At 67.0% G+C, this 55,953-nt stretch carries 54 protein-coding genes and 2 pseudogenes (2 of these 56 cut by a window edge); 21 read left to right on the top strand and 35 right to left on the bottom strand.

All coding sequences use genetic code 11. The annotated features are described in order from the left end of the window. Positions 1-402, top strand: partial view of a hybrid sensor histidine kinase/response regulator gene (locus GLA29479_RS03295; RefSeq protein ID WP_144436329.1) — the 3' end only. The gene continues 3,129 nt to the left of window position 1, outside the view; the window shows 402 of its 3,531 coding nt (coding positions 3,130-3,531); its start codon lies beyond the left edge, outside the window; the stop codon is at positions 400-402. 124 nt (positions 403-526) lie between these two features. Beyond that, positions 527-4,282: a hybrid sensor histidine kinase/response regulator gene (locus tag GLA29479_RS03290; protein ID WP_057970766.1), complete on the top strand. Its 3,756-nt coding sequence runs from the start codon at positions 527-529 to the stop codon at positions 4,280-4,282. Between the two features lie 156 nt (positions 4,283-4,438). Here the strand turns inward: GLA29479_RS03290 and hemE are convergent, their stop codons facing one another. From hemE to GLA29479_RS03275, 3 genes are all read right to left on the bottom strand, one after another. Next, positions 4,439-5,515 carry a uroporphyrinogen decarboxylase gene (gene hemE, locus GLA29479_RS03285; RefSeq protein ID WP_057917216.1) on the bottom strand — a complete coding sequence of 359 codons (1,077 nt, stop codon included), beginning with the start codon at positions 5,513-5,515 and terminating at the stop codon, positions 4,439-4,441. A gap of 306 nt (positions 5,516-5,821) precedes the next feature. Continuing rightward, positions 5,822-6,076, bottom strand: a complete 255-nt coding sequence (locus GLA29479_RS03280; RefSeq protein WP_057917217.1) for a WGR domain-containing protein — start codon at positions 6,074-6,076, stop codon at positions 5,822-5,824. An 85-nt stretch (positions 6,077-6,161) separates the two neighbouring features. After that, positions 6,162-7,151: a helix-turn-helix domain-containing protein gene (locus GLA29479_RS03275; protein ID WP_082638246.1), complete on the bottom strand. Its 990-nt coding sequence runs from the start codon at positions 7,149-7,151 to the stop codon at positions 6,162-6,164. Positions 7,152-7,252: 101 nt separating this feature from the next. Here GLA29479_RS03275 and GLA29479_RS03270 point away from each other — a divergent pair, with 101 nt between their 5' ends. Then, positions 7,253-7,900 (top strand): cysteine hydrolase family protein, encoded by a 648-nt coding sequence (locus GLA29479_RS03270; protein WP_057917219.1) that lies wholly within the window; start codon positions 7,253-7,255, stop codon positions 7,898-7,900. A gap of 114 nt (positions 7,901-8,014) precedes the next feature. Here GLA29479_RS03270 and GLA29479_RS03265 read toward each other — a convergent pair whose 3' ends face one another. Next, entirely contained in the window at positions 8,015-8,602 is a 588-nt protein-coding gene (locus tag GLA29479_RS03265) for a hypothetical protein (RefSeq protein ID WP_057970765.1), read from the bottom strand. 195 nt (positions 8,603-8,797) lie between these two features. On the opposite strand from GLA29479_RS03265, the gene GLA29479_RS03260 reads away from it, so the two are divergent. Then, positions 8,798-9,475, top strand: a complete 678-nt coding sequence (locus tag GLA29479_RS03260) for a hypothetical protein (protein WP_057970764.1) — start codon at positions 8,798-8,800, stop codon at positions 9,473-9,475. Positions 9,476-9,536: 61 nt separating this feature from the next. Here GLA29479_RS03260 and aroB read toward each other — a convergent pair whose 3' ends face one another. Both aroB and GLA29479_RS03250 read right to left on the bottom strand, forming a co-directional pair. Next, positions 9,537-10,643, bottom strand: a complete 1,107-nt coding sequence (gene aroB / locus GLA29479_RS03255) for a 3-dehydroquinate synthase (protein ID WP_057970763.1) — start codon at positions 10,641-10,643, stop codon at positions 9,537-9,539. Beyond that, positions 10,640-11,212 (bottom strand): shikimate kinase, encoded by a 573-nt coding sequence (locus GLA29479_RS03250; RefSeq protein WP_057917223.1) that lies wholly within the window; start codon positions 11,210-11,212, stop codon positions 10,640-10,642. Before GLA29479_RS03250 ends, aroB begins: the two co-directional genes overlap by 4 nt. A 151-nt stretch (positions 11,213-11,363) precedes the next feature. On the opposite strand from GLA29479_RS03250, the gene GLA29479_RS03245 reads away from it, so the two are divergent. Next, positions 11,364-11,567, top strand: coding sequence for a dodecin family protein (locus tag GLA29479_RS03245; protein WP_057917224.1), 204 nt, complete (start codon positions 11,364-11,366; stop codon positions 11,565-11,567). 66 nt (positions 11,568-11,633) lie between these two features. Here GLA29479_RS03245 and GLA29479_RS03240 read toward each other — a convergent pair whose 3' ends face one another. Further along, positions 11,634-12,551, bottom strand: coding sequence for a kinase (locus tag GLA29479_RS03240; protein WP_144436328.1), 918 nt, complete (start codon positions 12,549-12,551; stop codon positions 11,634-11,636). A 17-nt stretch (positions 12,552-12,568) separates the two neighbouring features. Here GLA29479_RS03240 and pdxH point away from each other — a divergent pair, with 17 nt between their 5' ends. Together pdxH and aac(6') are read left to right on the top strand one after the other, a co-directional pair. Then, a complete protein-coding gene (pdxH, locus tag GLA29479_RS03235; protein ID WP_057917225.1) occupies positions 12,569-13,174 on the top strand; it encodes a pyridoxamine 5'-phosphate oxidase in 606 nt (201 codons plus the stop codon). Next, on the top strand, positions 13,129-13,638 hold the full coding sequence (gene aac(6'), locus GLA29479_RS03230) for an aminoglycoside 6'-N-acetyltransferase (protein ID WP_144436327.1): 510 nt from the start codon (positions 13,129-13,131) through the stop codon (positions 13,636-13,638). Before pdxH ends, aac(6') begins: the two co-directional genes overlap by 46 nt. A gap of 42 nt (positions 13,639-13,680) precedes the next feature. On the opposite strand, the gene GLA29479_RS03225 is transcribed toward aac(6'), so the two are convergent. Both GLA29479_RS03225 and GLA29479_RS03220 read right to left on the bottom strand, forming a co-directional pair. Further along, on the bottom strand, positions 13,681-14,106 hold the full coding sequence (locus GLA29479_RS03225) for a GNAT family N-acetyltransferase (protein WP_057919962.1): 426 nt from the start codon (positions 14,104-14,106) through the stop codon (positions 13,681-13,683). Positions 14,107-14,170: 64 nt separating this feature from the next. Next, a complete protein-coding gene (locus GLA29479_RS03220) occupies positions 14,171-14,965 on the bottom strand; it encodes a cobalamin-binding protein (RefSeq protein ID WP_057970760.1) in 795 nt (264 codons plus the stop codon). Between the two features lie 277 nt (positions 14,966-15,242). On the opposite strand from GLA29479_RS03220, the gene GLA29479_RS03215 reads away from it, so the two are divergent. Then, positions 15,243-16,187, top strand: a complete 945-nt coding sequence (locus tag GLA29479_RS03215) for a lipase family alpha/beta hydrolase (protein ID WP_057970759.1) — start codon at positions 15,243-15,245, stop codon at positions 16,185-16,187. A gap of 99 nt (positions 16,188-16,286) precedes the next feature. Further along, the gene (locus GLA29479_RS03210) at positions 16,287-17,189 is read left to right on the top strand and encodes a lipase secretion chaperone (protein ID WP_169795606.1); all 903 of its coding nucleotides are present in this window, start codon (positions 16,287-16,289) and stop codon (positions 17,187-17,189) included. 236 nt (positions 17,190-17,425) lie between these two features. Here the strand turns inward: GLA29479_RS03210 and GLA29479_RS03205 are convergent, their stop codons facing one another. The 3 genes from GLA29479_RS03205 to GLA29479_RS03195 form a co-directional block, all read right to left on the bottom strand. Further along, on the bottom strand, positions 17,426-17,899 hold the full coding sequence (locus GLA29479_RS03205) for a DUF4426 domain-containing protein (protein WP_057970757.1): 474 nt from the start codon (positions 17,897-17,899) through the stop codon (positions 17,426-17,428). Then, positions 17,896-18,732, bottom strand: coding sequence for a pyrroline-5-carboxylate reductase (proC, locus tag GLA29479_RS03200; protein WP_057970756.1), 837 nt, complete (start codon positions 18,730-18,732; stop codon positions 17,896-17,898). Before proC ends, GLA29479_RS03205 begins: the two co-directional genes overlap by 4 nt. A gap of 76 nt (positions 18,733-18,808) precedes the next feature. Then, complete coding sequence (locus tag GLA29479_RS03195) at positions 18,809-19,507, bottom strand: YggS family pyridoxal phosphate-dependent enzyme (protein WP_425599958.1); 699 nt, start codon at positions 19,505-19,507, stop codon at positions 18,809-18,811. 160 nt (positions 19,508-19,667) lie between these two features. On the opposite strand from GLA29479_RS03195, the gene GLA29479_RS03190 reads away from it, so the two are divergent. The 4 genes from GLA29479_RS03190 to GLA29479_RS03165 all read left to right on the top strand — a co-directional run bounded on the left by GLA29479_RS03190 (position 19,668) and on the right by GLA29479_RS03165 (position 27,514). After that, the gene (locus tag GLA29479_RS03190) at positions 19,668-20,705 is read left to right on the top strand and encodes a type IV pilus twitching motility protein PilT (RefSeq protein ID WP_031370959.1); all 1,038 of its coding nucleotides are present in this window, start codon (positions 19,668-19,670) and stop codon (positions 20,703-20,705) included. Positions 20,706-20,809: 104 nt separating this feature from the next. After that, entirely contained in the window at positions 20,810-21,988 is a 1,179-nt protein-coding gene (locus tag GLA29479_RS03185; RefSeq protein WP_057970755.1) for a PilT/PilU family type 4a pilus ATPase, read from the top strand. 265 nt (positions 21,989-22,253) lie between these two features. Continuing rightward, on the top strand, positions 22,254-27,101 hold the full coding sequence (locus GLA29479_RS23465; RefSeq protein WP_082638245.1) for an RHS repeat-associated core domain-containing protein: 4,848 nt from the start codon (positions 22,254-22,256) through the stop codon (positions 27,099-27,101). An 11-nt stretch (positions 27,102-27,112) separates the two neighbouring features. Beyond that, complete coding sequence (locus GLA29479_RS03165) at positions 27,113-27,514, top strand: hypothetical protein (protein WP_144436326.1); 402 nt, start codon at positions 27,113-27,115, stop codon at positions 27,512-27,514. A gap of 190 nt (positions 27,515-27,704) precedes the next feature. Here the strand turns inward: GLA29479_RS03165 and GLA29479_RS03160 are convergent, their stop codons facing one another. Beyond that, entirely contained in the window at positions 27,705-29,501 is a 1,797-nt protein-coding gene (locus GLA29479_RS03160) for a DUF4153 domain-containing protein (protein ID WP_057970750.1), read from the bottom strand. A gap of 333 nt (positions 29,502-29,834) precedes the next feature. Further along, positions 29,835-30,383, bottom strand: a pseudogene (locus GLA29479_RS03155) (DNA-3-methyladenine glycosylase I); the annotation flags it as partial. 202 nt (positions 30,384-30,585) lie between these two features. Between GLA29479_RS03155 and GLA29479_RS03150 the strand changes: the two are divergent. The 4 genes and pseudogenes from GLA29479_RS03150 to GLA29479_RS03135 all read left to right on the top strand — a co-directional run. Next, the gene (locus GLA29479_RS03150; protein ID WP_031370954.1) at positions 30,586-31,152 is read left to right on the top strand and encodes a YqgE/AlgH family protein; all 567 of its coding nucleotides are present in this window, start codon (positions 30,586-30,588) and stop codon (positions 31,150-31,152) included. Positions 31,153-31,157: 5 nt separating this feature from the next. Then, positions 31,158-31,643 carry a Holliday junction resolvase RuvX gene (gene ruvX / locus GLA29479_RS03145; protein ID WP_237051753.1) on the top strand — a complete coding sequence of 162 codons (486 nt, stop codon included), beginning with the start codon at positions 31,158-31,160 and terminating at the stop codon, positions 31,641-31,643. Further along, positions 31,640-32,575 (top strand): aspartate carbamoyltransferase catalytic subunit, encoded by a 936-nt coding sequence (locus tag GLA29479_RS03140; protein WP_057970749.1) that lies wholly within the window; start codon positions 31,640-31,642, stop codon positions 32,573-32,575. The genes ruvX and GLA29479_RS03140 overlap by 4 nt, the downstream gene beginning before the upstream one ends. Positions 32,576-32,625: 50 nt before the next feature. After that, positions 32,626-32,835 (top strand): annotated as a pseudogene (locus GLA29479_RS03135) (alkylphosphonate utilization protein); the annotation flags it as partial. A 227-nt stretch (positions 32,836-33,062) separates the two neighbouring features. Here GLA29479_RS03135 and GLA29479_RS03130 read toward each other — a convergent pair. Further along, positions 33,063-33,785 carry a carboxylesterase family protein gene (locus GLA29479_RS03130; protein WP_057970748.1) on the bottom strand — a complete coding sequence of 241 codons (723 nt, stop codon included), beginning with the start codon at positions 33,783-33,785 and terminating at the stop codon, positions 33,063-33,065. Positions 33,786-34,186: 401 nt separating this feature from the next. Between GLA29479_RS03130 and GLA29479_RS03125 the strand changes: the two genes are divergently transcribed. Continuing rightward, positions 34,187-34,924 (top strand): hypothetical protein, encoded by a 738-nt coding sequence (locus tag GLA29479_RS03125; RefSeq protein ID WP_057970747.1) that lies wholly within the window; start codon positions 34,187-34,189, stop codon positions 34,922-34,924. Positions 34,925-35,005: 81 nt separating this feature from the next. On the opposite strand, the gene mgtE is transcribed toward GLA29479_RS03125, so the two are convergent. The 16 genes from mgtE to GLA29479_RS03045 form a co-directional block, all read right to left on the bottom strand. Next, positions 35,006-36,367, bottom strand: a complete 1,362-nt coding sequence (gene mgtE, locus GLA29479_RS03120; RefSeq protein WP_057970746.1) for a magnesium transporter — start codon at positions 36,365-36,367, stop codon at positions 35,006-35,008. A 211-nt stretch (positions 36,368-36,578) separates the two neighbouring features. Continuing rightward, positions 36,579-38,288 carry a phosphoenolpyruvate--protein phosphotransferase gene (ptsP, locus tag GLA29479_RS03115; protein WP_031370947.1) on the bottom strand — a complete coding sequence of 570 codons (1,710 nt, stop codon included), beginning with the start codon at positions 38,286-38,288 and terminating at the stop codon, positions 36,579-36,581. 13 nt (positions 38,289-38,301) lie between these two features. Next, the gene (locus GLA29479_RS03110; RefSeq protein WP_057970745.1) at positions 38,302-38,571 is read right to left on the bottom strand and encodes an HPr family phosphocarrier protein; all 270 of its coding nucleotides are present in this window, start codon (positions 38,569-38,571) and stop codon (positions 38,302-38,304) included. 53 nt (positions 38,572-38,624) lie between these two features. Further along, positions 38,625-39,017, bottom strand: a complete 393-nt coding sequence (locus tag GLA29479_RS03105; protein WP_031370945.1) for a PTS sugar transporter subunit IIA — start codon at positions 39,015-39,017, stop codon at positions 38,625-38,627. A gap of 271 nt (positions 39,018-39,288) precedes the next feature. Next, the gene (locus tag GLA29479_RS03100; RefSeq protein ID WP_057970744.1) at positions 39,289-39,633 is read right to left on the bottom strand and encodes a hypothetical protein; all 345 of its coding nucleotides are present in this window, start codon (positions 39,631-39,633) and stop codon (positions 39,289-39,291) included. A gap of 52 nt (positions 39,634-39,685) precedes the next feature. Further along, positions 39,686-40,042, bottom strand: a complete 357-nt coding sequence (locus tag GLA29479_RS03095; RefSeq protein WP_057917240.1) for an EF-hand domain-containing protein — start codon at positions 40,040-40,042, stop codon at positions 39,686-39,688. Positions 40,043-40,463: 421 nt separating this feature from the next. Beyond that, a complete protein-coding gene (gene rapZ / locus GLA29479_RS03090; protein WP_223619895.1) occupies positions 40,464-41,375 on the bottom strand; it encodes an RNase adapter RapZ in 912 nt (303 codons plus the stop codon). Then, positions 41,372-42,322, bottom strand: coding sequence for an HPr(Ser) kinase/phosphatase (gene hprK / locus GLA29479_RS03085; protein WP_031370941.1), 951 nt, complete (start codon positions 42,320-42,322; stop codon positions 41,372-41,374). The genes rapZ and hprK overlap by 4 nt, the downstream gene beginning before the upstream one ends. Before the next feature lie 163 nt (positions 42,323-42,485). Then, the gene (locus GLA29479_RS03080; RefSeq protein ID WP_057970743.1) at positions 42,486-42,950 is read right to left on the bottom strand and encodes a PTS sugar transporter subunit IIA; all 465 of its coding nucleotides are present in this window, start codon (positions 42,948-42,950) and stop codon (positions 42,486-42,488) included. A 42-nt stretch (positions 42,951-42,992) separates the two neighbouring features. Next, the gene (gene hpf, locus GLA29479_RS03075) at positions 42,993-43,322 is read right to left on the bottom strand and encodes a ribosome hibernation-promoting factor, HPF/YfiA family (RefSeq protein ID WP_031370939.1); all 330 of its coding nucleotides are present in this window, start codon (positions 43,320-43,322) and stop codon (positions 42,993-42,995) included. A gap of 232 nt (positions 43,323-43,554) precedes the next feature. Continuing rightward, positions 43,555-44,964, bottom strand: a complete 1,410-nt coding sequence (locus GLA29479_RS03070; RefSeq protein WP_057917242.1) for an RNA polymerase factor sigma-54 — start codon at positions 44,962-44,964, stop codon at positions 43,555-43,557. Between the two features lie 82 nt (positions 44,965-45,046). Beyond that, positions 45,047-45,766, bottom strand: a complete 720-nt coding sequence (lptB, locus tag GLA29479_RS03065; protein ID WP_031370937.1) for an LPS export ABC transporter ATP-binding protein — start codon at positions 45,764-45,766, stop codon at positions 45,047-45,049. After that, positions 45,766-46,293, bottom strand: a complete 528-nt coding sequence (gene lptA, locus GLA29479_RS03060) for a lipopolysaccharide transport periplasmic protein LptA (protein WP_057917243.1) — start codon at positions 46,291-46,293, stop codon at positions 45,766-45,768. Before lptA ends, lptB begins: the two co-directional genes overlap by 1 nt. Further along, positions 46,274-46,840, bottom strand: coding sequence for an LPS export ABC transporter periplasmic protein LptC (gene lptC / locus GLA29479_RS03055; RefSeq protein ID WP_057970742.1), 567 nt, complete (start codon positions 46,838-46,840; stop codon positions 46,274-46,276). The genes lptA and lptC overlap by 20 nt, the downstream gene beginning before the upstream one ends. Next, positions 46,837-47,385 carry a KdsC family phosphatase gene (locus GLA29479_RS03050; protein WP_031370934.1) on the bottom strand — a complete coding sequence of 183 codons (549 nt, stop codon included), beginning with the start codon at positions 47,383-47,385 and terminating at the stop codon, positions 46,837-46,839. Before GLA29479_RS03050 ends, lptC begins: the two co-directional genes overlap by 4 nt. 119 nt (positions 47,386-47,504) lie before the next feature. Beyond that, entirely contained in the window at positions 47,505-48,530 is a 1,026-nt protein-coding gene (locus tag GLA29479_RS03045) for a KpsF/GutQ family sugar-phosphate isomerase (protein WP_057917246.1), read from the bottom strand. A 232-nt stretch (positions 48,531-48,762) separates the two neighbouring features. Here GLA29479_RS03045 and GLA29479_RS03040 point away from each other — a divergent pair, with 232 nt between their 5' ends. Beyond that, on the top strand, positions 48,763-48,999 hold the full coding sequence (locus GLA29479_RS03040; RefSeq protein ID WP_057917247.1) for a BolA family protein: 237 nt from the start codon (positions 48,763-48,765) through the stop codon (positions 48,997-48,999). A 144-nt stretch (positions 49,000-49,143) separates the two neighbouring features. After that, the gene (gene murA / locus GLA29479_RS03035) at positions 49,144-50,397 is read left to right on the top strand and encodes a UDP-N-acetylglucosamine 1-carboxyvinyltransferase (protein ID WP_057970741.1); all 1,254 of its coding nucleotides are present in this window, start codon (positions 49,144-49,146) and stop codon (positions 50,395-50,397) included. 117 nt (positions 50,398-50,514) lie between these two features. Here the strand turns inward: murA and GLA29479_RS03030 are convergent, their stop codons facing one another. The 3 genes from GLA29479_RS03030 to purN form a co-directional block, all read right to left on the bottom strand. After that, positions 50,515-51,216 carry a DUF3108 domain-containing protein gene (locus GLA29479_RS03030; protein WP_057917249.1) on the bottom strand — a complete coding sequence of 234 codons (702 nt, stop codon included), beginning with the start codon at positions 51,214-51,216 and terminating at the stop codon, positions 50,515-50,517. Then, positions 51,216-51,932, bottom strand: coding sequence for a DUF3108 domain-containing protein (locus GLA29479_RS03025; protein ID WP_082638242.1), 717 nt, complete (start codon positions 51,930-51,932; stop codon positions 51,216-51,218). Before GLA29479_RS03025 ends, GLA29479_RS03030 begins: the two co-directional genes overlap by 1 nt. 88 nt (positions 51,933-52,020) lie before the next feature. Further along, positions 52,021-52,704, bottom strand: coding sequence for a phosphoribosylglycinamide formyltransferase (gene purN, locus GLA29479_RS03020; protein WP_057970740.1), 684 nt, complete (start codon positions 52,702-52,704; stop codon positions 52,021-52,023). 407 nt (positions 52,705-53,111) lie between these two features. On the opposite strand from purN, the gene GLA29479_RS03015 reads away from it, so the two are divergent. Then, positions 53,112-55,289 carry a tetratricopeptide repeat protein gene (locus GLA29479_RS03015; protein ID WP_057970739.1) on the top strand — a complete coding sequence of 726 codons (2,178 nt, stop codon included), beginning with the start codon at positions 53,112-53,114 and terminating at the stop codon, positions 55,287-55,289. A gap of 272 nt (positions 55,290-55,561) precedes the next feature. Here the strand turns inward: GLA29479_RS03015 and GLA29479_RS03010 are convergent, their stop codons facing one another. Beyond that, positions 55,562-55,953, bottom strand: partial view of a hypothetical protein gene (locus GLA29479_RS03010; protein ID WP_057970738.1) — the 3' portion only. 70 nt of this gene lie beyond the right edge of the window; only the last 392 of its 462 coding nucleotides appear in the window; its start codon lies off the right edge, out of view; it ends in the stop codon at positions 55,562-55,564.

The following is a 55,953-nucleotide window of genomic DNA, read 5'->3' as shown; positions in this document are numbered from 1 at the left end:
GCCGCGCCGACGGTGACGCGCCGTGCGCAAGCGCGCGCGATCCTGCTGGTCGAAGACGACGCCACCGTGGCCGAAGTCATCGCCGGCCTGCTGCGCGCGCAAGGCCATCGCGTGACCCATGTCGCCAACGGGCTGGCCGCTCTGGCCGAAGTGGCGACCGGGCATTTCGATCTGGCCCTGCTCGATCTCGACCTGCCCGGGCTCAACGGTCTGGACCTGGCGCGGCAATTGCGCGCGCAGGGTTTCGAGCGGCCATTGATCGCGGTGACCGCGCGCACCGATCCGGACGCCGAGCCGCAGACGCGCGAGGCCGGCATCGACCGCTTCCTGCGTAAGCCGGTCACCGGCGCGATGCTGGCCGAAGCGGTCGCCGCGGCGATGGGGCACGCGCCGCCGCAGTAAATGCAGCGCCGGCGTTCGCGGCCGCGGGCGGATGGGCGACGGACTTGGCTGCGGCCGCGCTTGCGCGAGGACACACACATTGCGACGATCCCGGATCGCCGCGCGTTGTGGCGAGGGAGTCCGGATGCGGCGCACTATTCGATGGCTGTTCGCGCTGACCTGGGCGGCGCTGTTTTGCGTCGCGCTTCCGACCGGCATGTTCCCGACCGCCATGGCCGGCCTGCCCGAGACGCCGCGTCCGCGCCAGCTCACGGTCGCCGACGGCCTGCCGTCGAACACCGTCAACCGCATCGCCGAAGACCGCCAAGGTTATCTGTGGCTGGCCACCAGCGAGGGCCTCGCCCGCTACGACGGCAGCGGCTACCGGGTCTGGCGGCGCGAACAGGGCCTGCGCGACAACTTCCTGTGGGCGGTGCACGTGGATGCGCGCAACCGGGTCTGGATCGGCACCAGCCAGTCCGGCCTGGCCATGCTCGACGCCGAGCGCAAGCAGTTCCGCTACTACGACCGCGCCAATACGCCGGGGTTGCACGACAACAACATCTGGTCGATCGCCTCCACGCCCGACGGCACGCTGTGGTTCGGCACCGCCCACGGCGGCCTGCACCGGATGGCGATCGACGGCAGCATCACCCGTTACGCGGCCCGCGAAGGCGATCCGCGCAGCCTGCCCAGCGACGGCATCGCCAACCTCAGCGTCGCCCCCGACGGCACGCTGTGGGTGAGCACGCTGGCCGGCGCGGCGCGCTGGACCGGGCGCGATTTCGAGCGCGTACCCGACCGGGCGCTGGCTTCGGTCATCGTCAACACCATCACCTTCGAGAGCGACGGCACCGCCTGGTTCGGCACGCCGCACGGCGTCGGCGTGCGCCGTCCCAACGGCCGCTACGAAGCGCAACCGTGGGCGCGCTTCGCCCCCGACAAGACCATCATCGACGTGCTTCGCCGCGATCGCACCGGCCAGTACTGGTTCGATCTGCCGGAAGGCCTGGGTATCGGCAACGCCGAAGGGATCGCGGTGGTGCCCTTGTTCAGCAGCACCAGCCAGGGCCTGGTGCGGCCGAACTGGTCGGGCGCCTACGAGGATCGCGAGGGCGGCCTGTGGTTCGCCAGCAACGGCCACGGCCTGTGGTATCTGCCGCCGAACTGGCGCCAGTTCTCGGTGCTGACGCGGCGCATCGACGACCCCGCGACCCTGGGCAACGCCAGCGTGCGCGGCATCGCCCCGGCGCAGAGCGGCGACATGTGGCTGGTCGGCAGCGGCGGCGTGCTCGACCGTCTCGATCCGGAGACCGGGCACGTCGTGCATGTCGCCAAGGGATTCAGCGGCAACCTGGGCCTGGACCGGGTGCTGCAGGATCGCGCCGGCCAGGTCTGGGTGACTTACTACGGCGGCTTGGCGCGCATCGATCCGACCACCGGCGCGCATCGCAACTGGAGCCTGGACAGCGTCCGCGATCCGACGATCGGCGGCACCACCGCCGAGTTGGTCGAAAGCCAAGGACTGATCTGGTTGCTCGGCAGCGACGGCGATCTGCAGGCGCGCGATCTCGACGGTCGCGTACGCGAGTCGTTCGCCTTCGGCGAGCGCGGCCTGCCGAAGGACGCGGTGCTCGAACAAAGCGGCAACGGCCCCGACGGCGTCTTGTGGGTCTCCAGTTCGCAGGGATTGTGGCGCTGGGATGCGGCCGCGCGCCGCTTCGATGCGGTACCGGGTTCGCCGGCGCAACCGGTGCATGCTTTCGCTTTCGAAGGGCGCGCGCGGATGTGGGCGGCCGGTTTCGGCACGCTCGAGGCCTATCGCTGGGACGGCGTGCGCCTGCAACGCGAGTCGAGTCTCGGCGCCCGCGCCGGGCTGCCGATGACCGAAGCGCGCGGCCTGATCGTCGACCGCGCCGGCTTGGTCTGGATGACCACCACGCGCGGCCTGGTGCGGGTCGACCCGCAACTGCGTTCGGTACGCGTGTACGGGGTCAAGGACGGTTTGCCGAGCCAGGAATTCCTGGAACGGCCGCAGGCGCGCCCGAGCGACGGCCGCATCCTGGTCGGCAGCCCGGAAGGCTTGATCCTGTTCGACCCGGCGGTGGTGCGGCCGATCGAGCGCGCGCCGCCGCTGATCATCGAGACCATCGAAGTGCGGCGGCGCAACGAGCGCATCGCGTTTCCGGTCGCGAATGCGGCGGCTGCCGTTACTGCGGTCGAGCGCGCACCGGTCGCGTTCGAGGGGATTTGGTCCGACGGCGTTCCTCCAGTAACGATCGTCGACGACATCGCGCGGACCGCCATAGCCGACGGCATCGCGCCTATTACGAACGCCGATGGCATCGCGCCCATTCCGATCGCCGATGGCATCGCGCCTATTACGATCGCCGATGGCGATCGCGACCTGCGCATCGTGGCGCGACTGTTGTCGTTCAACAATGCCCAGACCAATCGTTACCGGTTCCGGCTCAGCAATTACGATCCCGGTTGGGTCGATGTCGGCGCCAGCGGCGAACGCAATTTCTCGCAGCTCGCGCCCGGCGACTACCGCCTGGAAGTGAAGGCCAAGAGCGCCGACAACGTGTGGACGCCAGTGCAGGTCATCGCCCTCCATGTCGATTCGCCGTGGTGGTGGAGCCCATGGGCGATCACCGGTTTCATCGCCCTGGTGCTGTCGCTGCTCGGCCTGCTCTGGTTCGCCTACCGCCGGCGCGCACGCCGGCGCCTGGCCTGGCAACGCGCCGAACACGAACGCGAAGTCGCCAAGCAGGCCTCGCTCGCCAAGACCCGCTTCCTCGCCACCCTCGGCCATGAAGTGCGCACGCCGATGACCGGCGTGCTCGGCATGAGCGAACTCCTGCTCGACACCCCGCTCGACGAACGCCAGCGCAGCTACACCCTGGCGGTGCGCCGCGCCGGCGAGCACCTGCTGCGCCTGGTCAACGATGCCTTGGACCTGGCGCGGATCGAATCGGGCAAGCTCGAACTCGCCGACGAAGCCTTCGACCTGCGCGCGCTAGTCGAGGAAGCCAGCAACCTGATGGCGCCGCTGGCGCGCCAGAGGCGTCTGGCCTTCGAGATCGACATCTCATCGGGCGCGCCTGCGGGTTTGCGCGGCGACGTCAGCCGGGTCTGCCAGATCCTGCTCAACCTGCTCGGCAATGCGATCAAGTTCACCGACGAAGGCAAGGTCAGTCTGCGCGTGGAATCGCTGAAGCCGCAGGGCGTGCGTTTCGAGATCGCCGACACCGGCCCCGGCCTCAACGAGGAACAGAAGAACCGTCTGTTCCGCCGTTTCGAGCAGGGCGACGGCGCCCGCACCGCGGCGCGCTACGGCGGCAGCGGCCTGGGGCTGGCGATCTGCCAGGAGCTGGCGGCGGCGATGGAGGGCCACATCACCGTCTACAGCGAACCGGGGCAGGGCGCGCGTTTCGTCTTCGATCTGCCGCTGCAGAACGTCGCGCCGCCGCCGCGCAGGCACGACGAATCCGCATCCATCGCCTACGCCGCGCCGCTGTCGTTGTTGCTCGTCGAAGACGATGCGACCGTAGCCGAAGTCATCGCCGGCCTGCTGCGCGCGCAGGGGCATCGCGTCGCCCATGTCGGCAACGGCCTGGCGGCGCTGACCGAAGTGGCGACCGGGCACTTCGACCTGGCCTTGCTCGATCTCGACCTGCCCGGCATCAACGGCCTCGACCTGGCCCGCCAGCTGCGCTCGCAGGGTTTCGCGCAGCCCTTGATCGCGGTGACCGCACGCGCCGATGCCGACGCCGAACCGCAGGCCACAGCGGCCGGCTTCGACCGTTTCCTGCGCAAGCCGGTGACCGGCACCCTGCTGCGCGAAGCCATGGACGCGGTGCTGTCGCGCAAGACGGAGGTTGATCGGAGGCTTGTGTAACCCGCCTGGCGTTATCCGGCCTTCGGCCGCCGCAAGCGGGAGAGGGGTTGCGCCCGTGGCGACCTGCTTTAGCCCCTCTCCCGTTCACGGGAGAGGGGTAGGGGGAGGACAGTCGACGGGAGCGCATCAGCGCGGACCCGCACCGACCCGCGAGCCTCAGCGCGCGCTCAGCTCGTGCACCGCCGCGACCATCGCCGCGACGTGCTCGGGCTGCATGTCCGGCGACATACCGTGGCCGAGATTGAAGACGTGGCCTTCGCGCGAGCCGCCGTTGCCGTCGCGGTAATCGTCGAGCGCGCGGCCGACTTCGCCGCGGATCGTTTCCGGCGTGGCGTACAAAGTGACCGGATCGAGGTTGCCCTGGATCGCGACCTGGCCGCCGATGCGGCGCGCGGTGTCGCCCAGGCCGATGGTCCAGTCCACACCGACCGCTTCCGCGCCGCTCGCGGCGAGGTCTTCGATATAGGGATCGTTGCCCTTGCCGAACAGGATCAGCGGCGCGCGTTCGTCGCCGTCGCCGCGCGGCAGTTCGGCGGCGATGCGTTGCAGATAGCGCAACGAGAACTCGCGGTACATCGACGGCGACAGCACGCCGCCCCAGGTGTCGAACACCTGCAGCGCCTGCGCGCCGCTGGCGTGCTGGGCCTTGAGGTATTCGATCACCGCATCGGTGACCACGCTCAGCAGACGGTGCATCGCCGCCGGATCGTTGAGGGCGAGCGACTTCACCTTGGAGTAGTTGTCGCTGCCGCCGCCTTCGACCATGTAGCAGGCCAGCGTCCATGGGCTGCCGGAGAAACCGATCAACGGCACCGAGCCGTTCAATTCGCGGCGGATCGTGCTGACCGCATCCATCACGTAGCGCAGTTCCTTGCCCATGTCGGGCACGGCAAGGCGGTCGATGTCGGCGGTGGAGCGGATCGGGCGCTCGAACTTCGGGCCTTCGCCGTCGGCGAAATACAGGCCCAGGCCCATCGCATCGGGCACGGTCAGGATGTCGGAGAACAGGATCGCCGCATCGAGCGGAAACCGGCGCAGCGGCTGCAGGGTGACCTCGCAGGCCAGCTCCGGGTTCTTGGCCAGGTTGAGGAAGCTGCCGGCCTGGGCGCGGGTGGCGCGGTATTCCGGCAGATAGCGGCCGGCCTGGCGCATCAGCCAGACCGGCGTGCGATCGACGGGTTGGCGACGCAATGCGCGCAGGAAGCGGTCGTTGACGGGAGAAGGATTGGACATGAGAGAACCGTGGCGAAGTGCGCCATCAATGGGAGGGAAAGGTGGAATGCGACGAGCCGGTGGGGCTGCGCAGGAATGGGGTGGATGGGGCAAGGTCGTGGAGGCGTGGAGCCGGTCGCCTTCGATCTTCCTCAACAAAGGGGGGGAAGACCTCTCGATGGGAGGACGCCGACCGCCGCACTATCGCCGCAGCGACCACCTGGCGGCCAGCGACCGAGCGTCGCGCAACCGCGCCGTTCTCCCCTTTGTTGAAGGGGCAGGGGGGATTTGCTGTTCCCGCCCGACCGGACCGACCCAGGGAAAGCCTCATCGCGGCGCTTCGGCGCCCTGCGAGAACATCAGCTGGAAGCCGCGCTTGAGCTGTTGGTCGCGGGCCTGTTCCAGCGCCGCCAGGGCGCTGTCGTGGTCCATGAACTGCTCGCGCCGGACCGTGCTGCGGCCGCCGATCTGGCCGGTTTCGCGCAGCAGCGTCCAGCCGCCGAGCAAGTCGGGCTGCAGCATCAGCTGTACGAAGCGGGGAGCTTCGCGGCCTTCCGGCCGTTGTTGGAGAAGGAGGCGCACCCGGCGATTGTAGCGGTTGCGGGGCCCGCGCCGACCGGGCCCGTTGTCGCGGTCCGCACCCCGGAGCGTTGCGTCGGCGGTACTTTCAGGCGCCGCGGAAACCGCGTCGGTAGGCCGAGGGCGAGGTGCCGAGCTGGGCGGCGAAGTGTTGGCGCAGCGAGGCCGGGGTGCCGAAGCCGGTCTCGGCGGCGATCGCGTCCAGGCTGGCGTCGCTGGTTTCCAGCAGCCGCTGGGCACGCGCCAGCCGTTGGCCGGTCAGCCATTGCCCGACCGTGGTGCCAGTGCTGTCGCGGAAGCGGCGGGTGAAGGTGCGTCGGCTCATCAGCGCGCGTTCGGCCAGGGCGTCCAGGCTGTGCGCCTGGTCCAGATGGGCCAACGCCCAAGCCAGCACCGTGGCCAGGCGGTCGTCCTGGGCCGAGGCCGGCAGCGGCTGTTCGATGTACTGGGCCTGCCCGCCCTGGCGGTGCGGCGCGACCACCAGGCGGCGGGCGACGCGGTTGGCGATCTCGGCGCCGTGCATGCCGCGCAGCAGGTGCAGGCAGCAATCCAGCGCCGCGGCGGTGCCGGCCGAGGTGGTGATGCGTTCGTCGTCGACGTAGAGCACATCGCGTTGCAGCGCGACCTGCGGATAGCGCGCGGCGAAGTGCTCGCTCCAATGCCAGTGCGTGGTCGCGCGCCGGCCGTCGAGCAGGCCGGCTTCGGCCAGCACGTAGGCGCCCAGGCACAGGCCGACGATGCGGGCGCCGCGCGCATGTGCGCCGCGCAAGGCCTTGAGCAAGGGCTCCGGCGGGCGCTCGTCGGCGTCGCGCCAGGACGGCACGATGATGGTGTCGGCGCTGCGCAGGGCCTGCAGGCCGTAGCGCGTCTCGATGCTGAAACCGGCGCGGGTGCGCAGGCGGCCGGGCTCGGCGGCACAGACGCGCAGGTCGAATTGCGGCAGGTCGAGGTCGCGGTCGCCTTCGCGGTTATCGAACACCAGGCAGGGCACCGACAGGTGGAAGGGGCTGATGCGGTCGAAGGCGACCACGGCCAGGCGCTGGGAGTCGGCGGATTCGTTCATGGCCTGATTGTACATGGCCCGATCCTATCGAATATTGTCATTTGGGCCAGTATCGGCCGGGTCGGCGAAAGCGAACAATGAGCCCACCTCGCAGCCCCCCTTTCCGGAGACCCCTCATGAACGCTTCGTCCACCAGCCGCAAACGCGCCCTCGTCGTGATCGACGTGCAGAACGACTATTTCGCCGACGGCCTGCCGATCGAATACCCGCCGGTCGCCAAGACCCTGCCCAACATCGGCCGTGCCATGGACGCCGCGCGCGCCGCCGGGGTGCCGGTGGTGGTGGTGCAGAACACCGCGCCGGCCGGTTCGCCGGTGTTCGACAAGGGCACTCCGGGCTGGGAGCTCAACGACGTCGTCGCCAGCCGCCCGCGCGATCACTACATCGAGAAGAATTTTCCGAGCGTGTTCACCGGCACCGACTTCAAGCAGTGGATCGAAGCCAACGGCATCGACACCCTCAGCGTGATCGGCTACATGACCCACAATTGCGACGCATCCACCGTGTTCGAGGCCGCGCATCTGAACTTGAACGTGGAGTTCCTGCACGACGCCAGCGGTTCGCTGTCGTACGAGAACAGCGCCGGCCATGCCAGCGCCGAAGAGATCCATCGCGTGTTCATGGTGGTGTTCCAGAGCCGCTTCGCTGCGGTGCTGAGCACCGACGAATGGATCGATGCGGTGCACACCGGTGCGGAGCCCTACCTCGACAACCCGCATGCATCCAACCAGCGCGCACGGGCCCGCAACCGGGCGGCCGCCTGAAGCTCGGCGGCGGATCCGTCAGCGGGTCGGTCCCGATCCGCTCGATCCGCTCGGTTCGCCCGGCAATGCGAAGCCCCGCCATGGCGGGGCTTCGTCTGTCGGTGGCTGGCGAAGTCAGTACGTCGCCGGGTTCTTGAGCTGAACCTGCTGCACCCAGGTGCCGAAGCCGGTGTCCAGGTGTACGACCTCGCCGAGCAATTGCGCACCGAGCGCCTCGGCTTTGACGAAGACCGAGCCGTTGTTGTACTCGTTGATCTCGTACTCGGGGCGACCGCGCACGATCGTGCGCGAAGCATTCACGTACTGCAGGCCGGTCACGACGATGTTCCACTGATTGCCATCGGCGCTGAGGGTGGCGAAGGCCGAGGTGTCGTAGACGCCGCCGTTGGTGTAGTTCAGCACCGCATGCTTGATCGCGTCGGTGAGCGCGGCCCAGCTGATGTTGAAGATCACCGTGCTGGTGCGCGCGTTGGGGTAATTGCCGAAGCGCTCGTAGGCGGTCTGCGCGGCGACTTCGGGAATATCGGTCGGGTCGAAATGTTTGTCGAGGAATTCGAACTGGTTGGCCATGGACGGCTCCTTGGTGGTGACGGCGGCGGGTTGTGCGGAAGTGGGCTGGCCGGCGCCCGCCGCATTCGTCGCAGGCGACGGTCGGGTCAGGGCGTTGTGCAGAAGCAGCAGTTCCAGGGGGTTCAGGGCCATGCGATGCCGATCCTCAGCGCGGGTGGTGCAAGGCTGGAAACGTGCGGGCAGACGCGCTGTGAAACCTGGCGCCGAGCCCGCGACGGGGTTCACAGGTGCGACGCCGCTGCGTTAGTTCGGGTAGTGGATGCAGGCAGGGCGTTCGTTGCGAGCGCACCGCCTTCGATCTTTTCCGACCACCAGGAGCCCGCCCCGATGCCCGTATTGACTGCCGCACAATTGCAAGGACTTGCCAGCAACCATCTCGGTCCCGGCGCCGAGGTCGATCCCGATTGGGCCGATCCGAATCCCGATGCGCCGTGCTGGGGCTATGCCTTGTTCGGAGGCCCCGGCGGGCATGCCGCCAATACGCCGCCGACCATCTTCGACCAGGCTTGGTCGTTCGACGCCGAGGCCGAAGAGTTCGTGCTCAATCCGGGGTTCGTCGACTGGGTCCACGACACCTTCGGCAATGCGGCCGCCGATGCGCAGGCGCAGATTATCGCGGCCAACGCCGCCACCGCCTGCAACGATGCGGCGCCCGGCAGCGCCGCGGCGAAACAGGCCTGCACCCGCGCGCTGGCGCGTCTGTGCATGATCCTCAGCGGGCTGACCTTATCGGGCAACGACGGCACCGCGCCGACCCAGTACTCCATCGTCATGGCCTCGGACCTTTGGCGGACTTGGGAACATTGGGCGCTCGGCCTAGCGAACAACGTCGGCGCGCCGGACAACCCGGCGGTCCAGTACACCCAACGCGACGCCGGCGTGAATCCGGTCAATACGCGCTGCGGCGTCGTCTGGGGAAATCATCCGATCCTGACCACGCTCTATGTCACCGAACTGCTGCCCGGGCATATCGAGTATCTGCAACACGCCGTCGGCTGGCCTTGAGCCAAGATGCCTGGTGCAGGGCCGGTGCGGCGGCCGACGGCCGCACCCGCGTGCTGCGCACTCAACCGGCGGCGAGCACCGCCAGCACCGCGTCGTCGGGCACGCCCGCGACGATCCGCGCCGCGCCGGCCTTGTCCCACAAAATGAAACGCAGGCCGGCGGCATCGGCCTTCTTGTCCAGGCGCATGCGTTCCAGCAAGGCTTGCGGCGTCAGGCCGTCGGGAATCGAGGTCGGCAGGTCGAGCCGCTCCAGCAAATGCTTCAGGCGATCGACGTCGGCCGCACTGGCGCGCCCGAGCGCCGCCGACAGGCGCGCCGCCAAGACCATGCCGACCGCGACCGCTTCGCCGTGGTTGAGGCCGTCGCCGCGGGTGCCGGCATAGCCTTGTTCGGTTTCGATCGCGTGGCCGAAGGTGTGGCCGAAGTTGAGCATGGCGCGGTCGCCGTGTTCGTACAGATCGCGTGCGACCACGTCGGCCTTGTAGCGGCAACTGCGCGCGACCGCCTCGGCCAGGGCCTCGTCGTCGCGGGCCAGCAAGGCCTCGGCATGCGCCTCCAGCCAATCGAGGAAACTGGCGTCGAAGATCGCGCCGTACTTCACCACTTCGGCCAGGCCGGCGCGCAGTTCGCGATCGGGCAGGGTACGCAAGGCGGTGGTGTCGGCGATCACCGCGCGCGGCGGATGGAAGGCGCCGACCAGGTTCTTGCCGCTGGGCAGGTCGACCGCGGTCTTGCCCCCGACCGAGGAGTCGACCATCGCCAACAAGGTGGTCGGCACCTGCACGCAGTCGATGCCGCGCATCCAGCAGGCCGCGGCGAAGCCGGCCAGATCGCCGACCACGCCGCCGCCGAGCGCGATCACGCTGGCGTCGCGGGTGGCGCCGAGCGCGGCGAGCGCGCCCAGGCATTCGCCGAACCGCGCCAGGGTCTTCTCGTGTTCGCCGGGCGGGATCACGAAATGCGCCACGCTCAGGCTCGGCCTGGACGCATGCAGGGCGGCTTCGAGACGGGCGAGGTAGAGCGGGGCGACGTTTTCGTCGCTGACGATCAGCGCGTGGCGTCCGCGCACGGTGCGCGCCAGGCGTGCGCCGTCGTCGAGCAGGCCGGCGCCGATCTCGATGCTGTAGGTGGGCCCGCCCGATACTTCGACCCTGCGTATCGCGCTCATGCATTGACTCCGGAATAAGGGTGAGGCGCCGACGAGGCCTGCGGGCGTCGCCAGAGCGGATCGAGTTGCTCGGCGAGCCGGGTCGCGGCCTCGGCCGAGCTCAGCGCGCCGGTGTCGAAGCGCAGGTCGGCGACTTCGGCGTACAGCGGCGCGCGTTGCGCGGCCAGCGTGCGCAGCACCTGCTCGCGGTCGCTGCCGGCGAGCAGGGGACGACTGCGGTCCTGGGCCAGGCGTTCGAGCTGTTGCTCGACCGTGACCAGCAGTTGCACCACGAAACCGCGCTCGCGCAGCAAGCGCCGATTGTCGGCGGCAAGCACCGCGCCGCCGCCGGTGGCGAGCAGCAAGCCGTCGCCGGCGAGCAACTCGGCGAGCACCGCGCTTTCGCGGGCGCGGAAACCGGCTTCGCCTTCGTGTTCGAAGATCGCCGCCACGCTGCTGCCGGCGCGTTGCTCGATCTCGCGGTCGGCATCGGCCAGGCGCAGGCCGAAATGCTCGGCGAGGCGTTTGCCGATGCAGGTCTTGCCGGCGCCCATGGGGCCGACCAGGATCAGGTTGCTGGCGGGGTTCATGCTCCGATTGTAGGGCACGCAGTAGGGCGGCCGTGCGACGGTGCTTGCGTCGTCTTAACAGGCGCCGGCCTAGGCTCGGATCTCCGTCGCCGCGCAGGCGGCGGGCGGTCCCACGGGACGCCCATTCGCAGCACCCATCAGGAGAAAGACCATGGCGGTCGCCAAAGTCATCGAACTCAATACCTCGTCCACCATCGGCATCGAGGACGCGGTCAAGACCGGACTGGCCAAATGTGCCGAGTCGGTCAAGAACATCCAGGGCGCCTGGGTCAACGACGTCAAGGTGGTCACCGACGATGCCGGCAACATCACCGAATGGCGGGTCAACCTGAAGGTGACGTTCGTCGTGAAGTAAGCGCGACCGCTGCGGCCGATCGGGAGTGACGAAGCCGGCATTGCCGTCGCTTCGTCACTCGCTGCGTCATGGCCAGTTCGCGGGTGAGAGAACCCGTCGCGAGGCATCCAGGCACAGGCTCGCCTCGGCGATCTGCGGCAGCCGCGCCAGCGCCTGCCGGCTGACCCGTTCGAACAGGCTCACGAAGCGCTCCACCTGTGCCCGCGTCATCGCCTGGCGACGAGGGCGCCGCGCCTGCATCGCGCACTCCTGTTGCCAACGCCACTCGGCCACCACCTCGAAACCCGGCGGCTGCAGGAACAGCAAACGGTCCAGGCGCGACCACAGCGTCGGATAGTCGCAGCCCAGGGCGGCGTTGCAGTAGGCGCGCCAGCGGCCGTCGCCGTCCTCATTACGTTCGAGCGCGTTGATCGGCGCGACCAGTTCGGCCGCGGATTGCATCGGCGTCTTCAGGAACCAACCCTCGAACAGGGTCAGGTCGACGGCTTCGGCCTGTGCCCAACGCGACGGCACGACCCGTGTATCGCGCAGCTTGTCGAAGCGCGGCCAGCGTACGCAGGCGCCGGCGCGCAAGCGGTCGAGCACCTCGCAGGCCAGCCCGACTTCGTGGGTGCCAGGTGGCCCGCGCGCGGCCAGCAGTGGATGGACCTCGCGCCCCAGGCGCAGGCGTTCGCGCCGGCCGAGATAGAAGTCGTCGATCGACAACACCGCCACGCGCAACCCGCGCGACCGAGCGAGCGCCGCCACCTGCGCCGCCAGCGTCGATTTGCCGCTGCCCTGCAGGCCGCAGATGGCATAGATGCGGGCGTTCGCGGTGAGCGCGTCGTCGAGCACGCGGGCGACGCAGGCCGGTTCGAAGCCCGTTGCTTCAGAGTCTGTCGATGGGGAGCCGGCTGCATCGGCGCGGTCCCGGCCGGCGCTTCGGCCCAGTGCTTGGCCGGGATCTTTGCCGGATAGGGCGGACGGATGCGGGCGCGGCGACATCGGCTCACAATAGCGCAATGACCACGACCCACGACCTGCTCAACGAAGCCCTCGCCACCTTCGATACGCTGTTCGAAGAAGCCCGCACCGCCGGCGAGCCCGACCCGACCGCGATGACCGTCGCCACCGCCTCGCTCGATGCGCGGCCGTCGGCGCGCACCGTGCTGCTGAAGGCGCACGACGCGCGCGGTTTCGTCTTCTACACCCACCTCGACGGGCGCAAGGGCCGCGAACTGCAGGCCAACCCGCATGCCGCGCTGTTGTTCCATTGGCCGCGCGTGCGGCACGGCGTACAGGTGCGCATCGAAGGCGCGGTGGAAGTGGTCGGCGATGCCGAGGCCGATGCTTATTTCGCCACGCGCGCGCGCGGCAGCCAGCTCGGCGCCTGGGCTTCGAAGCAGTCCGAGACCCTGGCCGATCGCGAGACCTTCGAGCAGCGGCTGGCCCAGGCCGAGCAGCAGTTCGAGGGCCGCGACGTGCCGCGCCCGCCGCGTTGGACCGGCCTGCGCGTGCGCGCCGACAAGATCGAATTCTGGTATGGCGCCGACTTCCGCCTGCACGAGCGCTGGTCCTACGAATGCGACCGCGCCGGCGACTGGAGCAAGCGGATGCTGTATCCGTGACACCCGCCTGGCGCGTGCGCGCCGCGACCGCCGCCGATGTCGGCGCATGGTCGCGGCTGCGCCAGGTGTTGTGGCCGCAGGCGGACCCGGCCCAGCATGCCGGCGACATCGAACAGATGCTCGCCCGGCCCGAAAGCGCCGTCGTATTCCTCGTAGTCGATGCCGACGGCGACGTGTACGGCTTCGCCGAAGCCAGTTTGCGCAACGACTACGTCAACGGCACCGAGAGCTCGCCGGTGGGTTTTTTGGAAGGCTGGTACGTGCAGGCGCAGTGGCGCGGCCGCGGTGCCGGTCGCGCCCTGATCGTCGCGGTCGAGCAGTGGACCTTGCAGCGCGGTGCCAGCGAACTGGCTTCGGATGCCTTGCTCGACAACCACGCCAGCCATCGCGCCCACGCGGCCTGCGGTTTCGACGAGACCGAGCGCGTGGTGTATTTCCGCAAGCGTCTGCGCGAGCCCGGCTGAAGCGGCTGCCGCGATAGGCGTCACCGGTGTCGGCCGCGCCCCTCAGTGCTCGCGCTTGTACCAGAAGGTGTCCGGCATCCGCGCCATGCCGGCGCGTTCGTAGAAACCGACTGCGTCCGGCACCGAGGCCAGGATCACGCTGACGCTCGGCCCGACCTGGCGCCGCACTTCGTCGAGCAGACCCTTGCCGATGCCGAGCCCTTGCGCCGAGGCCGACACTGCCAGTTCGGACAGATAACAGCACCAGGAAAAATCGGTGACGCAGCGAGCCACGCCGACCAGGGTCGCATCGGCCCGGTCCAGGCGCGCGGTCACGATCAGGTTCGCGGCCGACAACATGGCCTGCAGCCGCGGCTCGTCGGCGACCGGACGGATGGTGCCGAGACCGGAGCGTTCGAGCACTTGCCGGAACTCGGCGACTTCGATCGTCGCTTCGCGCGCATAGACGATGTGGATGGGCTCGGCCATGACCGGCACCTTCGCACCGCCCGCGCCGCGGTGCAATCGCGGCGTCGGCGCACGCTCAGCAATGTCAGCGCTGTTTGGCCGACCAGGCCTGGACGATCGCGCTCAGGGCATCCAGCCCCGCAGTCAGCGCGGCCGGGCCGGGCTGCAGGATGATCGGCGACTTGATCTCGTGCAGTTCGCCGTCGCGCACCGCCGGGATGGCGTCCCAGCCCTCGCGCGCCGCCACCTGTTCGGGGCGGAATTTCTTGCCGCACCAGCTGCCGAGGATCAGGTCCGGCGCGCGCCGCACCACTTCGAGCGGGTCGGCCAGGATCCGGTCGCGCGCCAGTGACATCGCCGCGCGTTCGGGAAAGACGTCGTCGCCGCCGGCGATGCCGACCAGTTCCGAGACCCAGCGGATGCCGGTGATCGGCGGCGTGTCCCACTCCTCGAAATACACCCGCGGCCGGCGCGGCATCGCCGCGGCGCGCGCCTGCACGTCGGCGATGCGCCGCTCGTATTCGCCGGCCAGGGCATCGGCGCGGTCGCCGGCGCCGACCAGGGCGCCGAGGCGGCGGATGTAGTCGAGGATGCCGGCGACGCTGCGGTGGTTGCTGATCCAGACTTCGATGCCGTGCTTGATCAGCTCGCTGGCGATCTCGGCCTGGATATCGGAAAAGCCGACCACGAAGTCGGGCTGCAGCTTGAGGATCTCGCCGATCTTGGCGCTGGTGAAGGCGCTGACCTTGGGCTTTTCCTTGCGCGCGATCGCCGGACGCACGGTGAACCCGCTGATGCCGACGATGCGGTGTTGTTCGCCGAGCAGGTACAGCGTTTCGGTGGGCTCTTCGGTAAGGCAGACGATGCGTTGCGGGCCCATGGGGTTCCGATGCTGACGGCGAAGCGGGGATTGTCGGCCAAGCCGGCGATCCGCGGCGAGCACCGTGGGCCGCCAGTGCCCGGCACGCCGGCCCGGACGGCGCAGATTTGGGTGCAGCGCAGCAATCGCAGGCCCCGCCAGGCCGGGTAAACGGCGGAATCGCACGGCGGGATCACAGTTCGTCGCCGTATGGTGCAGCGCGGCGTGTGTTGACCATACCGCTTCGTACAGTCGGGCCGTCGGTGCCTGCCGACGTCCACCCACGATCGGAGGGATCATGTCGCGACTTCATTACCGGCGCCTGTTGCGCGCACCGCTGCTGCTGGCCTGTCTGTTGTTGGCCGGGGGGTTCCCGGCATCGGCCGACGACTACACCCGGACCCGCCACCCGGTGGTGCTGGTGCACGGCCTGTTCGGCTTCGATGCGATCGGCGGCGTCTACGACTACTGGTTCGGCATTCCCGAGGCCCTGCGTGCCGGTGGCGCCCGCGTGCACGTCGCGCAAGTGGCCGCGACCCAATCCAACGAAGTCCGCGGCGAAGCCCTGATCGACCAACTCGAACATCTGCAGGCCCTGCACGGCTACGGCAGGTTCAATCTGATCGGCCACAGCCAAGGCGGCCCGACCGCGCGCTATGTCGCCGCGGTGCGCCCGGACCTGGTCGCGTCGATGACCTCGGTCGGCTCGCCGCATGCCGGCAGCAAGGTCGCCGATTTCGTCGGCACGACCCTGCCCGAAGGCTCGCCGCTGCGGCCCCTGGCCGCATCGTTCGTCAACGCTTTCGCCGGTCTGATCGGCCTGTTGTCGGGCAGCGACGACACCCAGGATTCGCTGGCCGCCCTGGCCGCGCTGGAAAGCGCCGGTTCGGCGCGGTTCAACGCGCGCTATCCGCAGGGCGCGCCGACCACCGCCTGCGGTTCCGGCGCCGCAAGCGTCAACGGCATTCGCTATTACTCGCTCGGCGGCACCTCGCGCGGCACCCATCTGCTCGACGCCTCCGACGTGGCGATGGTCGCCGGCGGCCTGTTGTTCGGCGGCGAAGCCAACGACGGCCTGGTCGGGCGCTGTTCCTCGCATTGGGGCCAGGTGATCCGCGACGACTACGGCTGGAACCATCTCGACGAGGTCAACCAGATAGCCGGCCTGCGCGGCCTCTTCAGTTCCAGCCCGACCAGCGTCTATCGCAGTCAGGTCAACCGCCTCAAGAACGCCGGTCTGTAAGCGATGCGGCCGGTGCCGGGCATGCTCGCGGCGGCTTGCGCCTTCGCCGCGATGCTGGCGGGCGGGTGGTGGCTGTCGAGCCGAGACGAGGGGTCGGCGATGACCAGCTCGGCCGTGACCGGCGTGCGCGACATCGATCCACCGCTCGCGGTTGCGGTTTCCGCGGGCGCGTCGGCCGCCAGTATCGGGGCGCGGGCCGATTCGCTGCGCGACACCGAAGTCGACGGCGGCGTGCGCGTCGACGCGCGGGGGCGCCCGCAGCCGGATCGCGAACTGCGGCGTTTGTTCGATTACTTCCTCAGCCGCACCGGCGAGCAATCGCCGGAAGCGATCCGCGTCGCGCTGATCGCGCATCTGCAGCCGCATCTGGCTGCGGATGCGTTGGCGACGGTGCTGGCCTGGTTCGATGCCTATGTCGCCCTGGAGCGCGATTCGGTCGCGGCCGGACACGAGGCGCGCGACATGGAGGCCGCGGTGGCGCGGGTGCGTTCGCTGCGCCGCGAACGCCTCGGCGCCGAACTCGCGCAGGCCTGGTACGGCGAGGAAGAGCGCGCCTACGACGACGCGCTCGCACGGCGCAGGTTGTTGGCCGACCGCAGTCTCGATGAGGCCACGCGCGCAAGACGTGTGGCCGAACTGGACGCGCGCTTGGACCCGCAATGGCAGGCCGAGCGGGCGCAAGGTCTGGAACTCGACAGCGCCGTGCGGCAAAGCCGCGCTTTCGAAGCGCGTCGGGTCGACGCCGCCACGCGCTACGCCGAACGCGAAGCCTTATATGGACGCGAGGCCGCGCAACGCCTGGCGCAGTTGGATGCGCGCAAGGCGCAGTGGCAGGACCGCTTGCGTCGCTACGCTGCCCAACGCCAACGCGTGCTGGCCGATACCGCGCTCAGCGACAGCCAGCGCCGGCAGCGCATGGCTTCGCTATTGCAGGGGTTCGACGCCAACGAACGCCGCCGCGTCGATGTGTTGACGCGCAATGGGTTGTTGCCGGGGCCGTAGCGGTGCGTCGGCGGTCGTGGGGACGTGGTCGCGGCTTGCGCCGCTCCTACCCTGGGCGACGTAGCAAAGGGTAGGAGCGGCGCAAGCCGCGACCGCGATAATCGAACGACCGCGTCAGGCCAGTAATCGACGAAAACACGGGTCCTCACTGCCTTGGCTCGTCATCCCCGCGAAAGCGGGGATCCAGAGACTTCAGCGCGATGCGGCAAGTCTGCCCATTCGGAGCGACCGGCCCCTCAGAAAAAATCCCGATTGAACTGCAAGGTATAACGCTGCCCCTGCTCGCCGACCGCCTTGACGTCGAAGCGCAAGGTGTCCGGCGGCGAGATCGAGACCACACCGACGTAGTCGAGCAGTTCGCCGTCGCGCATCTCGCGCATGCTCAGGGCCTGCTTGCGGCCGAGCAGATCGACGCTGGTCACCGTGACTTTCGCCGGCACCGATACCGAGGTCGCGTCGTCGCCCTTGCGCAGCGACACCACTACCAGCACCGTGCGTTCGTCGTGGCTGGCGCCGTAACGCTGGGCGATCGCCGGCGACAACTGCTTGGCCTGGATGGCGCTGGCGCGCACGCTGATGTCGCCGACGCGCACCACTTCCTCGCTGCGCGCGGCATTCGGATTCTGCGCCGGCGCCGGGCCTTCGCCGCCGCAGCCGGCGAGCAGCGCCAGCATGGCGACGGCCGCGGCTATGCCTGCGAGCCGGCTCATTCGTTCGCCGCCGACAACTGGCGGCCGCGCTCGGTCGCCGCAGCGATTGCGCGGTCGACCAGGGCGCGGAAACCGCCGGCCTCGAAGGTCTCGATCGCGGCCTGGGTGGTGCCGCCCGGCGAGGTCACGCGTGCGCGCAGCATTTCGGCCGGCTCCTCGCTATGGGTCAGCATGGTCGCCGCACCGAGCAGGGTCTGCCGGACCAGGGCGCGCGCCGCCTCGGCGCTCAGCCCCTGGACCTGGCCGGCCTGCTGCATCGCCTCGGCGAGCAGGAAGACATAGGCCGGGCCGCTGCCGGAGACCGCGGTCACCGCGTCCATCTGCGCTTCCTCGTCGATGCGCACGGTCGGCCCGACCGCATCGAGCAGACTCGCCGCCTGGCCGAAGCGCGAGGCCGCGGCCGCGTTGGCGTACAGCCCGGTGATGCCGGCGCCGAGCAGGGCGGGGGTGTTAGGCATCGCCCGCACGACCGCGGCGCCACCGCCCAACCAACGGTCGAGCTGGCCGGCGGTGATGCCGGCGGCGATCGAGATCGCCAGCGGGCGTTGCGCGGCGGCTTGCGCCGCCAGGCTCGCGCAGACCTCGCGCATGACCTGCGGCTTGACCGCGAGCAGCCACACCGACGCGCCCTCGGCCGCGGCCTTGGCGTCGTCGAAGCACTGCACGCCGAAATCGCGTTGCAAGGCAGCGCGCAGGGCCTCGACGGGCTCGGCGACGCGGATGTCGCGCGCGGCGACGCCGCGGGCGACCAGGCCGCCGATCAGGCTGCGCGCCATGTTGCCGCCGCCGATGAAGGCGATCGGCCCGGAGGGGAGAGAAGCGGATTCGGACATGTTCGACCACTGCGGAGACCGGCCCGCAGGATAACAACCGCGGTCGGCGCCGTCCGCCCGGCACCGTCCGTGGGACTCAGGCCTGCGGCTTGGTCCGCGCCCCGAACAGGGCGGTGCCGATCCGGACCATGGTCGAGCCCTCGGCGATCGCCACCGCGTAGTCGTCGCTCATACCCATCGACAAGGTGTCGACGCTGCGGTGAGTTTGAGTGAGCGAGTCGAACAACTGCTTGCTGCGCCGGAACGCCGGGCGTAGTAACTCAGGTTCGTCGTGCGGCGCGGGGATCACCATCAGCCCGCGCAGGCGCAGTCGCGGCTCGGCCGCGATCGCGGTCGCGAGCGCCTCGACCTCGTCAGGACGGCAGCCGTGCTTGCTGGCTTCGTCGTCGATATTCACTTGAATCAATACGTTGAGCGCGGCCTGGTCGGCGCGCCGGTGGCGGGCCAATGCCGTCACCAGCTTCAGCCGGTCGACGGTCTGGACCCAATCGAAGCGCGTGGCGGCCTCGGCGGCCTTGTTCGACTGCAGGTGGCCGATCAGGTGCCACTCCAGCGCCAGCCCGGCCGCGGCGGTCCCGGCCATCGCGTTTTGCTTGGCCAGGGCCTCCTGAACGTAGTTCTCCCCGAACGCGGTTTGCCCTTTCAGCGCCAGATTCGCGACCGCCGTCTCATCCCGGGTCTTACTGACCGCAAGCAATCGAGGTACCGGCCTTCCGGCGTCATGCGCCGTATGCGTCAACTGATGCAAGATGTCGTGCAGGACGTGCTCGTGCACGAGGGGAATCCTGTAGTGAAAGGGCTGGATCGGACATGCCGTGAGGGGGCTATACTGCCTCGCAGGGGTGGTTTGGTTCCAGCTTGAAGTTGCAATCAAGCCCTTGAGGCTGGCTTTTCACGGACCCGGATGACGGGTCCCTGCAGTGCGGGGAGCACGCATGGATATCGCCGAACTTCTGGCGTTTTCGGTTAAGAACAAAGCATCCGATCTTCATCTGTCGGCAGGTCTGCCGCCGATGATCCGGGTCGACGGCGACGTACGCCGCATCAACATTCCGGCCCTGGACCACAAACAGGTCCATGCGCTCGTCTACGACATCATGTCGGACAAGCAGCGCCGCGACTTCGAAGAATTCCTCGAGGTCGACTTCTCGTTCGAGATTCCTGGCCTGGCGCGTTTCCGCGTCAACGCCTTCAACCAGAACCGCGGCGCCGGTGCGGTGTTCCGTACCATTCCGTCGGAAGTGCTGTCGCTGGAAGACCTCGGCTGCCCGCCGATCTTCCGCCAGCTGATCGAACAGCCGCAGGGCCTGATCCTGGTGACCGGCCCGACCGGTTCGGGCAAGTCGACCACGCTCGCGGCGATGATCGACCACATCAACAAGAACGAGTACGCGCACATCCTGTCGGTCGAAGACCCGATCGAGTTCGTGCACACCTCGCAGAAGTGCCTGATCAACCAGCGCGAAGTCCACCGCGACACCCACGGCTTCAACGAGGCCTTGCGTTCGGCGCTGCGCGAAGACCCCGACTATATTCTGGTCGGCGAGTTGCGCGACCTGGAAACCATACGCCTGGCGCTGACCGCGGCCGAGACCGGCCACTTGGTGTTCGGCACCCTGCATACCTCGTCGGCGGCCAAGACCGTCGACCGCATCATCGACGTGTTCCCCGCCGGCGAAAAGCCGATGGTGCGTTCGATGCTGTCGGAGTCCTTGCGCGCGGTGATCTCGCAGGCCTTGCTCAAGAAGGTCGGCGGCGGTCGTACCGCGGCATGGGAGATCATGGTCGGCATCCCCGCCATCCGTAACCTGATCCGCGAAGACAAGGTCGCGCAGATGTACTCGGCGATCCAGACCGGCCAGAGCCACGGCATGATGACGCTCGACCAGCACCTGCAAGACCTCGTCAAGCGCGGCATGATCCTGCGGCCGCAGGCGCGCGAGTACGCGAAGGACAAGCGTTTGTTCGACTGATGCGCCCGCCGGCGAAGTATTCCGCTTCGCCGGCCTCCGCACCGCGCCGACCGCCGCTTGCGCACGACTTCCCCTAGTTCCAGACCTCCCGAGGAGGTAGCCCCATGAACAACCCAGCCAATCCGAATCCGGCCGGCCCGGCCAGCCCCGCCACCGGCGCCATCGACTTCACCTCCTTCCTCAAGCTGATGGCGCACCAGCGCGCCTCGGACTTGTTCATCACCTCGGGCATGCCGCCGTCGATGAAGGTCCACGGCAAGATCAGCCCGATCACCCAGAACCCGCTGACGCCGCAGCAGAGCCGCGATCTCGTGCTCAACGTGATGAGCCCGCAGCAGCGTGAAGAGTTCGAAAAGACCCACGAGTGCAACTTCGCCATCGGCGTGACCGGCGTCGGCCGCTTCCGCGTGAGCTGCTTCTACCAGCGCAACCAGGTCGGCATGGTCCTGCGCCGCATCGAGACCAAGATCCCGACCGTCGAAGAACTGAACCTGCCGCCGATCATCAAGACGCTGGCGATGACCAAGCGCGGCATCATCATCTTCGTCGGCGCCACCGGTACCGGTAAGTCGACCTCGCTCGCGGCGATGATCGGCTACCGCAACCAGAACTCGACCGGACACATCATCACCATCGAAGACCCGATCGAATTCGTCCACCGCCACGAAGGCTGCATCATCACCCAGCGCGAAGTCGGCATCGACACCGACAGTTGGGAGAACGCGCTCAAGAACACCCTGCGCCAGGCGCCGGACGTGATCATGATCGGCGAGGTGCGCACCCGCGAAGGCATGGACCACGCCAACGCCTTCGCCGAAACCGGTCACTTGGTGCTGTGCACGCTGCACGCCAACAACGCCAACCAGGCGATGGACCGCATCATCAACTTCTTCCCCGAGGACCGCCGCGACCAGTTGCTGATGGACTTGTCGCTTAACCTCAAGGGCGTGGTCGCCCAGCAGCTGATCCCGACCCCGGACGGCAAGGGCCGCCGCGTCGCCATGGAAATCCTGCTCGGCACCCCGCTGGCCCAGGACTACATCCGCGACGGCGAGATCCACAAGCTGAAGGAACTGATGAAGGAATCCGTGCAGCTCGGCATGAAGACCTTCGACCAGGCCCTGTTCGAGCTCTACCAGGCCGGCGAGATCGGTTACGAAGACGCCCTGCGTTACGCCGACTCGCAGAACGAAGTGCGCCTGCGCATCAAGCTCGCCCAGGGCGGCGACGCGCGCACCTTGTCGCAAGGCATGGACGGCGTCGAAGTGGCCGAAGTGCGCTAAGGCATCGGCGGCGGCATCGCTGCGAATGAAGAACCCGGCTCCGGCCGGGTTTTTGTTTGCGCGCTATGTGCTTTGGGCTGCCTGAATTCACAAATCGGCGAATTGCAGCGCGCGCGTCTTGAAAGATGAGATCGCCAAGCGTGATCATCGCCACGGGCCAAAGCCCGACTCGGTCGCTTTCACGTACTCGCCGGCACCGCCTTCGACTGCATAGGACCAAGGACGTTCCAGCCGCCCCGCGGCTCTCTTCATCGGATGACCTGTCATGGCGCATAGCGCATTGCTCCGCTTCGTATCCCTCGTCTGTGCGACGTTGGCGATTTTGCTGCTTCCCGGCGTTTCGCTGGCGGCCGACCAGTACTGCGCCACGCGCTATATGCCGGGGCAGGAGACGGCGTGTTTCAATACTTTGGGCGAAGCTGAGAGCTACATTCGTACGGAGCCGGCGACGCCGATCGGGAATTCGCTCTTGGAAGTGGATTCCACTCGCGAGATTGGGCCTGGCAATTTCTTCCGGGAATATAAGACCAAGCGTCGTACGCCGATCTACATCGATGATTTCTATCGGGCCAACTATGTAAGCACCTGGCGTGGCTGCAATTCAGCCAATTCCACCGGTGCGGTAACGGCTCCGGACGCTTCCATTTGGTGCGGCGACGAGGCGACGATGGCGGTCGATGCTTATAGATCATCCCTCTATAGCCAGCCAGTAAACGGTACCTATTCCGGCGCCTACGAGCCGAGCACTATCAGTTGGACGCCGCAAGGCGAATATCTCTATCAATCGCGTAATTACACTAGCGCTGAGCCATCCGCGCGTAGGCTCGATGTTCAGGTTTCGCCGACACAAATTCACCCTTGGTATATCACAAGGAGGGATTGGTATCGTTGCCCGGCGACATTTTCAGCGGCGTATGCGAATTCGACCATCAAGTGGCCGCTGGTTTGTACCAATACCGCCAGAGGGACGATTTCCAAGAAGTCCGCCCAGTACGATTCTTGCTGCAAGGACGGAAATCCAGCCGTTGCGGCCACCGGCAATAAGGAATATCGCGATAGCGACTTCGACTGGGAAGGCGACACGTTCCAGCGGGTGTACAACTCCGTGCGGGATTTGTCGTTGCAATCCGGGCTGGGAGACAACTGGGCGCATTCCTATTCGGCCCAGATGATGATGTACAACGGGTTGCCGCAGACCTGGGTAAGGTCCGATGGCTACTTTGAGCTTATGACGAAGGTGACGGAAACCACCTACCGTTCGACGAACCGTCCTGGCGTGATCTTGGTTCGTGAGCCGGATGCCGTGGCCGCTCAATACGGTCGCTGGCGTCTCTCCTCGGGCGCAGGGGAGCTTGTATGGTTCAGCGAAGCAGGCCGTTTGGTCGGTTTCGATCGCGGCGGTCGATTTTATAGCGTGAGTTACTGCACCGAGGCTGATGTCCAGTCCGCAATCTGTCTGGTTGCGGGAGACTTGCTGCGTATTCGCAGCCCGTCGGGAAGAGCGATTTCGTTACATTATGTCCTCGCGGCTCAACCGAGTCTGGACGATAACGGCGTTCGCATCGGGCGGATCGAAGCCGACGGCAAGTCGCTCGTCGAGTATGTTTATGATTCGATGGGCCGGTTGACGCATGTCAGCAAGGCGGGGCCCGAGGCCGGCGAGGGTCCCGAGTACCTGTATGCCGAAGCAGATCATCTTTGCCGCACGGCGACAGGAGCAGCGATTCCCGGTTGCGACCCCAAGTTGTTCCCGCATCATTTGACGGGGGTGGTCGATGAAAACGGTCAGCGTTATGCGACCTATGATTACGACGAATACGGGCGCGTGACAATCAGCGATCATGCCGGTGGAGCGGGCAAGGTCTCGCTTGCGTATAACGCAAACGGTACGACGACAGTGACTTTGCCGACGGGTGCGGTAAAAACCTATACCTTCTCTACCGAGGCCTTTCGCCAACCCACTCAAATCGCGGTCGCTACGACCGATGGATCGGTAACTGCGCCAGAGACAGCGTTCTACTCGGCTAATAGGCGACAGTGGAGCAAGACTTCATTGGGTGCGCGAACGAACTATGTATACGACCAGTTCCAGGAGACGAGTCGTAAAGAGGGCTTAAGTTCGGGCGCGGGAGTAATGCCGCATACGCGCACGATTCAAACCGATTGGCATGCGGCGTACTCGCGGCCCACCGAAAGGCGCACGCTCAATAACACGGATGCCCTGATCGCCAAATCCAAGTGGACCCACAACGACCGCGGCCAAGTCGTGACCTCGACCCAGGTCGATCCGGTCACCAATGCCGAGCGCACCACGACTACGACCTATTGCGAGGCGGCCGATGTCGCCGCGGGCGGAAACTGCCCGGTGCTCGGCGCGGTCAAGGCCGTCGACGGGCCGCGGACCGATGTGGCCGACGTATCCAGTTATTCGTACTACGCCAGCGACGACCCGGCCTGCGCCGCATCGCCTGCAACCTGCGCCTACCGCAAGGGCGACCTGTGGAAGATCACCGACGCGCTCGGCCACGCCACCGAGTTTCTGCGTTACGACGTCGCCGGCCGAGCGCTGTCGAGCAAGGACGCCAACGGCGTCGTGACCGATCTGGAATACACCCCGCGCGGTTGGCTGGCGGCACGCAAGGTGCGCGGCACCAATAACGGCTCGGAAGCCGATGATGCGATCACTCGCATGGAGTACGACCTGACTGGCCAGATCAAGAAGGTCATCCAGCCCGACGGCATGTTCGTGCGCTACGAATACGACGCGGCACATCGCCTGACCGACATCTACGACAACGCCGGCAACCGCATTCACTACACGCTCGATAACGCCGGCAACCGGACCAAGGAAGACACGAACGACAGCAACGGGGCGCTGATGCGTACCCTGTCACGGGTCTATAACCAGTTAGGCCAACTCAAGACGGCGAAGACCGCGGAGGGTCACCCGACCGGCTTCAGCTATGACGCCAACGGCAACGGCGACGTCACCACCGATGCGCTCGGCCGCAAGACCGACAACGACTACGATCCGCTCGATCGCTTGGCCAAGACCCTGCAGGACGTCGGCGGCATCAATGCCAAGAGCGAGTTCAAACACGATGCGCTTGATCGTCTAACTGAGGTTAGTGATCCGAAGGGCCTGAAGACGGCATACGGGTACAACGGATTTGGCGATAAAGTCCGCCTATCGAGCCCGGACACGGGTGTCAGCACTTTCTTGTATGACAGTGCCGGTAACCTCAAGGGCGATACGGATGCGCGTGGTGTCGAGCGCACCTATAGCTACGACGCACTCAATCGCTTAGTCGCCGTCAGCTATCCGACTAGCGGCCTTAATGAGGCCTATGTCTACGACAGTGTGCCGGCCGTTTGCCCTGCAGGCGAAAATTTCACTCAAGGGCGTTTGACTTTGATGGCCGACTTCAGCGGGAGTACGCAATATTGCTACGATCGCTTCGGTCACACAGTGCGTAAAGTCCAGACTACGAACGGCAAGGTATTTACCTTGCAATACGCCTACGATTTGGCTGGGCAATTAAGCCGCATCACATACCCCAACGGTGCGACGGTTGAGTATCGACGCGATGTGCAGGGGCGCATTAGCCGGATCGATGCCAAGGGCGGTGCCGGGGGGGTAGCCGAGATGTTGTTAAGCCAAGTGAGCTATCAGGCATTCGGTCCCGCTGTGGGTTGGACCTATGGCAATGGGCGGGTCATGGCGCGCCCGCTCGATCTTGACTATCGCCCTGCCGCGGTCTCTGATCCCGCACCCGGTGGTCTGTCTTTCGGTCTCGGTTTCGATGCTGTCAGCAATATCAATAAACTGACTCCCGCAGGTACAGCGAATCCGCTGCTGGCCTATAGCTACGATGCGCTAAACCGTCTGACCCACCTTCGCGACGGGCCTACGAATGAAGCGATTGAGAGCTATACCTATGATGCGACAGGCAATCGTCTGAGTTTCGCGAACGCCGGAGGTGCTCACACATACACCTATCCGGCCGATAGTCATCGATTGATTCACGCAAACTCGGGCAGTTCTCGTAGCTACGATGCAAGCGGCAATGCCACGCAAGTCGATGGCAAAACCTTCGTCTATAACGATGCGGGTCGAAGCAGTGAGCTCAAACAAGGTCCGACGTTGCTGAAGACCTATTTCTATAATGGTCGCGGCGAGCTGGTTCGTAAACAGACAGAAAGCGGGAACTCCTTTTCTATTTATGATGAGTCTGGCAGGCGGTTAGGAGAGTACGACGGCAATGGGAATCTGGTTCAGCAAGTCGTTTGGATGGACCATCTTCCTGTTGGTTTGTTTGTCGGAAACAATGCGCTTCATTACATCGAGCCAGATCATTTGGCGACGCCGCGGGTCGTCATAGATGCGGTCCGGAATGTGGCTGTATGGAATTGGGATATAAAAGGTGAGGCGTTCGGCAGCGGGTCACCGAATCAAGACCCTGATCAAGATGGAATCGCTTTCGTGCTGGATATGAGATTTCCAGGGCAGCTTCATGACGCTGTAAGTGGGATGAGTTATAACTATTTCCGTGATTATGATTCAGCGGTAGGTAGGTATTCTCAGAGTGATCCTATCGGTCTGAAAGGTGGTGTTGCTACTTATGCCTATTCAGATTCTTCCCCGCTTTCAAAGTGGGATCTTTACGGTTTGAGCCCCGCATTGGGCCCCGGGTTTGTAACAGGAGATGATGTGCTTGGATGGGTTGCGTGTAAGGGAGGGGAACTGCTTCCTATTGTTAACGAAAGGACTCTTGCATGGGCTTATGGCGAATGCCCAGGTCCGATAAGAGACTGTGTTCTTGCCCATGAAAGCTCGCACATCAAGACTGCTCGAGGTCTCTCTCCAAGTATATGCACGGAGAATTTTTGGGAGTCGGGTCACGGTGATGTGAGGTATCTTGCTGATGACGATACCGCGCAAAGAATGCTCAGTGAGTTTTCGGCGCATGCCGCTGAATTGCGTTGCCTCGCTGCCAAGCTTAGGCAGCTTGATAGGTGCGATGAAAAATGTAGGAGGGTTATTCTCCGGGCGATCCGGGATACCGCTAACAGGATTCCCTCGATTGCGAATGGGAGCTATGGAAAACATTGACGGAGGGTGACATGAGTCTTCAGATTCTTCGATGCCTTGGCGTGTCTTTGTTGCTTTCGATTGCATCTTGTTCGATGGAAACGGAGGGGCGTGGCGAAACGGAGGCGCGCGGCGAGGTCTGGGTGAGGGGAATAGGGGTTACCAGCTCCTTTGATCTGCACAAGGACGGCACATACGTGTCTTCTGAGAACTGCGATATCTGCCCTAAGAACCAGCAGACAGGCACCTGGCAAAGAAGAAGAGGACGTCTGGTGCTCACTGAGTCCGTAGGCTCGGTGCAGCATGTCCTCGTGGAAGTGAAATATCGTGGCTGCAATGGCCTCGTCCCGGCGGCGAGGGTGCCCGAGCTCAGCAAGCTGTTTCCGACCGATATCTATTTTCGGTGGCGCGATGCGTGCGCTCGGGGGCTGTGAAGGCTCCTCGCTCGGGCTGGCTTGATGTTCCTAGACGGTGAAGCAAATAGGCTTGGTGAGCTGGCTCTATCAGCATGGGGCGCACAGCTTTGGTTCCGCCTCGTTAGAGGTCGGAACTGTCGCTAATCGCGAAGATGGGTTACGGCTTGCGCCGTTCCTAAAAGGGGGCGGCGATCAGGTGCAGTTTTGGCTACTTAGATTTCTCAGTCTCGGCCGGCTCAGCCGCCTTCACCCGCTCCACCCGCTCAAGCTCCAGCCGAATCACCTCGCCGCCCTCGCCGAACTGATAGTCGGCCCAGCGACGGGGCACCGGGCGGACGTCGCCTTTGCGCAGGGCCGATTCGATAGCGTCGAACTCAGCGCCCACATGGCTGTCGCCGATCTTGATCCAGGTTCCATGCTCAAGGGCGTAAACGAAACATCTGGCACTGTACTTTTGGGTGCTGCACAGCAGGTAGTCGTTGCGGCCATCGCGATCGAGATCTGGGGTGAGCAGCAGGCATTCGGAGTGTTCGTCAAGGCAGTCGGGCGTGGATAGCTTTCGGTCGAGCACGACCTGCAGCCAGGTCGGGTCCGGTGCGTCGGCACCCGGCGCGGACTTGATGCGCTGGCGTAGCGCGGTGAGGGTCTTCGGCAGCTTGTCGGGGTGTTCGGAGTCGTAAACCCAGGGGTCTTTCAGCGCGATCACGCGTTCGAGCTCGGCTTTCTCCGCGGCGGCGGCGAACTTGGGATCTGTGCGCAGGGCGAGCAAGGCTTCGTAGCCGCGGCGGCCGCTATCGAAGCGCAGGTGCTTGAGGTCGAAGTCTTCCGCGGCGACGCGGCCGTCGCGCAGGCGTGCGAACTGGTCGCCGACGCTGAGCCGATGCGGGTCGAGCAGCCAGGAGTTGGCGGCGACGGCGAATGCCAGCGCGGCCAACGAGACGATCACGTTGACCCGCATCAACGGGCGCAACCAGCCTTGGCGTGGCCGCAGCGCGGCCCAGGCGTAGCCGAAGGCATAGCCGCTGAGCAGCAGCGAGGCGACCAGGGCCCAGAAACGGTCGCCGGTCCAGCCGTGCTGGACGATGCGCAGGCCCAAGGCATACAAGCCCAGGGATGCGTATACCGGCAGGCTCAGCAGGGCGGCTTCGACGATGCGCCGCAGCCACAGCGGGTAGGGCGGTTCGCCTTCGCCGTCCTGATAGACGGCGTTGACGAACAGCACCAGCAGGGCGATCAGGCACATCAGGATCAGCGTCGCCGAGCGCGTGCGCCAGAGTGCGTCGAGCCCGGTGAAGGGCAGGCTGAGGACGAACACCACTGCGATCAGCGACAGCAGCGGTAGCAGGCCCTTGAAGATCGCGAACAGGATCTGGCGCGCGACCTGCACCGGCCGCTGCTGGGTGCGTCCGACCAGGATGCCCAGGCCGACCATGGTGCCGGTGGCGAGATAGGCGAAACGCGGGTCCGAGAACAGGTCGCCGAAGAACTCGATGCCGATCAGCTTGAACAATACCGTGCACAGGGCCAGCACGCCCCAGCTGATGCCGACGAACACGCCGGTCAGGATCAGGGTCAGCGCGTTCTGCCAGCCGTACTCGAACAGGTCCGGGTAAGGCGCGCTCCAGCGCCGATGCTGGATGCGGCATTGCAGGTAGGGCAGGGCGATGAACAAGGCGATCGCTACGCTCGCGGCGAACGGCCACAGCACCGCGCCGGCCTTGATCTGCGGCGCGCCGGTGGCGCTCCAGCCGGCCCACGCGGCCAGCGCGGCATAGATCGCAGCCAGGCCGAGGCTTTGCTCCCAGAAGCGGCGGTCGCGCAATGCCTGCACCGACAGGATCATCGCGCTCGGCACCGACAGCACCAGGGCGTACCAGCCGATTTGCGTGCTGTGGCCATCGAGGACGTGGCCGCTGCGGGCCAGATACAGCAACAGCCCCTGCAGCAGGGCGACGGCGACGATGAAGCCGCGGGTGGAGCGGGGCAGTGCCGGGGCCGTGCTCATGTTCTGTCCTTGATCGATGGCCTGGATGATCGCGATTGCGTCGGAGCCGCTTGCGAAGGCGGATCCGGCTTGGGCGGATCCGGATAAGCCAGACCCGGATAGGGCGGATCCGGATAAGCCAGATCCGGATAAGCCAGATCCGGCGCGTCCGTGATGTTCAGTTTCGGGTGCTTAGCGCGGCTTACGGGCCGCTGGCTTGCGAGCCGCCGGCTTGCCCGCTGCCTTCTTCACGGCCTTGTTTGCGGTCTTCGTCGCAGCAGCCTTCTTTGCGGTCTTCGCCGCAACGGCCTTGTTCGCAGCCGGCGCGGGGGCGGACGCCGCGGCCAGGGCCTGCGCTCGCTGCCAATACGGCCCTTGCTGTTCGATGCACCGGTAGGCCGGGCAGTCCTGGCGATGCGCCCCGGGCAGGTAGCCCAGGCTCATCAGGAACTCGTTGGTGATCTCGCCGCCGGTGAAGCGGAAAGTCTGCTTGAACAGCTTGATCCAGGCGGCCTTGTCGCGCGGCCGGCCGTCCAACAGCAGGTGGGCGTCGAGCCATTCGGCGAAGCCGCCGTGGCTCTTGCGCAGACCCTGAACGACCTGGGCGTTGTGGATCGCGGCGTCCACCTTGAGCCGGTTGCGGATGATGCCGGCGTCTTCGAGCAAGCGCAGGCGCTCGTTCTCGCCGTAGCCGGCGACGGTGTCGACGTCGAAACCGCCGTAGGCGCGGCGGAAGCCGTCGCGCTTGCGCAGGATGGTTTCCCAGCTCAGGCCGGCCTGGTTGATTTCCAGGATCAGGCGCTCGAACAGCTCGGCTTCCTCGCGCCGCGCATAGCCGTATTCGTGATCGTGGTAGTGGCCGTGGACCGGATGGCCCGGTGCGATGTCGCAATAGCCCGACATGGGAACCTCGTGGGATGCGGATCTGGATTGTGGTGCGCGGGCCCGGGGGAATCCAGGGGGATGGGACCGCGGACCGTATGGCCGGGTGCGCGCCGTATGCGGGCCGGGACATGTCCTGGATTCGGGACGCAGGCCCTCGGGGGCGGCCGTGGACCGCGCGTTTTCGGGTCCGAATTCGCGCCGGGGCGGTTAGAATGGGGCCATGTCCGTGATGCCCACACCCCTCGCCAATCAGGTCCTGATCGCGCTGTCCGCGCTGGCCGATACCAATTTCTCCCGCAGCGTGGCGCTGATCTGCCAGCACGACGACGACGGTGCGATGGGCATCGTGGTGAACCGCCCTTCCGAATACACGCTCGGCGAAGTGTTCGGGCAGATGGGCGTGGACGGCGGCGACGAATCGCTGCGTTCGCAGGTCGTGCTGGCCGGCGGCCCGGTCCATCCCGAACGCGGCTTCGTGCTGCACGACGGCGGCACCCGCTGGGACTCGACCCTGGTGATCGGCAACGACCTGTTCCTGACCACCTCGCGCGACATCCTCGAAGCGATGGCCAAGGGCGAAGGCCCGGACAATGCCATCGTCGCGCTGGGCTGCGCCGGCTGGGGTTCGGGCCAGCTCGAACACGAGATCACCGAGAACGACTGGCTGACCGCGCCGGCCGACGCCGAGCTGCTGTTCGAGCTGCCGCTCGATGTGCGCTGGCAGGCGGCGGCGGGGCGCATCGGCGTCGATTTCGCCCACCTGGCCGACTACGCCGGTCACGCATGAGTTCGGTGGCGAGCAAGCCTGTCAGCATCCGCCGCGACGGCACCGTGCTTGGGTTCGACGTGGGTTCGCGCCGCATCGGCGTCGCCGTCGGCAGCGCCTTCGGCTACGGCGCCCGTGCGTTGGCGGTCATCGACGTGCACGGCGCCGGTCCCGACTGGGGCACCATCGACCGTCTGCACAAAGAGTGGCGCCCGGACGGTTTCATCGTCGGCGACCCCATGACCCTGGATGGCAACGATCAGCCGGCGCGCACGCGCGCGATCGAGTTCGCCCGGCAACTGCGGGTGCGCTACAAACTTCCGGTGGTGCTGGTCGACGAGCGTTCCAGCTCGATCGAGGCCGCGCACCGTTTCGCCGCCGACCGCGCCGAAGGCCGCAAGCGCCGCCGCGATGCCGAGGCGCTGGATGCGGTGGCCGCGGCGGTGATCGTCGAACGCTGGCTGGCCTCACCCGACGACGCAACCGATATCGACGAGCTTCCGCACATATGAACGCCCCCGTTTCCATCGTCGCCGGCTCGCGCCATCTGCTGAGCCTGGCCGACGCTTCGCGCGAGATGCTCGAAGCCCTGTTGATCCGCGCCCAGGCCTTCGCCGAGGGCCATTACGATCGCCGCGCGCTCGACGGCATCGCGGTCTGCACGCTGTTCTTCGAACCCTCCACGCGCACCCGCTTGAGCTTTCAGCTCGCCGCCCAGCAACTGGGCGCGCACGTGTTGAATTTCGATGCCTCGACCTCGTCGACGAGCAAGGGCGAGACCGCGCTCGACACGCTCAAGAACATCGAAGCCATGGGCACGCGCGGCTTCATCGTCCGCCATCGCGAAGACGGCGCGGTTGCCGCGCTGGCCGCGCAGGCGCGCGAAGGCACCTGCCTGGTCAACGCCGGCGACGGCCGCAGCGCGCATCCGACCCAGGGCCTGCTCGACATGCTCAGCCTGCGCCAGGCCAAGGGCCGCGATTTCTCGGGCCTGCGCGTGGCGATGATCGGCGACGTCAAGCATTCGCGCGTCGCGCGCTCGGACCTGCAAGCCCTGCGCACGCTCGGCATGGGCGAGATCCGCGTCTGCGGACCGGCTTCGTTGCTGCCCGACGACGGCACCCTCGATGGCTGCACCGTGACCCAGGACTTCGATGCCGCGCTCGACGGCGTCGACGCGGTGATGATGCTGCGCCTGCAACGCGAGCGCATGGAAGAAGGCCTGGTCAGTTCCTTGCAGGACTACCACCGCGACTACGGTTTGAGCGCGGCGCGCCTGAAGCGCGCGGCGGCCGATGCGGTGGTGATGCATCCGGGGCCCATGAACCGCGGCGTCGAGATCACCGACGAAGTCGCCGACGGTCCGCAATCGCTGATCCTGACCCAGGTCGCCAATGGCGTCGCGGTGCGCATGGCGGTGCTCGAGGCCCTGCTCAAGGGCTGATGTTTTTCGCCGCGCCGTTGGGGCGCGGCCGTTTACCGGATATCGAGATGATCGTGAAAGACAGCAATGGCACCCCGCTCGCCGACGGCGACTCGGTGCTGCTCATCAAAGACCTGAAAGTGAAGGGCACCTCGGTGACCCTCAAGCGCGGCACCTTGTGCAAGAACATCCGCCTGACCGACGAGGAAGGCGAGATCGAGTGCAACGTCGACAAGGTCAAGGGACTCGTGCTGAAGACCGAGTTCTTGAAGAAGGCTTGAGCGGGGCTGCTGGGTAAAAGCTGGCGCAAGGGGCAAGGGCAAATCCCCCTTGGCCCCCCTTTTTCAAAGGGGGAACCCATATCGGGGTTTTCGTAGGGTGACAGGATTCGTCGCGTGACGGTTCCGGAGACGCTGCAATGCGTCGAGAACCTTGATCTACGACCGCGACACGACCACCCCGAAGATTCCCCCCTTTTGGAAAAGGGGCTGGGGGATTTGCTTTCCCCTCACTTCTGCTGCGCGAACAACCACGGCCACAGCGCCGCGGTCGCGTAGGCCGGGTCCCAGCTGTTGTGGTTCGCTTCCGGGAATTCGGTATAGCGCACCTCGGCGCCGGCGCGCTTCAAGGCGTCGACCATCTGGCGCGAGTTTTCCACCGACACCACGTCGTCTTTCGCGCCGTGGAAGACCCAGAACGGAATGCCGCGCAGTTTCCGCGCGGCTTCGTCGTGGCTGGACACGCCGCCCAGCGCTTTGCGGCGCGCGACGAACTGCGCTTCCGGCGGGTCGAAGCCGCCGCAGATCGGCACCACCGCGGCGAAGCGCTCCGGTTGCATCAGGGCCAGCTCGAAGCTGGCATAGCCGCCGAGCGACAGGCCGGTCAGCAACACCCGCTGCGGGTCGCCGCCGAATTCGGCCTGCACCGCGTCGAGGATCGCGAAGGCGGTGTCGCCGAAGCGTTCGAGGTCGGCCTGGTCCGAATGCATCTGCGGGAACACGACGATCGCGGGAAATTCGTCGAGCCGCGAGCGGACCACCGGCCCGAGCCCGACCTCTACCTGCTTGCGATTGTCGTCGCCGCGCTCGCCCGAGCCGTGCAGGAACATGATCAAGGCCGGCCGTTCGCCGCCGGCGCGGCGCGATGGCAGGAACACTTGATAGCGATGGACGATGCCATCGCGTTCGAGTTCGCGCGAAACGAAATGGCCGTGCGCTCTGGTGTCGGACATGGGGGCGGCGTCGGGTCGGGTAGAAGAGGTGGGCGCGCAAGCGGCGCCGAACACCAGCGAGCTGCCTAGCAACAGGGCGACTGCGAGACGAAGCGGACGGCCATGCGGCATCGACGTTCTCCACTATAGGTAGACGCATCATCGGCGGCGAGCGATGCGTGATTCAAGCTTTGGATGGCAGATCCGTCTTTCCGCAGTCCGACTTGACGTGGATGCAGTCTGGACGGACGGGGGCTGGACGGCTTCGGGTCGGAGCCGGCGGGCTTGCCTTGGTTTGGCCAGAGATGACCGTTGCCCGAACCTCCCTGCGTTCCAACGACTAGAAGCGCGTTGATCATCATTCCGGCTTCTGGTGCCATCAGAGAACATTTGGCCGTGCGATAGATCGGGGAGGGGAAACGATGACGATGGTTAGCCTGGACGATCAGCTCAAGGTGGCTCAGATCGAGAAAGCACGAGCTGAAACGGAAAAATTAGCGTTTGATATCGCCAGTGCCCCGCGCCAGTTGCGTATCGGCATTGCCTCCGAATGGCTGAAGATCATCGCCGGCATTGTCGTGGGAGTAATCGGCAGCGTCGCCGTCATCACGCAGTTCCAGACTGGCAAGCTGGTCGTGGAGAACATTAAGAAGGAAGCCAGGGAGGCGGAAGCACTTCGGGATAGGGCCAAGGCCGAAGCCGGTAGAGCCAGGAAAGAACGCGATCAAGCTTTTCGCGATCGCGACCGCGCCATCAAAGAAGGCGCGACCGTTAGCAAGGAGTTGAAGCAAAAGCTTACCCTTACCACCGCAGAGCTGGGTAAGGTAGCGCCGCAGTTGGTTCAATCGCGTCTGACCTACATCCAATTCCGAGGTGCCTTGTCCCGGGATTTGATCAACGACCTGCGGGCGAATTTGAGCAAGGATCATTTCGACGCACCCGGCGCCGAGCGCGTGGCGAAAGATTACTCCAGCCACATTAAGTACTTTTCACCTTCCGATCAGCCGGATGCGGAGCGCTTGAAGCAATCGGTCGTCGCCTTTTTCAACGCCAAGGGCTGTCCGTTGCTGAAGTTGCCGACGATGCTGCCGAAGGGCGCGCCGGATAAGCCATTGCCGCTCGAAGTCTGGATATCGCATTCCTGCATACCGGTCGATTGACCAGTCGACTCGCCAATCACCGCGCGAGGGCATTGTTGAACAGGGAAGGAGAAGACAGCGCAACTTTTGGCGTAGGCCGCTTCAGCGGATCAGGATCAGCGTCGCCAGGCCGAGGAAGCTCAGGAAGCCCATCACGTCGGTGAGGGTGGTCAGCATCACGCCGCCGGCGAGGGCCGGGTCGAAGCCGAGCCGCTTGAGTGTGATCGGCACCAGCACGCCGCCCGCGGCGGCGGTCAGCAGGTTGATGGTCAACGCGGCGCCGATCACCAGCGACAAGCCGGGCTGGCGGAACCAGACCAGCACGATCAGGCCCAGGCCGACGCCGAGCACCAGGCCGTTGATCAACGCGACCATCAATTCTTTGCGCAGCAGCACGCCGACGTTGGAGGCGCCGATCTGGCCCAGGGCGAGGCCGCGGATCATCAGCGCGAGCACCTGGGTGCCGGCGTTGCCGCCCATGCCGGCGACGATCGGCATCAGCGCGGCCAGGGCGACCAGCTTGGCGATGCTGTCCTCGAACTGGCCGACCACGCTGGCGGCCAGGAAGGCCGTGCACAGATTGATCGACAGCCAGATCAGGCGGCGCCGGAACGCGCGCCGGACCGGGCTGAACAAGTCTTCGTCCTCGTCCAGGCCGGCCGCGCTCAAGGCCTGGTGTTCGGCCTGCTCGCGAATGATGTCGACGACGTCGTCGATGGTGATGCGGCCGAGCAGGATGTTGTTGTCGTCGACGACCGGGGCGCTGATCCAGTCGTGGTCGGAGAACTGACGCGCGACTTCGGCGGCGGTTTCGCCGACGTCGATCGCCGGCTGTTCGTCGTCGATCAGCTTGTTGATCGCGGTGCCGGGCTCGTGGGTGAGCAGCGCGGCCAGGGCGATGCGGCCGAGGTATTGATGACGCCGGCTGACCACGTAGAGATGGTCGGTGTGTTCGGGCAGTTCGCCGCGCAGGCGCAGGTAGCGCAGCACCACGTCGATGGTGGTGTCGGCGCGCACCGTCACCACGTCCGGGTTCATCAGGCGGCCGGCGGTGTCTTCCGGATACGACAGGACCTGTTCGAGCCGCTCGCGGTTCTCGCGGTCCATCGACTTGAGCACTTCGTCGATGACCGTGTCGGGCAGGTCTTCGACCAGGTCGGCCAAGTCGTCGATGTCGAGGTCTTCGACCGCGGCGACGATCTCGTCGGTGTCCATGTCCGCGAGCAGGCTTTCGCGCACTTCCTCGCCGACGTGGACCAGCACCTCGCCGTCGTCTTCCGGGTCGACCAATCCCCACACCACCACGCGCTTGCCCGGGGGCAGCGATTCGAGCAGGTTGCCGATCTCGGCCGGGGAGAGGGTGTTGACCAGGCGCCGCACCGGCCCCAGACGACCGCTGTCGAGCGCGTCGGAGAGCAGGCGCAGCTGACGTGCGGTTTTGTCGTGGCGGACGGCTTCGGCCATACGGTACTTCCTGGCGGGTGACGGACGCGGCCACGAAGCCGGCGAGGGTCAGATGTTCATGCGGCGATTATCGCCCCTGCAGCTTACAAAGCCCAGCTTTCAACCTTGCGTCGGAACAAGGCGTGATTGCGGCGCCTGGAGATGAACGACGCGGCGGCGAAGCGGCGCTGGCTCAAGGCCGCGCAGACCGCGGCCGCGCATCAACCGCGTATCAGCCGCGCAGCCAGGCCTCGATGCCGGCGCGGTCGCGCGCCCGCAGCAGCGCCGGTGCGCGTTTGCGCAGCACGCTCAGGTCGAGCGAGCGGATCGCGCGGCGCAATTCCAGCAAGGTCGCCGGATGCAGGCTGAATTCCTCCAGCCCCAGGGCCAGCAGCAGGGGCGCGAAGTTGGCGTCGCCGGCCATTTCGCCGCACACCGCCACCGGCTTGCCGCGCGCCTGAGCCAGGCGGATCACGTCGCGGATCACCCGCAGCACAGCCGGATGCAGCGGTGTGTAGAGCTCGCTCAGCGCTTCGTTGTTGCGATCGACCGCGAGCAGATACTGGACCAGGTCGTTGGTGCCGATCGAAAGGAAGTCGATGGTGTTGATGTAGCCGGGCAGCGCGATGGCTGCGGCCGGCACTTCGATCATGGCGCCGAGCGGCACGTCGTCGGCGATCTCCTGGCCCTGCCGGCGCAGGTCGGCGGCGACGCGGTTCAACAGCTCGCGCACACGGCGCATCTCTTCGGCCGAGCTGACCATCGGCACCAGGATCCGCACCGGGCCGTAGCCGGAGGCGCGCAGGATCGCGCGCAACTGGGTTTCGAGCAGGCCGTCGCGGGCCAGCGACAGGCGCACGCCGCGCACGCCGAGCGCCGGATTGGGCTCGTCGCGCAGGGCCAGGCCGGTCTTGTCGGCCTTGTCGGCGCCGAGGTCGAGAGTGCGGATGGTGACCATGCGGCCGGTCATGCCGAGGACGACGTCGCGATAGACGCGGAACTGTTCGTCTTCGTCGGGCAGTTCGTTGCGCTGCAGGAACAGGAATTCGGTGCGGTACAGGCCGACGCCGGCGGCGCCGAGCGAATGCGCCTCGGCCACGTCCTCGCGCGACTCGGCGTTGGCGTAGAGCTTGATGTCGACGCCGTCGAGGGTGCGGGTCGGCTCGCGGCGCAGGCGGTGCAGTTGCTTGCGTTCGCGGGCGAGTTCGCGGGTGCGGGTGCGGTGGCTGCGCAGGTCCTCGGCATTGGGTTCGAGGATCACCGTGCCGGTGGCGCCGTCGACGACCAGGGCGTCGCCGTCGTTGATCTTCAGCAGCGCCTGGGCGGTGCCGACCACCAGCGGCAGGTGCAGGCTGCGGGCGAGGATGGCGCTGTGCGACAAGGTGCTGCCGGCGGCGGTGACGATCGCCATCACCCCCTGGGCCTGCAGTTGCGCCAGTTCGGCCGGGGCGACGTTGTCGGTGACCAAAATCTCGCCGGCCACCCCGGAGGTATCGTGATCGCGCCGGTGCAGGGCCGCATGGATGCGCCCGATCACCTGGTCGATGTCGTCGACGCGGCTGCGGAAGTAGGCGTCGTCCATGGCCTCGAACACCGAGGCGATGCGGTCGCGTTGCAGGCGCAGGGCGTAGTCGGCGGCGTAGTGGCCGCTGCGGATCAGTTCGTCGAGGCCGTGCAGCAGTTCCGGGTCGTCGAGCAGCAGGGTGTGCAGGTCGAGGAACTCGCCGACCTCGTGCGCGAGCGCGCCGTGCAGGCGGTCGCGCAGGGTATGCATTTCGTTGCGGACGGTGTCGATGGCGACGTGCAGGCGGGCCAGCTCGGCTTCGACCTGGTCGTGGCCGATGCGTTCCTCGGCGACTTCCAGCGCATGCGGCAGGCGGACGCGGGCGCGGCCGAGCGCGCTGCCGCGCGATGCCCCATGACCCTGGAATTCCTGCCTCATGTGCGCCTCCGGCTCAGCTGTCTTCGTCGAAACGACGGTCGAACAGGGCGATCACCGCGTCGGCGGCGTTGCTTTCGTCCTCGCCCTCGACGCGCAGTTTGACGTGGGTGCCTTGTCCGGCGGCGAGCAGCATCACGCCCATGATGCTCTTGGCGTTGACCTCGCGGCCCTTGGCGGTAAGCGTGGCGTTGCTGCGGAAGGCCGACAGCACCTGCACCAGTTTGGCGGTGGCGCGGGCGTGCAGGCCGAGTCGGTTGGAAACAGTCAGGTCGCGTTCGATCATGTCGGGGTCCTCAGGCAATGGTCTTACGCGTCGTTGCGAGTCGCGTCATGCGGTCAGGCGTCATCCAGGATTACACCGTTGCGGGCGCCGGCGGCGGCGATCGCCGGCAGTTGGTCCAGTTCCAGCTCCGAATAATTCATCACCCGCAGCAGCATCGGCAGGTTCAAGGCCGACACGCGCCGCACCGGCGTGCCCAGCCGCGACACGCGCGCAGCGAGGTTGCTCGGCGAGGCGCCGTAGAGGTCGGTCAACACCAGCACGCCGTCGCCGTCGTCGACGCGGCGCAGCGCCGCGCTCGCGAGCGGCAGCAGAGCGTCGGGATCGGCGTCGAACGGGACCTCCAGCGCTTCGGTGCGCAGCGGCAAGGGGTTGAGCAGGCGGTTGGCGACCGCGACGAGTGCGCTGCCGATACCGGAATGGGTGATGAGAAGGACGCCGACGGACATGCCTCCAACTTAACAGAGCGGAGTGACAAGCCGGAAGCGCCGAATGCGGCGGTCCGCAGGCATGGCGACGGACGCTCCGGGTCGAGGGCCGGAATGCGGCGGGCAACTGTTTGATTCTTCGAGTCCGCCGGGGCGAGTGCGGGGCGTGCAGTGCCGCGAGCGGGGTGCCCCGGCGCGATGGAAGCGTGACCGACCGGCGCCGCGGCCGATCGGGATCACAGCGCAGGCGGGTCGTGCTGTGATGGCCCGCTGCGCTGCGGATGGTGCCGCGTCACTGCATCGACGGCGCTCGGTCCTCGGCCGGCGGTGGCGGCCCGGTCGGGTCGGTCGGCGTCGGCTGCGGGTTCTGCACCGGCGGGGTGTCGCTGGGGGTATCGGTCGGCGGCGGCAGGTTCGCCGGCGGGATGTCCCCGGGCGGCGTGGCGGTTGCCGGTGCCGGGTCGTTCGCGGGCGGTGCCGGCCCCGGGTCGGTGGTGGCCGGGGCCGGCCCGCTCGATTCCATCGGAGCCGGGTCGGGCTTGTTGCAACCGCTCAACACGCCGGCGGCGAACAGGGCGCTCAAGGCTACGGCCAGGGCACGCGGATGAGCGCGCGCGCGAGTGGTGAAAATATTCATGACGATCCTTGGCGGTCAGGAGTGGGCGCGATCGGCAGCGGGCGCGGTGGCGTCACTTGTCGCCGCCGCGCTTGCCATCGCCGGCCTGGTATTCGGCCAGCGACAAGGCGCCGTCGCCGTCGTGATCGTGCATGGCGAAATTGGCGGCGAGGCGCGCATCGAGCGCGGCTTCGTCGCGGCTGATCTTGTTGTCGCCGTTGCGGTCGAGGTCGACGAAGCTCGCCGGTACCGTGGTGTCGGCCGGCGGCGGGGTAGGCGCTTGGCCGCGCTGGTCGTTGACCGGCGGCTCGGTGCGTTGCATCGCATCGCCCGGCGGTGCGGACTGCGCCTGCGCCATCGTGGCCGGCAGCAAGGCGAATGCACCGACCGCAAGCAGCATCGGCGCGAGGCGGCGGATCATGGCTTTCATGTCGTTGCTCCGTGGGGATGGAGACGCACCGGAGCGATCAGGCCCTGGCACACCACGAAACTAAGGCGAGGCTTGCAAGCGTCGCGACACGGCAATGGGAAAATTTTGTAAGGACGCCAAGCCGGTCCAGGGCGAGGCTCAGAGCGCGTTCATATCGCCGCGAAGGGCGTTGCGCGCGGCTGGGCTTCGCGGGCGCTCCAACACGACAGTCCGTCCCCTTTGCAAACGGGGCGGCGCCCCGCGTGGTACGAAGCCGATCGAAGACGGCGGGCGCGGGGGATTTGCTCTGCGCGTACGCCTGGATGGTGCCTAAGAGCAAATCCCTTCCTAGCCCCTCTTTGCAAAGGGAGAGCTGAAAGGGCTTCGTTAATGCGCTCAGGGAGGGCTGCGTTCGAGGGCTGGATGAGCCGCGCAGCGGGGCTCAGTCGAGCTCGCGATGGTGCACGGCGACTTCGTTCCAGCCGCGGGTGCGGGCGTGTTCGGCCATGCGTTCGGCCAGGTACACCGAGCGATGGCGCCCGCCGGTGCAGCCGAAGGCGATGGTCGCGTAGCTGCGCGTGCTGTCGGCCTGCAGGCGCGGCAGCCAGGTGTCGAGGAACTGGCTGATCTGCTCGACGTAAAGGTTCACGTCGGCCTGCGCCTCCAGATAATCGCGCACGCCGCCGTCGCGGCCCGACAAGGGCCGCAGCGCCGGGTTCCAGTGCGGGTTCGGCAGGCCGCGCGCATCGAACACGAAATCGGCGTCGGCCGGCACGCCGCGGCGATAGGCGAACGACTCGAACAACAGCGACATGCCGGCGTCGCCGCCCATCGCGAATTCGGTGATGACGTGGCGACGCAACTGATGGACGTTGAGCTCGCTGGTGTCGACGATCGCATCGGCGATCTGGCGCAGCGGCTTGAGCACTTGGCGCTCGAGCGAGATCGCATCGGCCAGGGCCAGGCCGAACTGGCTCAGCGGATGGCGGCGGCGGGTGTCGGCATAACGCTTGAGCAGCACGCCGTCGCTGGACTCGAAGAACACCAGCCTGGGATCGGCGCCGAGCGCGCCCACCGCCGACAGCCATTCGGGAATATTGGCCAGGTCGCTATGGCGATTGCGCACGTCGATGCCGACCGCGAGCTTGGTCGGCATGCCTTCCTCGGCCTTGATCACGTTCTGCACGAACTGCGGTAGCAGTTCCGCCGGCAGGTTGTCGACGCAGTAGAAACCCAGGTCTTCGAAGGTGTTCAGCGCCACCGACTTGCCCGAGCCGGACATGCCGCTGACGATGACCAGGGTGAAGGCGTTGCTCTCGGCGGCCGAGGCGGTGTCGAAGGGGGAGTTGCTCACGATTCGCCGCGCTCCAGGAAGTTGCTGTGCCGGGCGATGAAGGCCGCGGCCGGGTCGAGGCCTTTCATGCGCAGGCTGTGCAGCCGCGTCGCCGCTTCGGTGAGCACGGCGAGGTTGCGGCCGGGCATGACCGGCAGGGTGATCATCGGCACGTCGAGGTCGAGTACGCGGCGGATGCCGGTGTCGCCGGTCAGGCGCTCCATGCCGGCCGGCAGCGGTTCGCTCATCGGCTTGGTCAGGTGCACGATCAGGCGCAGGTATTTGTTGTTCTTGACTGCGGTGTCGCCGAACATCTGGCGGATGTTGAGCACGCCCAGGCCGCGCACTTCGAGCAGGTCCTGGAGCATGTCGGGGCAGGTGCCGTCGAGCACGTCGGGCGCGATCTGGGTGAATTCCGGCGCGTCGTCGGCGACCAGGCGGTGGCCGCGCGTCACCAGTTCCAGCGCCAGTTCGCTCTTGCCCGATCCGGATTCGCCGGTGATCAACACACCGATCGAATAGATCTCCATGAACACCCCGTGCAGGGTGATCTGCGGCGCCAGCGCGCGCGCCAGATGGTATTGCAGGTGATTGAGCAGCTCGTGACCGCGGCGCGGCGAGACCCACAACGGGGTGTCGGTTTCCTCCGCGGCGATGCGCAGGTCCTCGGGGCAGGGCTGGTCCTTGCTGATGACCAGGGCCAGGGGCCGGAACTGGATGATCTTCTCGATCGTTTCCCAGCGCAGCCGCGAGTCCAGACCGTCGAGCCAGGTCAGCTCTTCGGTGCCGAGGATCTGCACCTTGTTCGGATAGATCGCATTGAGATAGCCGGCCAGGGACGGGCGCCGCGCGACCGTATTGACCGCCTCGACCAGGCGGCCGTCGCCGCGTTGGCCGGCCACCCAGCGCAGGGCGAGGCGCTCGCGTTGCTGTTCGAACAGTTCGCCTGCACGGATGCTCTTGCTCATGGGCGGAAGTTTACGAGCAAAGCGACGGCAGTGTCCGCATCGGCGCGGGGCCGATCGCATCCGCGGCGCGATGTGAGGCAGGCAGGGCGGGCGAGCCGATGGGGCGGCTCAGCGGCTCGGGGAACGAGCGGGGCCCGGATCAGTACGGCTCAGATCAGTACGCTCAGGCCGCGCTGCGGCGCACGTGGTCGAGCAGGCGATAGCTCAGCTCGGCGACGTTCGGCGCCGTGCGCAATCGATCGAGAAAGCCGTTATCGGCGAAGCGTTCGGCCAGCTCGGCCAGCAACTGCAGATGTTGCTGGACGTGGTGCTCGGGAATGGCCATGGCCAGGACCAGGTCGACCGGGTGCCCGTCGATGGCACCGAAATCGATGGGTTGGGCCAATCTTAGAAAGGCGCCGCGGCTGTTTTCGAACAAGGGCGTGCGCGCGTGCGGAATGGCGACGCCGTGGCCGATGGCGGTGCTGGCGAGGCGTTCGCGTTCGCCCAGGCTTGCGCGCAGGGCGAACGCGGTGGAGGCATTGCCGTCGCAGAGCATGCGTGCGGCGACATCGAGCACGGTGTTGCGATCGCCGGGTTCGACCACGATCGCGACCCGTTCCGCACTCAATAATTCATAAAGCGGCATGACAGCGTGTCTGGATCGATGACCGGGTCCCGGGGGCCGGGTTCAGCCTACGAATTCGCCATTGCGTGCGAGGCTTTCGCCACGGTGATGGTCGACTTGCTTGCTCTTGTGCTTCATCAGCAGGCGGTCGAGCTTGTCGGCGAGCAGATCGATGGCGGCGTACATGTCGATGGCGGCGGCATCGCAGTGCAGGGTGCGGCCGGCGATGAGAACGGTGGCCTCGGCGCGATGGTCGGGCTTGTCGAGACTGAGCTGGGTACGCACGTCGAAGGGTTGGTCGAAATGGCGCTGCAGACGGGCCAGCTTGGTTTCCACATAGTCACGCAGGGCTGCAGTGACTTCCAGTTGCTGGCCGTGGGTTTCGATACGCATCGGAGACCTCCTTCACGTCGCGGGAGAATGCAGACTGGGCTCCGGGCCGTCGCTCGTCGGCGGGCTTCGGAGCCTGATTGACGCCCTGGCCGGGGCCAGGGATTCCAGCATCTCACGCTCAGTTCCAGGTGCAAGTGGCAAGACCGCAACATTGGTCGTATGCCAGGCTTAAGTCGCTGATTCGCTGGGGAATTAAAGCCGAATTCCGGCGATTTTGCGGAATTTGGCGGGCTCAGCCCATGCGCACGCGTTCTTGCGACGAGGGGATGCTCATGGCCTCGCGGTACTTAGCCACGGTGCGGCGTGCGACCGGCACGCCGGTGGCCTTGAGGGTTTCGGCCAGGCGCGCATCGGACAAGGGTTTGCGCGGGTTCTCGGCTTCGATCAGGCGCCGGATCATGGCCTGGATCGCGGTGCTGGAGGCCTCGCCGCCGGAGCCGGTGTCGATGCCGGAGGCGAAGAAAGCGCGCAGCGGCATGGTCCCGCGCGGGGTGCGCGCGTACTTGCGGGCGATCGCGCGCGAGACCGTGGATTCGTGCAGGCCGACTTCGGTGGCGACCTCGCGCAGGGTCAGCGGGCGCAGCGCGCTGTCGCCGAATTCGAGGAAGCCGGCCTGTTGCTTGAGCAGGCAGCGCGCCACCTTGAGCAGGGTGTCGCCGCGCGCTTCCAGGCTCTTGAGCAGCCAGCGCGCTTCTTGCAGATGGCCCCGCAGATAGCTGGCATCGGAGGCGTTGGCGTGGCGGATCATGCTTTCGTAGCCGCGATGGATCGAGATGCGCGGGCGCATCGCTTCCGACAGCGCCACGCGCCACAGGCCGTTCTGGCGCCAGATCACCACGTCGGGGGTGACGTAGGTATCGGTGGAGATCGCGCCCATCTGTGCGCCGGGGCGCGGATCGAGCGAGCGCAGCAACTGCACCGCGGTTTCGACCTCGGCGATGTCGCGCTTGAGTTCGCTGGCCAGGCCGGCCGCGCCGATCCGCGGCAGACGTTCCAGCGGTTCGCCGGCGATCACCAGGGCCAGGGCCTTGCCGGGGGTGTCGTCGGACAAGGTGTTGAGCTGCAGGCTCAGGCACTCGCTGAGCGAGCGCGCGCCGGAGCCGACCGGGTCGAAGCGCTGCACCTGGTGCAGCACGGTCGCGACTTCTTCCTCGCTGGCGCCCATCGCCAGCGATTCGACGATCGCCGCGAGGCTTTCGCGCAGATAGCCGTCGTCGTCGATCGCCTCGATCAGGGCCACGCCGATGCTGCGGTCGCGCTGCGACAGCGGGCTGAGGTGCAACTGCCACAGCAGATGGTCGTGCAGGGTCTCGGCCTCGGCGACCTGTTCGGCCGCGGGCGAGTCTTCATCGCTGTTGTCGGAGGGGCCGACCCGTTCGTACCAGGTCTCGCCGTCGTCCATGGTCCATTCGGGCTCGGCGGTCGGCGCCTCGGCGCCTTCCTCGGTGCTCGGCGGCGGACGCGGCTCGTCTTCGTTGACCGCGGACGGATCGGTCCAGTCGAGCAGCGGATTGCTCTCGATCGCGGTGGCCAGTTCGGCTTCCAGTTCGACGGCCGACAGCTGCAGCAGGCGAATCGCCTGCCGCAATTGCGGCGTCATCACCAGCTGTTGTCCGAGCGAGGCTTGGAGGCGGGGCTTCATCATCGATTGCTAACGCGACCTGAGATGGCTGTCGGCCCGGGCCGCGCGTCGTGGGCGCCGTCCGCGCCCGGCAACCGCTAGGTTACAGACGGAACTGCTCGCCCAGATAGACACGGCGGACATCGGGATTGGCCAGCAGCGCGTCCGGAGCCCCCTGCGCGAGCACGCCACCGTCGTTCAGGATATACGCCCGGTCGCAAATGCCCAAGGTTTCACGGACGTTATGGTCCGTGATCAACACTCCGATGCCGCGATTCTTGAGATGGCGCACGATTCGCTGGATCTCGCCGACCGAAATGGGGTCGACGCCGGCGAAGGGTTCGTCCAGCAGCATCAGGCGCGGGCGGGCGGCCAGGGCGCGGGCGATCTCGACGCGGCGGCGCTCGCCGCCGGACAGGCTGGCGCCGAGCTGCTCGGCGACGTGGGTCACCTGCAGCTCGTCCATCAGGCTGGCCAGCTCGCGCTCGATGCCGGCGCGGTCGAGGTCGTCGCGCAGTTCCAGCACCAGGCGCAGGTTGTCGGCGACGCTGAGCTTGCGGAACACCGAGGGTTCCTGCGGCAGGTAGCCGACGCCGTACTTGGCGCGGGCGTACATCGGTTCGGAGGTGATGTCCTTGCCGTCGAGGACGATCTGGCCGGCATCGGCCGGCACCAGGCCGACGATCATGTAGAAACAGGTGGTCTTGCCGGCGCCGTTGGGGCCGAGCAGGCCGACCACTTCGCCCGCGTCTAGGGTCAGGCCGAAGTCGCGCACCACTTCGCGCGAGCGGTAGGCCTTGCGCAGGCCTTGTGCGACCAGCATCAGCCGCCTCCCTTGGCCGGGGCGGCGGTTTTGCTCTTGGGCTGCATACGAATGTTGACGCGACCGCCGGTGCCGCCGCTCTCGACCTGTCCGGTCTTGGAGTTGTAGACGATGCGCTCACTCTTGATCGTGTCGCCGTTCTTGTCGACGTAGGCATTGCCGGTCAGGACGATGGTGTCCTTCGGCATGTCGTACTCGATCTTGTTGGCGCGGCCGTTGAACGGCGAACCGTCGTCGAGCTCCTGCTTCAGCGTCGCCTGCGAGCCGGTCAGGGTGACGAAGCTGATGTCGCCGTCGGCGCGCTTGATGTCGGCCTTGGCGGCATTGATGATCAAGGTGCCTTGGGTGATCTTGACGTTGCCGGTGAGCACGCAGGGGCCGGAGTCGGAGCTGACCGAGCAATCGCTGCGGTCGGCGCCGGCATCCATGGGCTGGTTGCGGTCCGACGAGCGTGCGAGCGCGGCCGCCGGCGCCAGCAGAAGGGCGACCAGGCACAGCGCCGGCCAGTTAGCGGGCTTTCGCTTCATAGCGGACCTTGACGTTGGGGATGGTGACGTTCTTGGTTTCGAGATCGGCCTGCAGTCCCGAGCCTGTCATTATAGTGCCGGGCTGAATCAACCTGACCGGAACGGCCGAAGTGGCCTTGTTGGTGTCGGGGAACACGTTCAGTTCCTCGGTCGAGATATTGATCGCCTTGCCGGCGGCATTGGTGCTGTCGGCCTTGACTTGGCCGCGCAGGCGCACTTCGTCGCCCTCGGCGCTGACCCAACCGCGCTGCGAGCGCACTTCCCACGGCCCGCCGTTGCCGCCGGCCTTCGGCGGGATCAGGAACAGCGGGGTGGTGACGTCCAGGGTCTTTTCGTCCGGATCGCGGGTCAGTTTGGGCGCGCGCAAGGTGAACGATTCCTTGCCCTCTTTGTTGAGCACGACCGCCTCGAACTGGTTGAGCACATAGTCCGGGCGCGCCTCGGTGCGGCCGTCGCCGTTGTTCTTGTCGCGTTGCGACCACAGCGCCCAGCCGCTCAATGCCGCGGCGGCCATCAGGATCAGGGTCAGCATGCCGCGCCAGCTCATCCGAGCGCACCGGTCAGCACGCGCTCGGCATGGCCTTGTGCGCCGAGCAGCAGATCGCACAGTTCGCGCGCCGCACCTTCGCCGCCGCGCGCCACGGTGCGCCAGTGCACGCGCTCGCGCACCCAGGGGTGGGCATTGCCCGGGGCGACCGACAGGCCGACGTGGGGCAGGATCTTGAGATCGGCGAGGTCGTCGCCCATGAAGGCGACCTGGTCCAGCGACAGCCCCAGGCCGGCGGCGATCTGCTGCACGCAGGCGAGCTTGTCGGCGACGTCGCCGTGGGCGGTGGCGCCGAGCTCGGCCGCGCGCTGGGCGGCGATGACGCCGCCGCGGGCGGTGACGAAATGCACGGCGATACCGAATTTGCCGAGCAGCGACAGGCCCTGGCCGTCCTGCACATGGAAGCTCTTGAGCTCGCGCCCCTCGCTGTCGTAGGTCAGGCGGCCGTCGGTCAGCGTGCCGTCCACATCGAAGCAGGCCAGCCGGATGCGGGCGGCGCGTTCGCGGATTTCAGCGGGGTAATCGTTGAGGTGGCTGTAGGGCATGGGGCTTGGAGTCGGGAATCGGGAATCGGGAATGGAGAATCGGAAAGCGGGTAGCAGCGATCTGGACGGGTCGAGAACCGCTGTGCGATTCCCGATTCCCTATTCACGACTCCCGGCCGTTAAACCACTCTCGCACGCAACAAGTCGTGAATATTGAGGGCGCCGACCACGCGGCGTTCAGTGTCCACGACCAGCAGGCCGCTGATCTTGTGGGTTTCCATGAGCTGCGCCGCCTCGACCGCGAGCGCGTCGGCGCCGATGGTCTTGGGCGAGCGCGTCATGACCTCGGCGATGCGGGTCGAACGCAGGTCCACGCCGGCGTCGTCGAGGGTGCGGCGCAAGTCGCCGTCGGTGTACAGGCCGATCAGGCAGCCGGCGTCGTCGACGATGGCGGTCATGCCCAGGCGCTTGTGGCTCATCTCGACCAGGGCCTCGCTGATGCTGGCATCGGCATGGACCCGCGGCACTTCCTCGCCGGCATGCATGATGTCGGTGATGTGCAGCAGCAGGCGCCGGCCGAGCGCGCCGGCCGGGTGCGAGCGGGCGAAGTCGTCGGCGGTGAAGCCGCGCGCCTCGAGCAGGGCGACGGCGAGGGCGTCGCCCATCGCCAGCGAGGCGGTGGTGCTGGAGGTCGGCGCCAGGTCGAGCGGGCAGGCCTCGGCCGGCACGCTGACGTCGAGGTGCACGTCGGCTTCGCGCGCCAGGGTCGACTGCGGCCGGCCGGTCATCGCGATCAGGCGGTTGCCCTGGCGCTTGAGCACCGGCAGCAGCATCAGCACTTCGTCGCTTTCGCCCGAGTAGGACAGGGCCAGGACCACGTCGGCGTCGGTGATCATGCCCAGGTCGCCATGGCCGGCTTCGCCCGGGTGGACGTAGAAGGCCGGGGTGCCGGTCGAGGCCAGGGTCGCGGCGATCTTGCGGGCGATATGGCCGGACTTGCCCATGCCGGTGCAGACCACCCGGCCGTGCGCGGCCAGGACCAGGCGGCAGGCGGCGGTGAAATCGCCGTCGATGCGGGCCGCGACCGCGGCCAGGGCCTGGGCCTCGATCTCGAACACGCGCCGGCCGCTCTGGGCCAGGCCGGCCTGCGCCGCGGGCGATTGCAGGAAGGCGGGATCGAGGGCGGGGCGTGCGGTGCTGGTCATAGAGTGGCCGTTTCGAAGGTCGCCATTTCGGACCGGAAGGCTTTCCGCTAGGCTAATCCGTCAATTCTAAGCGGTTCGTCCGCCCAGCGCCGTCCCCTGCGGCAGATCCTGCCCGGGCGGCGGCCACCCCGCATTCAGCCGGCTTCCGGCCTACGCAGCGCGTCTGCGTCGTCCGCATTGCCGCTTCATCCTTGGTCCGCGCGACGGGCCGCATCACCCAGAGGCTCGAGTAGTGAACGCCGAAACCATCCGCACCCTGATCGAACAAGGCCTGCCCGGCGCGCAAGCGCAAGTGAGCGGCGACGACGGCGTCCACTTCGAGGCCACCGTGGTCGCCGAGGCCTTCCGCGGCAAGCTGCCGTTGGCCCGCCACCGCCTGGTCTATTCGACCCTGGGCGAGCGCATGGGCGGCGAGATCCACGCCCTGGCGCTGAAGACCCTGACGCCCGAAGAGGCCGGCAATCGCTGAAGCGGCCGTGCGTGCACCGCTCGCCGGCGGGCCCGTGCCGAACCTGCGATCCGCCCAAGGCGGCACTTCACCGAGACCTCACCCGTCCCCGGCCGTCTGCTCTTACCATTACTGATTCTCCATTTCCCATACCCGGCTCCCTAAATGCAAAAAATCGTGGTCGAAGGCGGGCAGCCGCTCAATGGCGAAGTCCAGATTTCCGGCGCCAAGAACGCCGTGTTGCCGATCCTGTGCGCGACCTTGCTGGCCGACGCGCCGGTAACGATCCGCAACGTGCCGCAACTGCACGACGTGCTGACCACCGCCAAGCTGTTGGGCGAACTCGGCGCCGGCGTGAGCAGCGAGGGCGCGACGATCACGGTCGACCCGACCACGGTCAACAGCCATGTCGCGCCGTACGAGCTGGTCAAGACCATGCGCGCCTCGGTGCTGGTGCTCGGCCCGCTGCTGGCCAAGTACGGCGAAGCCGAAGTCTCGCTGCCGGGCGGTTGCGCGATCGGTTCGCGCCCGGTCGACCAGCACATCAAGGGCCTGCAGGCGCTCGGCGCCGAGATCACCGTCGAGAACGGCTACATCAAGGCGCAGCGCAAGGGCCGATTGAAGGGTGCGCGCTTCGTCTTCGACGTGGTCACCGTCACCGGCACCGAGAACGTGCTGATGGCCGCGGTGCTCGCCGAGGGCACCAGCGTGCTCGAAAACGCGGCGATGGAGCCCGAGATCGTCGACCTGGCCGATTGCCTCAACGCCCTGGGCGCGAACATCGAGCATGCCGGCAGCGGCCGGATCGTCGTGCATGGCGTCGAAAAATTGCACGGCGGCAGCCACGACGTGTTGCCCGACCGCATCGAGACCGGCACCTTCCTGGTCGCCGCGGCGATGACCGGCGGCCGCATCACCGTCACCCACAGCCGTGCCGACACGCTCGACTCGGTGCTCGACAAATTGCGCGATGCCGGCGCCCAGATCGAAGTCGACGGCGACCGCATCACCCTCGACATGGGCGGCCGCCGCGCCCGCGCCATCGACATGGTGACCGCGCCGTACCCGGCGTTCCCGACCGACATGCAGGCGCAATTCATGGCGCTCAACTGCGTGGCCGAAGGCGTGGGCGTGATCAACGAGACGATCTTCGAAAACCGCTTCATGCACGTCAACGAACTGCTGCGCCTGGGCGCCGACATCCGCGTCGACGGCCACACCGCGGTGATCCGCGGCGTGCCCAAGCTCAGCGGCGCTCCGGTGATGGCGACCGACCTGCGCGCGTCGGCGTCGTTGATCCTGGCCGGCCTGGTGGCGCAGGGCGAAACCACGATCGACCGCATCTACCACCTCGACCGCGGCTACGAGAACATCGAAGCCAAGCTGTCCAAGCTGGGCGCGAAGATCCGCCGGGTGTAAGCGGGCGTTTGCGAACCCTCGCAAGGGTTGGGTCGAATCGATCGCCCCAACAAGAAAGCCCCGCCGAAGCGGGGCTTTCTTGTATCGCAACGAGGCGATGCCGGCGTAACTAAGGCCTCAGCGCACCGACTGCACGCGCAGGTCGATCGCGTCGGCGCCCTTGTCGCGCTGCAGGATGCGCGCGGGCACCGGCATGCCGGGGACGACCCAGGCGATGGTTTCCTTGTCGCCGTTCTTGCTGACCAGCTTGGTCGCCTGCTGCGACTTGCCGCCGACGGTGATCGCTTCCTTGCCTTCGACGGTGTAGGTCAGTTGCTTGACCCGGCCGTCCTCGACCATGCGGTAGCTCATCGGCTTGCCGGCGGGGGCGTCGCGCACCAACGCGAGGTTGATCAATAACGCGTCCAGATCGCCGGTCTCCAGCTTGATCGGGCCGGCGCGGTCGGGCTTGACGTCGCCGGTCCAGGTGGCCACGCCGCGCGCCCAGTCGTAGGTCGCGTTCTTGTTCTTGTTCTTGGTCAGCACCTTGCTGCTGTCGCTGCCGCTGATCGGGCGCAACTGACCGGCCTTTTCCTCGAACACGGTCGACTGCTGCAGGTTGGCCAGCGGGCTGGTCACCGCCAGGCTGTACTTCCAGCGATTCGCGCCGGCGGCGGCGACGGTCATGCGGCCGTTGCCCTGCATGCCCATGTAGCTGGCCGAATAGTCGGCGCTGAACGGTTTGACCGCGAGCGCCGGAGCGCTGGCGAGGGTCAGCGCGGCAGCGAGCAATGCAAAACGAATCTTGGGGATTCGACTATTCGTTTGGGTCGTCGTCATTACTCATTGACTCCTTTGTATTCGACCAGACGCAGATCGTACGTGTCCTGGCCATTTTCGCGCTGCAGGATGCGCACCGGGGTGGGAACGCCGTCGACCACCCAGATCGAGGTTTCCTCGTTGCCGCTCTGCACGCGGTTGACGCGCATCGCGTTGAAGCTCATATCGTCGACCTTGACGCCTTCCAGCTCCTGGGCCACCAGGTATTGATGGGGGCGGGCACGGCCGGAATCCACGAAGCGGTAATTCAGGGTCTTGCCGGGTTGGGCGTCTCGGACCACGGCGAGATTGATCAGCAGGCCGCTCATGTCGCCGTCGGCCAGCGGGATCGGCTTGCGCCGGTGTTCCTTGACGTCGCCGCTCCACTGCGCGCTGCGCTTGTTCCAGTCGTAGACGCCGTTGATCGTTCGCTTGGAGAACAGGACCTTGCGGACCATGGTCTGGCTGAGCGGGCGGTAGCCTTCGCCGGCGGTTTCGAACAAGGTGCTTTGCTGGGCGGCGGCGCCGGCCAGGCCCATCATGCCGCGTTCGGCATGGATGTTCAGGTCGATGCGCCAGTGGCCGCCCTCGGGCTTGACCTGCATGGTCGCGTCGCCGAGCGCCTTGCCGCTGTTGAAGACCTGGTAATTGGCCACGAACGGTTCCAGCGCCAAGGCGCTGCCGGGGAGGGCCGCGCCGATCAGCACGGCCAAGAGCAGGGGCAGGTGGGACTTCATGGGCGACGCGAAGATCCTGGAGGGGCTCGAGTGCAGCGCGTGGAGGGCGTGTGCGGAACGCGTTCGACCCGTGCGCGGGGTGCGGAGTTCAGGCCGCCAGGCCGGTGGCCGGGTGGGTCAGATCGCCGGCGAAATCTAAACGCAGCGGCGTAAATAGCGGATGACCGTCGAGGGTGACGGTTGCGCCGTGTTCAGCCAGGCGGCCACTGGCGGCCAGTCTCATTACCGCGAGCAACAACGGGTGTTCGACCCCGAGCACGCGCTGCGCCAGGGTCTCCGGCGTATCGCCGGATTCGATCGCGACGACCGCCTGGGCGATGACCGCGCCGGCGTCGAGTTCGGGAATGACGAAGTGGACGCTGGCGCCGTGTTCGCGCTCGCCCTCGGCGAGGGCGCGGGCATGGGTGTGCAGGCCGCGGAACTTCGGCAACAGCGAGGGATGGATATTGATCGTGCGCCCGCGGAAACGCTCGACGAAGGCCGTGCCGAGGATGCGCAGATAACCCGCGCAGAGGATCCAATCGGGCCGGCAGGCGGCGACGGCATCGGCGAGATCGGCGTCGAAGGCCTCGCGGCTTGGGTAGGCCTTGGCCGAGACCGACCAGCGCATGGCCTCGGGCACGCGCTCCAGGGCGGCCGCGCCGGGCTTGTCGGAGAACACCCCGACCACTTCGGCGGCCAGCCGGCCGGCGGCGATGGCGTCGAGCACGGCCTGCAGATTGCTGCCGCGGCCCGATGCGAGGACGGCGATCCGGGGGAGCGGCTGGGACATTGCGGGCCATCAGGTCGAGACAGGCCGGCATTTTAAGCGATTCGCCGGGTGCGCGATCTGGCGGTTGGCGGGGACGGGGAGGTGGAATGTGCCAGCGCAGGCGTGCCGCAGCGATCGTCCGGAAGGGCGCTCGGCGACGGCGCGGTTGCGGCTTGCGCCGCTCCTACCTGGAAGCGGCTACTCCCGCCCCCCTCCCGCTTGAAGCGGGCGGAGGACCGCAAGAACGAGAAGGCCAGGACGGAGGCAAAGGAGCGCTGCTGCGAATGTACGAATGTCGATGAAGCCCCGGGCCATTGTGACCGGATGCGCTAAACGAGCGGGACCGATGGAGACTTTCTCCAACGCCATCGCTTCCGCTTCAGCGCCGGATCGGCAAAGCTGCCGATAGCGGCAGCCGGGAGCGGGGCGTGGGCAAGGACAGTTCGAGGCGTTGGGCTTTTGCGGTACTGACCAGTTTCCTGTTGAACACGCCGGCGGCGGCAGCGCAGGCCGACGCAAACGCGGCGTGTCGACCGTCGCAGCCGAGCGCGGCGCTGCCCGACGCGGATGAGTGCTCGCGACGCTATGGCCTGGCGCCCGGCGGCGATCGCGCGCATGCGCTCGCAGCACTGTACGAGGCCGGCGACCAGCGCTCGCGCGGCGGCGATTTCGCCGCAGCGGCCGGTGCGCTCGATTGCGCGCAGGCCGTGGCCGGCGCCGACGCCGGTTGGCAGGTCGACTACGAACTCGTGCGCCGTCGCGGCGTGCTCGATTACCGCCAGGACTGCACGGTCGAAGCCTTGGGCAAGTTCCACCAGGCGCTGCAGATCGCCAAGCGTCAGCAAGATCGCCCGGCGCAATCCAAGAGCTGGAACAACATCGGCGCCTCGCTGCGGCGGCTCGGCGACTATCGCGGCGCTTTGCAGGCATTCCTGTCGAGTCTGGAAATTCAGCGCGGTGCGCGCGAGCCGGCCTTGGGGCCGGTGCTCAACAACATCGCCGACATCTACCGCGACCTCGGCGCGACCGACAACGCCGCGCGTCACTACGATCAGGCATTGGCCGAGTTCCGTCGCGTCGACAATCCGATCGAGGCCGCCCACGTGCTGCAGAGCATGGGCGTGTTGGCTCTGGATTCGGGCGATACGCAACGCGCCGAAGGTCTGCTGGAACAAGCCTTGGCCGCGTTCGTCAAAGCCGGCGAACGCACCTACCAACTGCGCGCGCTGGCCGAACTCGGCCGCGCCGCGATCCTGCGCGGCGATCTGGCGAAGGCGCGCGATTGGACCGAACGCGGTCTCGCCCTCGCCGCCGAGGACGGCGTGCGGCCGCCGGCGCCGCTGCAATTGCAGGCCGCACGCGCGGCGCGTTTGTCCGGGCAAGCGCGTGCGGCGCAACTGCGCCTGAGCGATGCCTTGTCGAGCTTGCCGGCGCAGGACAGCGACCGGCCGGCGCTGTTGGCCGAACTCGCCGATGCCTACGAAGCCTTGGGCGAATGGCCGCGCGCGCTGGCGATCTTGCGCGAGTCCGAGGTCGCCGCGCGCACTCTGCGCGAGGCGCGTTACGACCGCGAGATGAAGTGGATGCAGGTCCGCTTCGAGACCGCCGAGCGCGACCGCACCATCGCCGCGCTCGCCGTGGAGAACGAAGTGCGCGCACTCAGTCTGCGGCAACGCACGCTGGCCTTGTGGCTTACCGCGGTGTCGGCGGTCGCGGCCTTGCTCGGCTTGATCGTGTTCTTCCTGCGCCGGCAACAGCGCGCGCGGCTCGCCGAAGCGGCGCGGCAGGCGCGCTTGGCCGAGGAAGTGGAGTACTACCGTCGCGCCGCCGCCGAACTCGGCGTCGACCGCACGCGTCTGCAGGCCGCGCTCGACAGCCGCGATGACGCGGTGCTGATCCTCGACGCCGCCGGCCAGGTGCTCGCCGCCAACCGCAGTGCCGGGCAATTGCTCGGTCATGAGGGCGAAAGCCTGCCCGGCCGAGCATTCGGCGAATTGCTCGGCGAGTCGGACGCCTCGCGCTTCGCCCAGGCGATGGAACGGCTCGACGAGTCCTCGGCCTCGCAGCGGCTCGACTTCGGCCTCAGCAGCGGCGCCTTGCGCGTGCAGCTCAGTGAAACCGGGCAGGGCGAGGGTTTGATCGTGCTCGGCCTGGACGCGCTCGGCGCCGAGCAGACCGAACGCGTCGGCCTGGAGCCGGTCGGTATCGACACGGGTGCGGTCGAAGCGCTGGCCGACGTCGAGGCCGCCTCGGCCCTGGACGCTACCGCCAACGAGGCGATGCGCTCGTCGTTCCGCCGCGCCCTGGTCGAGTTGATGCTGGCGGTGGTCGAAGCCTGGGAACGCAGTACCGGTCACGGCCGGCTGGAGCTGGCCGAGAAAAGCCGGATCTGGCGCGTCACCGTCGACGACGGCCGTTTGCGGGCGCGGGCGATGGAGCGTTATCTGAGCCTGTCGAAGCTGCCGCGCCAGCCGCGCTGGCGCGACGTGTTGCGCTCGGGCTATTACGTGCTGGCCGAGTGTCCGCTGGAAGAATCGGTGCGCAGCGAACTGCAAAAGCACGTCGATACCGTACTGACCTATACGCGACGCCACGCGCTGGTGTGAGCGAATCTCTATTCATCTAGTGCGGCATCCTGCAGGCGCACGAAACACCGGCGCGTAGCGGCGCGGTCGACAGTTGGCGCCCGGCCCAAGGGACGAATTCCCGGTTCGCGCGACTGCTCCATCCGTCATCCCCGCGAAGGCGGGGATCCGAGGCTTTATCGGGGCATCCCTCTGAAGTCTCTGGATTCCCGCCTCCGCGGGAATGACGGCGGGTGGGTTTCGCCGCTTACGAGCGATGGGTTTCGCCGTTTACAGATGGTCGGCTTCGCTGCTTACGGCCGCAGCGCCTTCGCCGCTCGGGTCAGCTTGATCGGCGTGCCGCTGAGCACTTGGCAACGCACGCACAGGCCCTGCAGGTTCGGGGTGTTCGGGCCGAAACTGTAGGCGGAGTGGTGCAGCAAGGTGTCGTTGTAGGTGGCCGGCGAAGTCACCTGGGCGATGCTGCCCGGGGCGATCTGCTCGCAGTACTGGAAGGCGCGCCGGGTCGCGACCGCCCAATGGTCGTCGACGATGCCGCAACTGCTCGGCGTGCACATGCCGCCCGGCGGCAGCCGGATACCGCCGCTGAGTTCGCGCTGTTGGAAGTCGAGCAGGTCCTGCGAGCTGAAGTTGAACGAGCCGACCACGGTCATGCGCGCGCCTTCCTGTGCGCAGGTGCCGTCGG

Origin of the sequence: Lysobacter antibioticus, from assembly GCF_001442535.1 — a bacterium.
Lineage (GTDB): Bacteria > Pseudomonadota > Gammaproteobacteria > Xanthomonadales > Xanthomonadaceae > Lysobacter > Lysobacter antibioticus.
Note: the sequence above shows the minus strand (reverse complement) of the source record. Positions and strands in the feature narration are given on the sequence as shown.

Coding starts and splice junctions, on each gene's coding strand:
- GLA29479_RS03290 (WP_057970766.1), top strand. CDS start 527: ATGCGGCGCACTATTCGATGGCTGTTCGCGCTGACCTGGGCGGCGCTG.
- hemE (WP_057917216.1), bottom strand. CDS start 5,515: ATGTCCAATCCTTCTCCCGTCAACGACCGCTTCCTGCGCGCATTGCGT.
- GLA29479_RS03275 (WP_082638246.1), bottom strand. CDS start 7,151: ATGTACAATCAGGCCATGAACGAATCCGCCGACTCCCAGCGCCTGGCC.
- GLA29479_RS03270 (WP_057917219.1), top strand. CDS start 7,253: ATGAACGCTTCGTCCACCAGCCGCAAACGCGCCCTCGTCGTGATCGAC.
- GLA29479_RS03265 (WP_057970765.1), bottom strand. CDS start 8,602: ATGGCCCTGAACCCCCTGGAACTGCTGCTTCTGCACAACGCCCTGACC.
- GLA29479_RS03260 (WP_057970764.1), top strand. CDS start 8,798: ATGCCCGTATTGACTGCCGCACAATTGCAAGGACTTGCCAGCAACCAT.
- aroB (WP_057970763.1), bottom strand. CDS start 10,643: ATGAGCGCGATACGCAGGGTCGAAGTATCGGGCGGGCCCACCTACAGC.
- GLA29479_RS03250 (WP_057917223.1), bottom strand. CDS start 11,212: ATGAACCCCGCCAGCAACCTGATCCTGGTCGGCCCCATGGGCGCCGGC.
- GLA29479_RS03245 (WP_057917224.1), top strand. CDS start 11,364: ATGGCGGTCGCCAAAGTCATCGAACTCAATACCTCGTCCACCATCGGC.
- GLA29479_RS03240 (WP_144436328.1), bottom strand. CDS start 12,551: ATGTCGCCGCGCCCGCATCCGTCCGCCCTATCCGGCAAAGATCCCGGC.
- pdxH (WP_057917225.1), top strand. CDS start 12,569: ATGACCACGACCCACGACCTGCTCAACGAAGCCCTCGCCACCTTCGAT.
- GLA29479_RS03225 (WP_057919962.1), bottom strand. CDS start 14,106: ATGGCCGAGCCCATCCACATCGTCTATGCGCGCGAAGCGACGATCGAA.
- GLA29479_RS03220 (WP_057970760.1), bottom strand. CDS start 14,965: ATGGGCCCGCAACGCATCGTCTGCCTTACCGAAGAGCCCACCGAAACG.
- GLA29479_RS03215 (WP_057970759.1), top strand. CDS start 15,243: ATGTCGCGACTTCATTACCGGCGCCTGTTGCGCGCACCGCTGCTGCTG.
- GLA29479_RS03210 (WP_169795606.1), top strand. CDS start 16,287: ATGACCAGCTCGGCCGTGACCGGCGTGCGCGACATCGATCCACCGCTC.
- GLA29479_RS03205 (WP_057970757.1), bottom strand. CDS start 17,899: ATGAGCCGGCTCGCAGGCATAGCCGCGGCCGTCGCCATGCTGGCGCTG.
- proC (WP_057970756.1), bottom strand. CDS start 18,732: ATGTCCGAATCCGCTTCTCTCCCCTCCGGGCCGATCGCCTTCATCGGC.
- GLA29479_RS03190 (WP_031370959.1), top strand. CDS start 19,668: ATGGATATCGCCGAACTTCTGGCGTTTTCGGTTAAGAACAAAGCATCC.
- GLA29479_RS03185 (WP_057970755.1), top strand. CDS start 20,810: ATGAACAACCCAGCCAATCCGAATCCGGCCGGCCCGGCCAGCCCCGCC.
- GLA29479_RS23465 (WP_082638245.1), top strand. CDS start 22,254: ATGGCGCATAGCGCATTGCTCCGCTTCGTATCCCTCGTCTGTGCGACG.
- GLA29479_RS03165 (WP_144436326.1), top strand. CDS start 27,113: ATGAGTCTTCAGATTCTTCGATGCCTTGGCGTGTCTTTGTTGCTTTCG.
- GLA29479_RS03160 (WP_057970750.1), bottom strand. CDS start 29,501: ATGAGCACGGCCCCGGCACTGCCCCGCTCCACCCGCGGCTTCATCGTC.
- GLA29479_RS03150 (WP_031370954.1), top strand. CDS start 30,586: ATGTCCGTGATGCCCACACCCCTCGCCAATCAGGTCCTGATCGCGCTG.
- GLA29479_RS03140 (WP_057970749.1), top strand. CDS start 31,640: ATGAACGCCCCCGTTTCCATCGTCGCCGGCTCGCGCCATCTGCTGAGC.
- GLA29479_RS03130 (WP_057970748.1), bottom strand. CDS start 33,785: ATGTCCGACACCAGAGCGCACGGCCATTTCGTTTCGCGCGAACTCGAA.
- GLA29479_RS03125 (WP_057970747.1), top strand. CDS start 34,187: ATGACGATGGTTAGCCTGGACGATCAGCTCAAGGTGGCTCAGATCGAG.
- mgtE (WP_057970746.1), bottom strand. CDS start 36,367: ATGGCCGAAGCCGTCCGCCACGACAAAACCGCACGTCAGCTGCGCCTG.
- ptsP (WP_031370947.1), bottom strand. CDS start 38,288: ATGAGGCAGGAATTCCAGGGTCATGGGGCATCGCGCGGCAGCGCGCTC.
- GLA29479_RS03110 (WP_057970745.1), bottom strand. CDS start 38,571: ATGATCGAACGCGACCTGACTGTTTCCAACCGACTCGGCCTGCACGCC.
- GLA29479_RS03105 (WP_031370945.1), bottom strand. CDS start 39,017: ATGTCCGTCGGCGTCCTTCTCATCACCCATTCCGGTATCGGCAGCGCA.
- GLA29479_RS03100 (WP_057970744.1), bottom strand. CDS start 39,633: ATGAATATTTTCACCACTCGCGCGCGCGCTCATCCGCGTGCCCTGGCC.
- GLA29479_RS03095 (WP_057917240.1), bottom strand. CDS start 40,042: ATGAAAGCCATGATCCGCCGCCTCGCGCCGATGCTGCTTGCGGTCGGT.
- hprK (WP_031370941.1), bottom strand. CDS start 42,322: ATGAGCAAGAGCATCCGTGCAGGCGAACTGTTCGAACAGCAACGCGAG.
- GLA29479_RS03080 (WP_057970743.1), bottom strand. CDS start 42,950: ATGCCGCTTTATGAATTATTGAGTGCGGAACGGGTCGCGATCGTGGTC.
- hpf (WP_031370939.1), bottom strand. CDS start 43,322: ATGCGTATCGAAACCCACGGCCAGCAACTGGAAGTCACTGCAGCCCTG.
- GLA29479_RS03070 (WP_057917242.1), bottom strand. CDS start 44,964: ATGAAGCCCCGCCTCCAAGCCTCGCTCGGACAACAGCTGGTGATGACG.
- lptB (WP_031370937.1), bottom strand. CDS start 45,766: ATGCTGGTCGCACAAGGCCTGCGCAAGGCCTACCGCTCGCGCGAAGTG.
- lptA (WP_057917243.1), bottom strand. CDS start 46,293: ATGAAGCGAAAGCCCGCTAACTGGCCGGCGCTGTGCCTGGTCGCCCTT.
- lptC (WP_057970742.1), bottom strand. CDS start 46,840: ATGAGCTGGCGCGGCATGCTGACCCTGATCCTGATGGCCGCCGCGGCA.
- GLA29479_RS03050 (WP_031370934.1), bottom strand. CDS start 47,385: ATGCCCTACAGCCACCTCAACGATTACCCCGCTGAAATCCGCGAACGC.
- GLA29479_RS03045 (WP_057917246.1), bottom strand. CDS start 48,530: ATGACCAGCACCGCACGCCCCGCCCTCGATCCCGCCTTCCTGCAATCG.
- murA (WP_057970741.1), top strand. CDS start 49,144: ATGCAAAAAATCGTGGTCGAAGGCGGGCAGCCGCTCAATGGCGAAGTC.
- GLA29479_RS03030 (WP_057917249.1), bottom strand. CDS start 51,216: ATGACGACGACCCAAACGAATAGTCGAATCCCCAAGATTCGTTTTGCA.
- GLA29479_RS03025 (WP_082638242.1), bottom strand. CDS start 51,932: ATGAAGTCCCACCTGCCCCTGCTCTTGGCCGTGCTGATCGGCGCGGCC.
- purN (WP_057970740.1), bottom strand. CDS start 52,704: ATGTCCCAGCCGCTCCCCCGGATCGCCGTCCTCGCATCGGGCCGCGGC.